The following is a 54,712-nucleotide window of genomic DNA, read 5'->3' as shown; positions in this document are numbered from 1 at the left end:
GGCGTTGCTGCACCCGTTCGACCTGCTGCCAGGCCCAGCGGTGCTGCTCGTCGGCCTGCATCCAGGCGTGCCAGGCGGCTTGCTCGGCATTGCCGGCGCTTTCGTCACCGAGGCGCGCACGCCAGGCGGCGGCCTGCTCGAGGGCGGCGAGTTGGCGCGAGTCCAGGGCGGCCATCAGTCGGCCTCGTGCTGCAGGCTGTACAGCGTGCAATGGTGCAGGGCCTTGGCGATGTCGCGGTTGACCGTGACCACCGAGATGCCGAGGGTTTGGGCGATGGCCTTGTAGGTCATGCCATCGAGTTGCGACAGCAGAAAGGCCTTGCGCACCCGGGCGCCGAGGCCTGCGAGCATGGCGTCCAGTTCGCAGAGGGTTTCCAGCAAGATGGCCCGGCCTTCGGCAGAGATATCCAGGGCTTCGGGCTGCTCGGCCAGCGCTTGCAGCCAGGCGCGTTCCAGCCGCGCGCGGCGAAAGTGGTCGATCATCAGCCGCCGGGCGATGGTCGCCAAGTAGCCACGAGGTTCACGCACGGCGCGCAGGCGGTCACTGGCATCGTCGGCGCTGAGCACGCGGACGAACACGTCCTGCATAAGGTCGGCGGCCAGGTCCTGGCATTCCACCCGCGGCCGCAGCCAGCCGGTCAGCCAGCGGTGATGAGCCTGGTAGAGGTGGCTGACCTGCTGGCGCAGGGCGGGGTTGGAATCGGTCATGGCGACTCGAAGAGCAAATGAGAATTTCTATCATTCTATGCGAATAATAGAAGGCGTTGGAAGAGCGCCGCACTCAAGCTGGCCCACCGGCCTCATCGCTGGCAAGCCAGCTCCCACAGGTTTTTCACAAACCCTGAGAGCGGCGCCGACCCTGTGGGAGCGGGCCTTGCCCGCGATCGAGCGCGCAGCGCTCGCAATCCCGGTGAATTTACGTCAGCCTGGCTATCATCTGTGCTCTTTCAGGAAGGAACCGCCCCTCATGTCCCTCGTCACCACCTACCTCACCGGCCTGCGTCAGGCGCTGCCAAGCGAGTCACTTGAGCAGTTGAACCTTGCCCACGGCGCTTCGGCCGAAGGCCTGCAGACGCTCACTGAGCGTTACCCGCTGTGCCCCGCCAGCCTGCTGGAACTGCTCGGCCATATCGACGGGACCCATTTCCGAGACTACCCAGGCGGCACGGTCATCGTCCTGATCCTCGGCTCGGACGTATTAGAGTACCCCTACTTCCTCAGCGCCGCCGCACAGATCCTCGAAGACGCCAGGGGTTACACCGACAGCATTCGCGGCATCTACGGCGATTACCTGGACGAATACCCGGAAACCGTCGGCCCGGGCATCGACATCGACCTGGGCATGAACCAGCGCCTGTGCTTCTCCCACTGCATGAACAATGGCGGTACTTCCAAGCTGTACATCGACTTCAACCCCGCCGCCGGCGGCACCGTCGGCCAGGTGCTGCGCTACCTGCACGACCCTGACAGCTATGAAGTGATTGCCGACAGCTTCGATCAGTACCTGCAGCAGTTGATCGACGACGACTTCGCCTTTGTTGAACGGGAGATCTGAGCGCCATTACCCATTCAGGGTTACTCCATCAACGTGATTACCGCCCACGCCGTCGCGCCGCATACTCGGTTCCAGCCCTACGCAAGGAACCACGATGAAGATCGAACTGATACAACTCGCCGGCCGCGACGGCGATACCGCCTACAACCTGCAACGTACCCTTGAGGCCATCGCCGGTTGCGCGGCCGACAGCGACTTGCTGGTGTTCCCGGAAACCCAGCTGATGGGCTTTGCCAGCGCCGCGCAATTGCCCGAGGTCGCTGAAGCCGTGGATGGCCCCAGCGTCCGGGCCGTGCTGCAGGCAGTGCGTGAACGCGATGTCGCGGTGGTGATCGGTCTGGCCGAAAAGGCCGACGGCCGCTACTACAACACCTCGCTGCTGCTGACCCCCGAGGGCATCGCCCTGCGCTACCGCAAGACCCACCTGTGGCCCTCGGAGCGCGGCCTGTTCGAGCCTGGCGATCGCTACACCACGGTGAGCTGGAAAGGCCTGCGCATCGGCCTGCTGATCTGCTACGACATCGAGCTGCCGGAAAGCAGCCGCGCCCTGGCGCAACTGGGCGTCGACCTGATCGTGGTCAGCAACGGCAACATGGACCCCTACGGCCCGGTGCACCGTACCGCGATCATGGCCCGCGCCCAGGAAAACCAGGCCTTTGCGCTGATGGTCAACCGCGTCGGCGCAGGCGATGACGGCCTGGTGTTCGCCGGCGCCAGCGCGGTGGTCGACCCGCACGGACGCCTGCTGTTCGAAGCCGGGCGCGAGGCCTGCCGGCAGGTCATCGAGCTGGACCTGCAACAACTCGAACACGCCCGCCGCGCCTACGACTACCTGGCCGACCGGCGCCTGCAACTGCCCGGCCAACGCATCGAACACCCTGACGGGCGCCGCGAACTGCTGATCCCCTGAGCGCTATCCCTTACAACAAGAGCCCGGAGAGCCCCATGAAGTCGACCCGCCCTATCCCCCTGGTACTCGCCGCGCTGCTCAACGTCGCCGTCGCCCAGGCCGCCGAAAGCAGCGCACCCAGCGTGCACATCTACAACTGGTACGACTACATCGCCCCCAACACCACCAAGGAATTTCAGCAGGCCTCGGGCATAGCCCCGGTGTATGACGTGTTCGACAACAGCGATGTGATGCAGAGCAAGCTGATGGCCGGGCGCAGTGGCTATGACGTGGTATTTGCCAGCGGCGACCTGCTGCCCAACCTGATCAAGGCCGGGGTGCTGGCCGAGCTCGACCGCAGCCAGTTGCCCAACTTGCCGCACCTGGACCCACAGATCCTCGCCAAACTGCAGAACAACGACCCCGGCAACCGCTTCGCTGCTCCGTATTTATGGGGCACCACGGGCCTGGGGTATGACGTCGACAAGGTCAAGGCGCGCCTGGGCGATGCCGCACCGCTCAACTCCTGGGACCTGATCTTCAAGGAAGAAAACATCGCCAAGCTGGCCGACTGCGGCGTGGCCATGCTCGATGCGCCCAACGAGATCATCCCCATCGCCCTGCATTACCTGGGCTTGCCCTACAACAGCAAGAACCCCGAGGACTACCGCAAGGCCGAAGCGCTGCTGCTCAAGGTGCGCCCGCATATCGCCTACTTCGACTCCTCGCGCTTTATCTCGGACTTGGCCAACGGCAATGTCTGCGTGGTGCTGGGCTGGTCCGGCGGGGTGTTTGACGCAAGACTTGCCGCCGACAACGCCAAGAATGGCCGCGACATCCGCTACAGCATTCCCCGCGAAGGTGCGCCGTTCTGGCTCGAAAGCATGGTGCTGCTCAAAGACGCGCCCAACCCGCAGCAAGGCCTGGCCTTTATCAACTACATGTTGCGCCCCGAGGTGATCGCCGCCTCGACCAACTACCTCGGCTACCCCAACGCCAACAAGGACGCCGCACCACTGGTAGAAGCGAAGATCCGCGACAACCCGTCGGTGTACCCGCCCCAGGCGGTGCTCGATACCCTGTTCGCCCTGGAGCCGCTGCCACTCAAATACGAGCGCATCCGCACCCGGGTGTGGAGCAAGGTCAAGACCGGGAGTTAGTGTGGCGAAGGGTCCCGGCGGCCGCTAAGCCTCAATCCTCCAGCGGTTTGGGCGGTGGCAAGGGCTTGGCGGGTTTGGCCGGCTTGGCCGTTTTGCCATCCTTGCCCGGCTTGGCCTCTTTAGCCTTTGTGGCGTCAGTCTTAAGATCGGCAACGGTCGGCGGCACGATGGCTTTCTCTGCCGCCGGCAACTGGTCAACCGCGTCGAAAATCGCCTTGGGTTCAAGGGTGCCGGGGTGTTCTATCCGGTGCTGCTCACCATCCTTGCCCACCAGTACCACCTGGGTGACCACCGTATCCCGGGCACTGAACTTGAACTGGCGGATCAAAGCCATGGTGGCCTGCTGATCGAGGTCTTTGCCATCGCGCTTGCCCATCATGCCGGCGACGCTGTACAGCACCAGCTTGCGCTCCTGGAAGGCAGCCTTGGTGGCCGGGTCTTCCAGCGCTGCGTTCAACGCGCGAAGGGTCGGGTCGGCGGTACTGGGGGCAAGCACAACCAAGGCGCGGGCCTTGTACAGATCCTGGCCCAAGGGGTCATCGCTATCGGCAGCGAGGGCGGGACCGGCAACGATAGCCAGCAAGGTGGCGAAGGTCAGTGACCGGACAAGCATGCGCATCTCCTTTCAAATTCCATGCATCAAAGACTACAAATCGCGACGAAAGATCCGGGTTGCGAGCCTAAACTACAGGGCCAGATGAGTGGGCAAGGCAAAGGTAACTTCCGATTACCAAGTGCGACCTTGGATGCACACCGAAAGGTCTGTCATCCGATTCTGAGGATAGCTGAAGGCCGCCTGCCATGCCCGACGACCACCCTGGAAAAAGGCCTGAACCATGAGTATTACCGACACCCTGCTGTTGTTGCTGATCCTTGTTACCGCCCTGGGTTGCGGGTTGATGGGCGGGTTGTTCTTCGCCTTCTCCAACTTCGTCATGCAGGCCCTGGAGCGCATTCCGGCACAGAGTGCGGTGACGGCCATGCAATCGATCAACCAGGTGGTGCTCAACCGCCTGTTCCTCTCGCTGTTTCTCGGTACCGCCGTGACCTGCGCGATTCTGCTGACCTGGGCCTGGCTGCGCTGGCCATTGCCGGGCAGCCTGTGCATCGGCATTGGCAGCGGCCTGTATCTGCTCGGTAACGTGCTGGTGACCATGCTCTTCAACGTGCCGCGAAACCAGAGCCTGGCGCGCCTGGACCCGGCCAGTAGCGAGGCGGCCAGTGCCTGGCCGACCTATGCGCGGATATGGAACCGCTGGAACCATGTGCGCACCATTACCGCCCTGGCGGCCACGGCCTGGTTGATGGTGGCGTTGCTGCGGGTGGTGTGGACTCAATAGCGGCTGCTCAGCTCCCACAGTAGATCTGTGCACGCCGGACCTGTGGGAGCTGGCTTTGCCTGCGATCGAGCGCGCAGCGGTCGCAATCCAGCCAACCCCTGATGTGCTGGCTGCACCGGCCTCATCGCCGGCAAGGCCGGCTCCCACAATAGACCTGCATGTACCGGACCCGTGGGAGCTGACTTTGCCTGCGATCGAGCGCGCAGCGGTCGCAACCCAGTCAACCCCTGATGTGCTGGCTGCACCGGCCTCATCGCCGGCAAGCCAGCTCCCACAGTAGATCTGTGCACGCCGGACCTGTGTGGCTTTGCCTGCGATCGAGCGCGCAGCGGTCGCAACCCAGTCAACCCCTGATGTGCTGGCTGCACCGGCCTCATCACCGGCAAGCGCCGGACCTGTGGGAGCAGGCCTTGCCGGCGATCGAGCGCGCAGCGGTCGCAATCCAGTCAACCCCTGATGTGCTGCCTGCACCGGCCTCATCGCCGGCAAGCCACACAGGGTCAGTGCATGCAGGTCCGGCTAGAACAAGCCCATCTGCCGATCGATCAACGCCGTGAAGTCGTCCTCCACGAACGGCAGGATCGCATCCGCCACCGGCTGCAACTGACGGGTCAGGTAGTGGTCGTAATCGATCGCCGAATGCCGCGTCTCCAAAGGTTCCGGCCCCGCCACGGTAATCACGTAGCTGATCCAGCCGCCATTCTGATACTGCCGCGGCCTGCCCTGACGGTCATTGAAGTCATCAGCCATGCGCGCTGCGCGCACATGCGGCGGCACATTGCGCTGGTAGTCGGCCAGCGGCCGGCGCAGGCGCTTGCGGTAGATCAACAGCTCATCCTGCTCACCCGCCAAGGTCTTGCGCACGTATTCACGCAAATACTGTTGATACGGCTGACGCTTGAAGATCCGCTCGTACAGTTCCTGCTGAAACTGCCGGGCCAGCGGCGACCAGTCGGTGCGCACGCTTTCCAGGCCCTTGAAAATCATCTCCTCGACGCCCTCGCCACGTTGCACCAAGCCGGCATAACGCTTCTTGCTGCCCTCCTCGGCGCCGCGAATGGTCGGCATCAGAAAGCGCTTGTAGTGGGTCTCGTACTGCAGCTCCAGGGCGCTGTCCAGGCCATAACTGTCGCGCAGGTGCTCGCGCCACCACTGGTTGACCTGCTGCACCAGCTCGCGGCCGATGCGCGCCGCATCCGCCTCGTCATGGGCACGCTTGAGCCAGACGAACGTGGAGTCCGTGTCGCCATAGATCACCGCATACCCCTGGGCCTCGATCAGCTCACGGGTACGGCGCATGATCTCGTGGCCGCGCATTGTGATCGATGAGGCCAGGCGCGGGTCGAAGAAGCGGCAGCCACTGGAACCGAGCACACCGTAAAAGGCGTTCATGATGATCTTCAGCGCCTGGGAAAGCGGCGCATTGTGCTCGCGCTTGGCCACCTCGCGGCCCTGCCAGACCCGCTCGACAATCGCCGGCAGGCAATGCCGGGTACGGGAAAAGCGCGCACCGCGAAAGCCCGGCACCGAGGTCGCGTCGCCCGGCTCGCGCAGGCCTTCGATCAGCCCTAGCGGGTCGATCAGGAAGGTGCGGATGATCGACGGATACAGGCTCTTGTAGTCGAGCACCAGCACCGACTCGTACAGCCCCGGCCGCGAGTCCATGACGAAGCCGCCGGGGCTGGCCTCCTCCGGGCGCTCGCCCTGGTTGGGCGCGACGAAGCCCTGGCGGTGCATCAGGGGCATGTACAAATGACAGAACGCCGCCACCGAGCCGCCGCTGCGGTCAGCCGGCAAGCCGGTAACCGTGGCCCGTTCGAGCAGGAAGGTCAGCAGTTCGGTCTTGGCGAAAATCCGTGTGACCAGTTCGCAGTCCTTGAGGTTGTAACGGGCCAGGGCCGGCTTGTCCTCGGCGAACATGCGGTTGATTTCGTCCATGCGCTGGTACGGGGTGTCGATGGCCTTGCCTTCGCCGAGCAGGGTCTGGGCGACGTTCTCCAGGCTGAACGAAGGGAAGCTCCAGGTCGCCGAACGCAGCCCTTCGATACCGTCGATGATCAGGCGCCCGGCGGCCCCGGTAAAAAAATGCGCGCGGCTGCCGTGCGCGCGCCAGTCCATTGCTTCACCGCCACGGCCCAGGCGCAACGGCACCTTGAGCTCGGTGGCGTGGTGTTGCAGCACGCGCAGGTCGAACTGCACCAGGTTCCAGCCGATGATCGCGTCGGGGTCGTGCACAGCCAGCCAGTCGTTCAGGCGTTCGAGCAAGCAGGCGCGGCTGTCGCAGTATTCGAGGTCGAAATCCACGCCTTCGGCGTTGCCGTTGGCCGGGCCGAGCATGTACACCTGGCGCTGGCCGCAACCTTCCAGGGCGATGGAGTACAGCTCGCCGCGCTCGGTGGTCTCGATGTCCAGCGACACCAGCTTGAGCGTCGGCCGGTAGTCGGGGGCGGGTTTGAGCTGGGCGTCGAGCAGCACACCGCTGGCATCCGGCGTGCCGCTGAAACTGACCGGCGCGGTGATGAAGCGCTCCATCAGGTAACGCTCCGGCGGGCGCACATCGGCCTCGTAGATTTGCACGCCGGCGGTGCGCAGGCGTTTTTCCAGCTGGATCAACTGGCGGTGCTGGCGGCAGTACAAGCCCAGCACCGGCCGTTGTTCGAAATCGCGCAGGGCCAGCGCGCGCAACTCGACGTCGCGCTCGCCGCGCAGCAGCGCTTGGGCTTGCCCACGCTGCTCGGCGGGGACGAACGCCACCGAGGTCTGCACCGGCAGACGCAAGCGCCGGGGGCCCTGATCGGTGGCCAGCCAGAACTCGACAAGCGTACCCGCCGGGGTATCGCGCCAATGCCGGGTCAGGACAAAGCCCTGCTGTAACTCCACCGCTGCAACCTCGAAAACACCTGTGTATGCAGCGATTCTACCCGTCTGGGCCGGCGCCTGCCGAACTTAGCTCGGCACCCGTGCGCCCGGTGCGAAACCATGACCATGGGCGCGACCGGCAATCAGCAAGGCCACGGCGATCAGTGCCAGCAACACCCAGGGGAAACTGCCCACGCCCCACTGGCTGAGCAGCACGCCGCCGAGCAGGCCGCCTGCGGCAATCGCCGAGTTCCACACCGTGACTATCATCGACTGGGCGACATCGGCGCCCTCCCCGGCAGCGTCGGCGCTGGCGGTTTGCAGCAGGGTCGGCGCGCCGCCGTAGGTCAGGCCCCAGAGCGCAACACTGAGATACACCAGCGGCGCCGACTGGCTGACAAAACCGAGTACCAGGGCCACCATGGCAAAGCCGAACAAACTCAGCAGGACCATGTTGCGCAGGTGCTTGTCGATCAACGCACCCACCACGCCGATACCGGCCAATGCGGCAATACCGAAGGTCAGCAGGACCATGCCGGTACTCGCCGCCAACCCCACCGACGCCAGGTACGGCACGATATAGGTGTACAGCACGTTGTGCGCCAGCACCCACGTGAGGATCACCAGCAACACCGCCAGAACGCCGGGTGTGCGCAGTACCTGAGCGATGCCCGGGCGTTGGCCGGGGGCGTGGCCGTCAAAGTCCGGCACCTTGCACAGCACCCAGGCCACCAGCACCAGGGTCGCAGCCGAGACCAGGGCAAAGGTCATGCGCCAGCCCAGCAGCTCGCCCAGCCAGGTACCGGCCGGCACGCCCAGCGACAAGGCCACCGGCGCGCCGATCATCGCCACCGCCATCGCCCGGCCCTGTTGCTCGGGGCTGACCATGCGCCGCGCATGCCCGGCGATCACGCCCCAGGCCAGGCCAGCGGCGACGCCGGTCATGAAGCGGGCGACCAGCGTCAGCCAGTAGGAACCGGACAAGGCCGTCACCGTGTTGAACAACAGGAAGCCGATAATCGCCAGCAGCAACACCGGCCGCCGGCGCCAGCCCTGGGTCAGGGTCACCAGCGGGATGGCGGTCAGCAGCGAGCCCAGGGCATAGACGCTGACCATCTGCCCGGCCATGGCCTCGCTGATGTGCATACCGCTGGAGATCTGCCCGAGCAGGCCAGCCGGCAGGGTTTCGCTGAGGATGGCGATAAAACCGGTCATTGCCAATGCCAGCAGGCCGCTGACCGGCAAGGGCTGCTCCAGTGCGGCGGGCCCATCCGCCGTGCAACTCATCTGAGTCATGGTGACACTCCTGTAGGAAAGATGGGCGAACCTTAAGCCTGCGGTAACTGCGGAAAAAGACGGGTACAATTCCGCTCATAACGGACACTGATGTCCGCAATCAGGAAATGCAGATGGATAGCCTCAGCGGTTTCGTGGTGTTCGTGCGGGTGGCAGAAACCGGCAGCTTCGTCGGCGCCGCGCAGTCGTTGGGCGTCAGCGCTTCGGCCATTGGCAAGCGCGTGGCGCGCCTGGAGAGCCGCCTGGGGGTGCGCCTGTTTCACCGCAGCACGCGCAGCATCACCCTGACCGCCGAGGGCAGCCTGTTCCTGGAGCGCAGCCGGCGCATCCTCGCCGAGATCGAAGCCACCGAACTTGAACTGTCCCAGGCCAGCGAGGTGCCACGCGGACGCCTGCGTATCAGCCTGCCGCAGGTGACCGCGCTGGTGATGCCGGCCTTGAGCGAGTTCATGGCGCAGTACCCGGCCATCGAACTGGACCTGGATTTCGACGACCGCCTGGTGGATATCATCGGCGAAGGTTTCGATGTGGTCATGCGTGGCGGCACACCCAGCGACTCGCGTTTGAGCGCGCGCTTTCTTGGCCACTTTCATCACGTGCTGGTGGCCTCGCCGGCGTACCTGGCGCGCAATGGCACGCCCGTGCACCCCGATGAACTGGCCCGGCATACCTGCCTGCACTACCGCTTTCCCAGCACTGGCAAGCTCGAGCAATGGCCGTTGCGCCAGGAGCCCGCCGGGCACGAATACGACATCCCGGTGTCGATGGTGTGCAACCACGTCGACACGCGCATCTGCTTTGCCATCCGCGATCGCGGCATCACCTGCATTCCGGATTTCACCGTACGCCAGCAGCTGCAACGCGGTGACCTGGTGACCGTGCTGGATGACTACATGGAGCGGCGCGGCAGCTTCTACCTGCTGTGGCCCTCGGGGCGGCAAGTACCGCCACGGCTGCGGGTGTTCATCGACTTCATGAGCACGCGGCTGCTGCCGGGTGCTGGCGCGCCGCAGTATTAGTCATACAAATAGTCCAGCCCCTGGCCAGGCAGTTGCGGTGCCTGCTGCCGCAGGAATTGGCCGAGTTTCTGCACCTGGTACGCCTTGGGGCTGGCCTGCAGCCAGGTCAGGTAATAGCCCTCGCCGGTGGCCACCGCCTGGGGAAATGGCGTGACCAGGCGGCCGGCGTCAAGCTCGCCACTGGCCAGCAGCAGGTCGACCACGGCCACACCCAGGCCTTGCTGGGCAGCAGAGATGCCCTGATCCAGGGTGTCGAATACCTGGCCACGTTCCAGGCTGAGCGCGCTGCCCCCTGTCCGATTCAACCAGCGCCGCCAGTCACGCCGGTCCGGCGACGGGTGCAGCAGTTCGCAGCGGGCCAGGTCTGCCGGGTATCCGGGCTGGCACACCGGCACCAGCCACTCGTCAAACAACTTGAGGCTGGCGATGTCAGCGGCGAAGTGACCGTCGCCGAGCAGGATCGCGCAGTCGTAGGGCTCGCTGTAAAAGTCCACCGTGTCGATGTCCATCCAGACGCTGCTCAGTTGCACATTACTGTGCTCATCGCGTTGCTTGAACGCTGCCAGGTGCCTGAGCAACCAGCGCACGGTCAGGGTCGAGGGCGCCTTCAGGCGCAGATGCTGGCGGCCCTGCCTGAGCAGCCCGCAGGCGTTCTCGATGATTTTGAAACCGACCTTGAGCTCCTGGGCCAGCAACCGGCCCGGCTCGGTCAGTGCCACTTTCGGCCCGCGGCGCTCGAACAGCGCGCAGTCGAACAGGCCTTCGAGAGTCTTGATGTGATGGCTGATGGCGCCCTGGGTCAGGGCCAGTTCTTCAGCGGCGCGGGTGAACGAGCCGTAGCGTGCGGCCACCTCGAATGCCCTGAGCGCCTGCAATGCGGGAATACGTTCGGTCATGTCCAGCCAAAGCATGAATAAAACTAATAGAAAGCCACAGTAACAGGCGTTTTACAACCTTCCCTGGCCTGCCGAGAATTCTGCTCCCCCTGACCGAGAGATCCGCCTGTGAACAGTGCCCTGCTTGCCACCTACGTTCTGACCGTCTTGCTGCTGATCGCCAGCCCCGGCCCGGTGGTGGCGCTGGTGGTCAACACCACCGCCCGCGCCGGGCGCAAGCAGGCGCTGCTGACCGCCCTGGGCACCAACGGCGCTTCGTTGGTGCTGATTGCCCTGGCGGCAGCCCTGATCTTCAGCAGCGCCGCACTCAACCCACTGGTGTTGAGCGCCCTGAGCCTGTTCGGCTGCCTGTTCATCGGTTATCTGGGCCTGAGCGCCCTGGCCGAACTGCGCCAGCCCGCCCTCGCCACGGAGCAGGCCCCGCCCCACCAGGGCGGGCTGTGGCAAGGCTTTGCCATTGGCCTGGCGAACCCCAAGGACATCCTGTTCTTTGTTGCCTTCTTCCCGCAGTTCATCCAGGTCACCGAGCGCTTCAGCCACAGCCTGATGCTGCTGGGGCTGGTCTGGCTGGTGCTCGACCTGGGTATTCTGGGCCTGTACATCCTGGCCATCGGCCGCCTGGCCGAGCGCCTCGACCGGCGCCTGATCAGCGCCATCAGCGCCGTGGTACTGCTGGTCATCGCCGTTGCCGGGCTGGCCTACAACATCCGGCAACTGTTGCCCTGACGGGCTACGCTTTCGGCTGTGGGCCCAGAGCGGTTAGAATGGCGCGCTATAACCCAGGCCAGCCTCAAGCCACACTATGGACAGTCGGATTGAACCCTGAACAGCGCAGTTGTCTCCAAGCCCACATGCATGCCCGTCCGACCCCGAACCTCAGAGGCTCTTCCTTGATCCGCTCGCCCCTTTTGCACGGCCTGCTCGCCGTCGTGCTGCCGACTTCGGCACTGGCCGCCGGCGTTCAGATCGACCCACATGCCGACCTGCTGTACCGCCAGGCCCTGACCTTCCTGGAACAGGCCGAGTCCCAGACCAGCAGCTACACCCTCAAGACCAGCACCACCGACCAGGACCTCGCCCAGCAAGGCCAGGCCCTGGGCCGCACCCTGGCACCGGCGGTGACCCTGCTGAAGAAGGCCGTGGCACTTAACCACCCGGCAGCACAATACCGCCTGGCGCTCTACTACATCACCTATTTGCCGGCAGCCCAGATCCCTGACGCCGCCTGCCCGCTGCTCGAAGGTAGCATGACCCAGGGGTTTGCCCCGGCAGCGCTGGGCATCGAGAACTGGTGCCCGACCTTCAGCCGCAGTGAATACCGCACGGCGCTGGAAAGCGTGCAGAGCACCGCGACCCTCTACGCACCTTACTACCCGCAACCGGCCGTACGCCTGCCGTGCCATCGCGAGCAACCGCAAGGCCTGGCCATGCAGTGGGGCCGTCAGCGCGATTACCAGGCCGAGGTCTACCGCCTGCTGGCCAGCACCGACCCGGCGCAAAGCAGGAGCTACTGGCAAAAAGCGGTGGACATCAACGGCTGCATCCCGGCGCAGCGCCGGCTGGCCAGCAACCTCTACTGAGGGCACTGGCGTCGCCGCCGACAGCAAGATCGTTCAAGTCAGCGGCGCATCGCTCTGGCATGCTGTGCAACCGTGTTCATTGGTTGTTGCTGCCGTCCATGTCCAGTCCGCCGTTCGCCCGCCAGGCCTTTATTCGAGGCGCCATCGCCATCCTGCCGTTGTCCCTTGCCGTGGCCCCCTGGGGGCTGCTGGCAGGCTCCATGGCCATCGAAGCCAACCTCAGCCCCTGGGAAGGCCAGGGCCTGTCGGCCATTGTCTTTGCCGGCGCGGCGCAACTGGTGGCGATCGGCATGCTCAAGGGCGGTGCCAACCTGTTCTCGATCCTGCTCACCACCCTGTTGCTGACCTCCCAGCACTTGCTCTACGGGCTGTCGATGCGCCCGGTGCTGTCGGGCCTGCCGACCCGCTGGCGGCTGGGCCTGGGCTTTCTGCTCACTGACGAGTTTTTCGCCCTCACCAGCCAGTACGACAAACAACAGTTCAACCGCTGGTACGCCCTGGGGGTGGGCCTGACCTTCTACATCGCCTGGAACCTGTTCACCCTGGCCGGGATCATCCTCGGCCAGAACATCCCGCACCTGGACCAACTGGGCCTGGACTTCTCCATCGTCGCCACCTTCGTCGCCCTGATCGCGCCGCTGGTGCGCAACCTGCCCATCGTGGTGTGCGTGGCAGTGTCGTTGTTCTGCTCGGTGTTGTTCAGCTTCTGGCACTGGGACATCGGCCTGGTGGCCGCCGGCCTGCTGGGCATGAGCGCAGGTTTTGTCTGCCAGAAATTCAGTGGAGCACGCGCATGATCTTCGCCCTGATTATCGGCATGGGCCTGTTGGTGTTTCTCAACCGCTATGCCTTTCTGGAACCGCGCCTGCCGTTGCGCCTGAGCTCCAACGCCCGGCAATTTCTCGGCTTTGCCGTGCCGGGCATGCTCACCGCGATCTGCGGGCCGATCGTCTTTCTGCCCGGGCACCAGCTTGACCTGAGCCTGAGCAACCCTTACCTGATCGGTTCGCTGGTGGCGATAGTGCTGGTGCTGTTGACCCGCAGCACCTTGATCAGCATGCTGCTGAGCATGGCCTTCTTTTTTGTCTTTCGCTGGTGGTTGAACGGCAGCCCATGAACCCTGCACCCAAGGAACAGACCCGCTTCTGGCAAGCCTCGGCGCTCGGTGACACCGAGATGCTGCATGCGCGTTATTTTCAGCAGCGCTTCGCCCCCCATGTGCATGAAGGCTACGTGATCACCATCATCGAGTCCGGCGCCCAGCGCTTCTGGCACCGCGGCAGCGAACACCTGGCGCCAGTGGGCAGCATGGTGCTGATCAACCCCGACGAGCTGCACACCGGCGCCAAGGCCAGCGAAGAGGGCTGGCGCTATCGCGGTTTTTACCCCGACAGCGAACGCATCACCGGCGTGCTCGACGAGCTGGAACTCAAGCACGACGGCCTGCCGCGCTTTGACGCCAGCGTGCTGCATGACCCGCAACTGGCCAAAGCCTTCAGCTGGCTGCACTGCTCGGCCGAACGGGGCGCCAGCGCCCTGGAACAACAAACCGCCTGGCGCGAAGCCGTGCTGTTGCTGGTGCAGCGTCATGCCCGCGCCGGTGCGGCGCGCACGCCCGGCAACGAGCCCTGCGCCGTGGCCCGGGCCAAGGAGTTGATGGACAGCCGCCTGGCCTACCCGCCCTCGCTGGAAGAGCTGGCCACGGCGGTGAATCTCTCGCCCTTTCACTTCGCCCGGGTGTTTCGCCAAGCCACGGGCCTGCCGCCCCATGCCTGGCTCAAGCAACGGCGCCTGAGCCGCGCCCGTGAACTGCTGAAAAGCGATTGCCTGCCGTTCAACGTCGCCTTTGCCCTGGGGTTTTCGGACCAGAGCCATCTGAACCGGCAGTTCAAGCAAGCCTATGGCGTAACCCCGGGCGAGTACCGGCGCGCCTGCACTCATTAACGGACTAAGCCAATGCCCTACCCGCTTGCCTACCGCTGGTTCATTCACAAAGGCCTGACCGACTGGGAACCGTGGTATTTCTGTGATACCCAGGCGTCGCTGCAACAAGCACCTGACCTGACCAGGAACGCCTTCGCCGCCAGAGCCTTTGCCAAGGAAACCGGGGCGGACTTCGAGGTTTACCTGTTCGCCCGCCGCCAGGATCGGGAAGACTTTGCCTTCTTCGTGGTGCGCGACGGGGTGATTGAAGACAAGGTCATCACCGTGCATTTGTCGTTTGCCGACACACTCGAGCTACGCTCGCGGTTGAGCTATGAACACGTGACCCGCAGCTTCAGTGAATGGGTCGCCGAGGTGGCGCTGGCGGATGCGCTTGAGTGGATGAGCGAGGACGACCTGCAGGATTGAATCTGGGGTTGCTCTGCAGCCCATCGCTGGCAAGGCACTCACGCCGGGCGCTGCATCAACACCAAACGCAGCGCCAGCAGTGCCAACACACTGGCCAACAACCGTGGCTGCAATTTGGCCAGGCGCCCCTTGCCACTGAACCAACGGCTTATCACCCCGCCACACGCCCCCAACAGCACATGAAAGACCAGGGCAATCACGCTCAGCACCAGCCCCAGCAGCAGCAACTGCTGGGCCACCGCGCCTTTGGCCGGCACCACGAACTGCGGCAAGAACACGATAAAAAACAGCAGTGCCTTGGGGTTGAGCAGGCTGTTCAACGTGGCCGCAACCAACACCGCCGCCAGGGATGTCTCGCGCGGCCTATCGGCGTTGCCCGCCTTGCGCGGCTGCAACAGTTTGAAGGCCATCCACAACAGATAGACCGCGCCGCTGAAGCGGATGATGTCGAAGGACGGCGGCCAGGCGGCGACCAGCGCGGTAACACCGGTGGCGGTCAGTACGGTGAGCACCAGGTCCGCCAGGCTGATGCCCAGCGCCGCCGCCAGCCCGCCGCGCCAGCCCATGGACAGCCCATGGCTGATGACAAAGGCCATGTTCGGCCCCGGCGACAGCAGCAACAGGGTCACCGCCCCGGAAAAAATCACCAGCGTTTGCATATCGAGCATCGCACACCCTCCTGGCTGAGCTACTGGAATTGACAGTAACGGATCTCGAGCCCGGGAAAGCGCTACAGCGTCGCGAATTTATTGCGTAACAGTTGCCTCAGCAGCAATACGCCCGCGGCGTGCTGCCGGTCATGCTTTTAAAGAAGGCAATGAACGCACTGTCGCTGGCAAAGCCCAGTTCCAGCGCCACCTGGCTCAGCGGCTGATGGATCGCCAACTGCTCCACCGCGCGCACCAGCCGCCACTGCTGGCGCCATTGCTGATAGGACATGCCGGTGTCACGGCGGATCAGGCGGCCGATGGTTTTCTCGCTGGCGCCCACCGTGCGGGCCAGTTCCTGCAGCAGCGGTGGCAACTGCTCAAGGTTCTCGACCAGGCTGGCCAGGCGTCGATCCCTGGGCAGCGGCAAGCGCATCGGCTGCTGATCGGCGGCCTGCAGTTCGGCGATGCACAGGCCGGCCAGGTGCGCGGCGGCGCCTTGGCTCCAGTCGGTCTCGAACGGCGCCTGGGCAATGCGTTCGAGCAATTCGCGCAGCAGCGGATTGACGTCGAGGATCACCACTTCAGCGGGCAAATGCGGCCAGTGCCGGGGGTCCAGGTACACCGAGCGATAATCGACGGTCGCCCGCATCCGCGCCCGATGGGCTATGCCGGCGGGAATCCATGCCGCGCGGGTCGGTGGCAGCAGACAGAGCAGATCCGGCGCCAGGGCGTCGATGCGCACGCAGCCCTGGCGGGTGAACAGCACCTGCCCCATGCGATGCTGATGGATGCCGGAGTCGTGATCGCCCAAGGCTGAGCAAATGCCGACGATGGGCGTGCCAAAGCTCTGCGGGTCGAATGTGGCGGTGGGTTCTAGCCAGGCCATGCAGGTTGTCCGATTTTCACTATTTTTAGACCAGACCGCGACAATACACCCCTCGCCCGCCACCTACCATGAGCGCCCTCTTACCGACGGGGCGCTGCTGATGACCCAACCTACCTGGCTGACCCTGGCCACGGCCCTGCTGATGTTCCCGCAGATCGCCGAAACCCTTTACAGCCCCGCCCTGGTGGATATCGGCCAGGGCTTTGGGGTGACGCCTGCGCAGGCGGGGCAAACCCTGTCGCTGTATTTCGCCGCCTTTGCCGTCGGCGTGTTGGTGTGGGGCCGCCTATGCGACCTCTGGGGCCGGCGCCCGGCATTGCTCGCCGGCTTGCTGCTGTACAGCCTGGCGTCGCTGGCGGCCTTGCTGGTCACAAACTTCACCGGCCTGCTTGGCGCGCGCGTCGTCGCCGCCTTCGCCGCAGCGGTCGGTTCGGTGGTGACGCAAACCGCGCTGCGGGACGTGCATGGCGGTGCGCAACTGGCCCGGGTGTTTTCCCTGATCGGCATCTTCCTGGCCATCAGCCCGGCGATTGGTGTGCTCAGTGGATCGCTGCTGACCGAGGCCTTTGGCTACCGTGGCGTGCTGACCGCGCAGTTGCTGATGGCCCTGGCGTTATTGCTGTGGAGTTGGCAACTGATGCCGGAAACCCGCCCGCAATCGCCCAACCACGCCAGCCTGATCAGCACCTTGCGGCGCATGCTCGGTGATCGGCGGGTGCTACTGGCGACGCTGTTGGTGGCATTGTTCAATATCGGTGTGTTCAGTTGGTACAGCCTGGCGCCGTTCATTTTCCAGCGTTTGCAGTTGCAAAGCCTGTTTGGCTACAGCGGCGTGTTGCTGGCGCTGGGCTCGCTGCTCGGCGCGCGCCTCAATGCACGACTGCTGGCGCGGGGTGTCAGCCAGGCAACCCTGCTCAACCTGGCCTGCGCGGTGAACCTGCTGGCGGCTCTGGCGATACTGTTGCTCGGCGAGCACTGGCTGATCGCTGTGGCCATGGCCTTCATGCTCGGCGCCTTTGCCATGGCGATCCCATTGCTGCTGGGCTCGGCACTGGTCGAGTATGGCGATTGCCGGGGGACGGCGGGGGCGTTGTTCGGGTTGATGTATTACGGGTTGATTGGCGCGGGCTTGAATCTGGCGGGTGAGTGGCAGGCGTTGGGGGTTACCCTGGTGTGGTGTGCAGCGCTTATCAGTATTACGGCATGGGGTTATGGGCGGCGGAGTCTATGAGAGCAGCGCGGGGCAAGCCCGCTCCTACAGGGTGGGAGCGAGCTTGCCCCGCGATCAGGCATGTACCCAGCGCCGATGCAGCCCGCGGGCCAGGGCATCGAGCATAAAGCCCAGCACGCCGATCAGCAGCACCATCGCCATCAGCTCCGAATAGGCCAGCCGATCGCGGGTATCGAGGATGAAGTAGCCAAGCCCGGCACTCACCCCAAGCATCTCGCACGGCACCAGCACGATCCACAAGATACCAATGGCCAGGCGCACGCCGGTGAGCACATGGCCAAGCACGCCGGGGATGATCACCTTGCACAGGGTCTCCCAGCGCGTCGCGCTCAGGCTGCGGCTCAACTGCAGCCAGCGCGGATCGAGTTGACGCACACCCGCAGCGGTGTTGAGCAGAATCGGCCACAGAGCGGCGAAGGCCAGCAGGAAGTAGATCGGCTGATCGCCCACCCCCATCAGCATCACCACCACCGGCATCCACGACAGCGGCGAGATCATCCGCAAGAACTGAAACGCCGGGGTGGTCGCCGCCTCCAGGTGACGATAGCTACCCACCAGCAAGCCCAGCGGCACGCCGATCAGCAAGGCCAGCAGCAAGCCGATAAGGATGCGCTTGAGGCTGACCCAGATATGCTCGTACACCTCGCCCTGGCCCAGCAGCTCGATCAGGCTGCCGAGGGTGGCCTGGGGCGAAAAACGCGCCGACAGGCCATCGGCCTCGCCAAACGCATGCACGCCCAGCCACCACAGCAACAACAAGCCGAGCAGGCCGGCAACGCCCAGGGCGCCATGGATTGCATGCCTGCCCATCAGATCGAAAACTCCTCGCTACGCTCGAAGCTCTCCGGCAAGCCGAAAGCCTTGAGCCCGCCGACCGCAGCGATGCTGTTGCGCACGAAGCGGTCGTCGACCAGGTCACGGGCGGTCTGTTGCGGGTCGAGGCCGGCAAGAAAACCCTTGTCGCCTTCGATCAAAGTGTTCTGCAGGCGGCGCACCAGTTCTTCGGTGTAGCTGGGGAACGGATAGGGCTGAAAATCGATGCGCTTCTCGTCCCACTGCGCATGCTGGATCGCACCGCTGGCGATGTAGGCGTCGCGGGCCGCGGCCGCCGGCGCCAGCACCTGGCTGAGCACCTGCGGGGTGTGCGGGGTGTATTTGTTCGGCCCGCTCTTGGACAGCAGCGCGGCGGCTTCGGCGCGGTGGTCGCGGGTCCACAGCTGGGCCTTGACGATGGCATTGACCACCTTCTGCGACCACTCTGGGCGGTTGTTCAGGTCATGCTCGTGCATGAACACCACGCAGCAGGCATGGTTGCGCCAGATGTCGCCGGTAAAGCGCTGCACGCGGCCAACCTTGAGGTCTTCGGCCAGGGCGTTGAACGGCTCGGCGACGATGTAGCCGGCAATGCGCTTGCTGGCCAGGGCCGGCGGCATGTCCGACGGTGGCAGCACCACCAGGTTGACCTCATTGGCCGCCAACTGGGCAGTCGCGGCCTTGGACACCGGGGTCAGGCCATGGTCGCGGAACAACTGCTGCACCACCACGTTGTGGATCGAGTACCAGAACGGAATCGCCACGGTTTGCCCGCCCAGTTGCTTGACCTCGGTAATCCCCGGGGCCACGGTCAGGCCCGAGCCGCCAACGTGGTTCCAGGCCACCACCTTGGCCGGCACCTTGCTGCCGTAGCGCGCCCATACCGTCATCGGCGAGAGCAGGTGAATGACGTTGACCTGCCCGGAAATGAACGCCTCGATCACCTGCGCCCAACTGCGCAGCAGCACCGGCCGCTCGGCCTTGATGCCCTCGGCTTCGAACAGGCCATTGTTGTGCGCCACCAGCAACGGCGTGGCGTCGGTGATCGGCAGGTAGCCGATGCGCACCGGTGCATCCGGGTCGCTGGCCGCACGCGCCTGCAGGCTATTGAGCAGTGGCATGGCGCCACCGGCGGTCAGTAGGGCGCTGAGTTTGATGAAGTCACGACGAGTGTGGGTGAAGTCGTCCAGGCACATGGGCAGTCTCCGACGGCAGCGGCATAGGTTGAGAATCAGGTTCGGGTGTGCGGCTGGCCCGCCGAAGGGTTTTGAGTATGTCGATGCGCAGCGCGCCCAGTTCCTCGACCCGCTGCTCGCGGGGCTGCGGCAGGTCGATGAGCCATTGGCCGAGGGTGCGCGCCGGGTGGTTGCCCAGTAGCAGCACGCGATCGGACAACAGCAGGGCTTCGTCGATATCGTGGGTAATGAGGATGGCCGCAGTGTTGTGCCGGGCAATCAGTTGCAGCAGCAGTTGCTGCATGTCGGCGCGGGTCACTTCATCCAGCGCGCCGAAGGGTTCGTCGAGCAACAGCACTTGCGGCTGGCGTGCCAGGCAGCGGGCCAGCGCGGTACGCTGGGCCATGCCGCCGGAGAGCTGCGCCGGGTACTGCTCGCGAGCGTGCTGCAGGCCGACCGCCTCGATGGCATGGTCGATACGCGCACGCCGTTCGCTGGCGGCAAGCTTGGGCTGGCGGGCGAAATCCAGGCCGAAGGCGACGTTGCTTTCCAGGCTCAGCCAGGGCAGCAGGCTGGGGTCCTGGAAGGCCACCGCCAGGCGCGGGTGCGGGCCCTGCAACGGCTCGCCGAGCAGGCTGACGCTGCCGGCGCGGGCCTGCTGCAAACCGGCCAGCACCCGCAACAGGCTGGATTTTCCGACACCACTGGGGCCGAGGATGGTGATCACCTCGCCCGGCGCCAGTTGCAGGTCGAAATTTTCCAGCACGCTTTGCCAGCCGTGCTCACGCGGGTAGCCAAGGCTGATACCGCGGGCTTCGAGCAACACCTCGGTCATGCTGCCGACGCCTGGCGTTGCAGCTCGGCGCGCAGTTGCACCAGGCTTGGAGTAACGATTGGCACGAACGCCGACTCGCGCCAGCGGCGGGCGAACCCAGCGCCGTAAGCGGTGAGATAAGCCTTGCCGCCGCTGGCCTGCAACTCAAGCTGCACGGCATCGGCTGCGGTTTCGGCGAGGCTGATGCGCAGCTTGAACAAGGCCGCCGGCTGGGTCAGAAAATGCCCGTCGAGCAGGCCCTTTTTCAGTTCGGTCACGGTGTTTTCCAGACGCTCGCGCAGTACCTGCAGCGCCTCGCCAAGGAACGAGCGCATGCCTTGCAGATGCGCCTCCACCTCACTCAATGAACGGCGCGCCAGGCCGATGGCCATGCCGCATTGCAGGCCCAGGAACGACGGACGCACCGCAGGCAGAAACTGCTTGGCGTTTTCGTGCAGCAGCCAGTCGCGGCTGACCGGCACCTGCTCGAAACTCAAGGCGGCGGTGTTGCTCGACTGCAGGCCCAGCAGTTGCAGGTCGTCGGAGCGGGTCAGCCCGACAGCAGTGTCGGGAATGGCCAGGACGAATGGCGAGGCGCCCTCCTCTTCAATGGCCGCCGCCACCACGAAGCCCCCCTTGCGCAGGTTGGTCACCCAATGCAGGCGCCCGGCCAGGGTCCAGCCCTGGTCGTCACGCAGGCCCTTGACCTGCAGCGCTTCGATACCCGAGAGGTACTTCATGGCGTTGGAGAGCCCGGTGGCGCCGGCCAGTTTGCCACTGAGCAGGTCGGCCAACAGGCGCTCGCGCAGCCCGGCGTTGGGGCTGTGCAGCAGGTATTCGACAAAGGCGCGCTGGCCCCAGAAGACGAAGGCCGCCGCCAGGGAATGGCTGGCGACATTGGCAAGCGTCTCTACCGCGTCGGCGACCGTGCCGCCGCTACCGCCCAGAGCCTGGTCAATGCCGACGCGCAGCACCTGCGCCGCCGCCAGTTGCCCCAGTACCGCCTGCGGGTCGCCATGGCCCTGGTCGAGGGCTTCGGCCTGGGCATCCAGCCACGTGACCAATGCGGGATCGAGCATAGCGTTTACTCCTTTAAAAATGCGCCAGCCTGCGCCGGCGCCGAGGGTTCGTTATGCCGAAGGCTGCCAGCGGTACTTGCTCAGCTCGTCATTGAGCGGGGTTTGGGCGAACACATTAGCAAAGTTGCACAGGGTTGCCAGGCTTACACCGAGGATCACCTCCAGGGCATTGCCTTCGCTATAACCCGCTTCGCGCAACGCTCCGTAGCCGGCCTCGCTGACATTGCCGCGGGTGGCGATGACTTCGCGGGTGAACGCCGCCAGGGCTTCGAGCTTCTCTTGCGGCAGCTCGCTCTTGGCGCGCAGGGCATTGACCACCTCTTGAGGCAGCTTGGCCTTGTTCAGCGCCACGGCGGTGTGGCCGGCCACGCAGAAATCGCAGCCGTGGTGGGTGGCGGCCACCAGTTGCACCACTTCACGCTCGGCCAGGCTCAGCTCGGCCTTGCCGTTAAGTGCAGACACAGTGACGTAGGTTTCCAGCGCCGCCGGGGCATTGGCCAGCACGCCGAGCAGGTTGGGGATGAAGCCCGAGGCCTTCTGGGCGTTCTCCAGGTAAGGACGGGCAGCCTCTGGGGCGCTTTGCAGTGTATGGACAGTGACGCGCGACATGGAGTGGACTCCTGCATACTAGGGGTGTGCCACAAGTCTGTTGGTTATAAGAATTACCTGCCATATTCTGCAGTCGCTATTACTTGCTCCTGAGTCTTTTCATTAGATGATTTCGTCCAGCCCGGTAGTCGATTGGTTATTAGAAAGCCTTGAGCTAGACGCCAGCCTGTTCCATGTCGGGCGTTATTGCGGCGCTTGGCACGCCAGCACCCACGGCCTGGCGCGGGCCAGTTTCCACCTGATCGTCCAGGGCCATTGCTGGCTGCATATCGACGGCCAGGCCGAGGCCATGCGCCTGCAAGCTGGCGATGCAGTGTTCCTGCTGCGCGACTTCAACTATCGGCTGTCCAATGCCCAGGACTGCGAGCTGGCCCAGCAGCAACCGCGCCAGGTCATGCAAGCGCTGGACAGCACAGCCACTGACGGCGTGGGCCTGGTGTGCGGGTTCTTTCATTTTCAGCCGGGCCTGTCGTCGCTGGTCATCGACAGCCTGGACGACTGGATCATCCTGCGTGCCGGCGACCCGGCATCCACGGCCGCACGTGCACTGTTCGAACTGATCCTGGCCGAGTGCCAACGGCTGCCCGCGCCCTCCTCGGCGCTGCTCGAACGCCTGAGCCATCTGCTGTTTTTGTATGTGCTGCGCCAACGCGTCAGCGACGACCAGGGCATCAGCGGCCTGGTGGCCCTGGCACGTCACGCCAACTTTGCCAGCCTGCTCGAGCAACTGATCGAACACCCCGACCAGCCCTGGTCGCTGGAAAGCATGGCAGCCTGCACGGGGCTGTCGCGCTCGGCGTTCTTCAAGCGCTTCAGCGAACTGGCCGGGCAATCGCCGGGGCAAGTGTTGCTGGCCCTGCGCATGCGCCATGCCTGCCAGTTGCTCAAGGCCAGCAACACCGTCGAGCAGGTGTGCGCGGCGGTGGGGTATCAGTCGATTGCCGCCTTTACCCGTGCCTTCAGCAAGGCCGTCGGCTTGCAGCCGGGGGCGTATCGGCGCCAGCATGAAGGCCGCTGAGGCAAACAGCGTGCGGTAATCGAACACAAGCAGGCCTTACCCCCTCAAGTCCACCAGCAACCACTCCGATAGCAGACCCACCCACCGCCGTTACAGCGGCAACGCGTGGGGCTGATAACAACTAAAGGAGTACTGCCCGCATGTTCGCCGACCTGAAAATCCGCACCGGTATGTTCTGGGTGCTGTCGCTGTTCAGCCTGACCTTGCTGTTTTCCACCGTCAGCGCCTGGCGCGCGGCGGTGGGTAGCGACCAGCAGATCAGCGAACTGGACCAGACCGCGCACCAGTCGGACCGCCTGAACAACGCCCTGCTGATGGCGATCCGCGCCAGCGCCAACGTGTCCTCGGGCTTTATCGAACAGACCGGCGGCCACAGCGAGAGTGCCAACAAACGCCTGAAGCTCTCGGAAGAACTGCTGGGCAACAGCGCGCAGTTGATCAATGAGTTGGTCAGCAACGCCCAAGAACCGACGCTCAAATCCCTGACCGTGGCGCTGCAAAGCACCTTTGGCGAATACGCCAAGGCGGTGGCCGGGCAGCGTGAAGCCACCCGCCAGAACGACCTGCAGCAGTACTTCAACGTCAACACCGACGCTGGCAACGCCATGGGCCGCTTGCAGGCGCTGCGCCAACAACTGGTGGCGGCGCTGAACGAGCGCAGCCAGCAGATCATGCTCGAATCCGACCGGCGCCTGAGCAGCGCCCAGGTGCTGAGCGTGGCGCTGGGGCTGCTGACCTTGCTGCTCGCCGCCCTGTGCTGGAGCTTTATCGCCCAGCGTGTACTGCGTCCGCTACGCGAGGCCGGCCAGCACTTCCAGCGTATTGCCAATGGCGATTTGAGCGTGCCGGTGACGGTGCACAGCAGCAACGAGATCGGCCAGCTGTTCAGCGAACTGCAGCGTATGCAGCACAGCCAGCGCGACACCCTGGGGCAGATCACCGGCTGTGCCAGGCAACTGGCCGAGGCTGCCGGTGCACTCAATGGCATTACCGAACAGAGCTCGCACAGCCTGCGCCAGCAAGACCAGGAGCTGGAACAGGCCGCCACCGCCGTCACCGAAATGACCACGGCCGTGGAGGAAGTCGCGCGCAACGCCGTGTCCACCTCGCAAGCGGCCAGCGCCTCCAACGAACTGGCCGAACAAAGCCGCCGCCAGGTCAGCGACAACCTCGACGGCACTCAGGCCATGGCCCGAGAGGTGCAGACCAGCAGCGCGCACCTGGAGCAACTGGCCGGGCAGATTCGCGACATCGGCCAGGTGCTGGAAGTGATTCGCTCGGTGTCCGAACAAACCAACCTGCTGGCGCTCAATGCCGCCATCGAAGCGGCCCGTGCCGGGGAAGCCGGGCGCGGCTTTGCCGTGGTCGCCGACGAAGTGCGCACCCTCGCCTACCGCACGCAGCAATCGACCCAGGAAATCGAGCAGATGATTGGCCGCGTGCAGCACGGTACCGAAGCGGCAGTGACGTCGATGCAGGCCAGCACCCAGCGGGCGCAGTCGACCTTGGGTATTACCCAGGCCTCAGGGCAGGTACTGGAAGGGATCTACAGCGCCATTGGCGAGATCAACGAGCGCAACCTGGTGATTGCCAGCGCCGCCGAGGAACAGGCGCAAGTGGCGCGCGAGGTGGATCGCAATTTGCTGAACATCCGCGAACTGTCGACCCGCTCGGCGACCGGGGCGCAACAGACCAGCGAAGCCAGCCAGGCGTTGGCGGGGCTGGCCGGGCAACTGACGGCACTGGTGGCACGCTTCAAGGTTTAAGCAATAAGCGCCCACAGGGTCGGCATACACAGATCCCTGTGGGAGCCGGCCTTACCGGCGATGGGCTGCAACGCAGCCCCAACGCTCTCAGACATCCACAAGAATCCTGAATCCACCAAAAATCACCCGCTTACCATCAAACGGCATCGGGTTCTGCTCAGGCTGCAAGCGCGGGTCCTGCATCATCTTCTGCATCCCCGCATCGCGCACTTCGCGTGACGGCCAGAGGACCCAGGAAAACACCACCGTCTCGTCGTCCTTGAGTTTCACGGCCATGGGGAACGAGGTGAGCTTGCCCTCGGGAACATCATCGCCCCAGCACTCGATCACCTTCAGCGCACCGCATTCCTTGAACACCACGGCGGCCTCTTCGGCGTGTTTTTTGAAGGCTTCGCGGTTGGCGGTGGGCACTGCGAGGACAAAACCGTCGACATAGGACATGGGCTGAACTCCTGCATGAGTGGGGTACAGGGTGGTCGATCAGGCAGGCGCGCAATCGACAGGCCTATCGCCTGAGGCGACCAAAGGTCATCGATCTGCACCACCTCTTCCCCTGCCCCATTGCGGTGCAAAGCCACTACAATAGCCCACCGCAAAAACAGGCTGCCCCCCAATGGATATCGAGCTGGCCCGCACCTTCCTTGAAATCGTTCGCAGCGGCAGCCTGGTGTCCGCCGCCGAACGCCTGCACGTCACCCAGACGGCTATCACCGCCCGGGTACAAAAGCTCGAACAGCAACTGGCCTGCCAGCTGTTCATCCGCAGCCGCAGCGGCGCCAGCCTCACCGCCGACGGCGAAGCCTTCGTGGTTTACGCCAATCAGCTGGTGCAAACCTGGGAGGCCGCACGCCGCGACCTGCCCTTGCCCGAGGGCTGCCACCAGGTGCTGCACATCGGCGGCGAAGTCAGCCTGGGCAACCCGCTGGTGCTCGGCTGGGTCAGCGCCCTGCACCGGGAAATGCCCGGCCATGCCATTCGCAGCGAAGTCAGCGACGGCGAGTCCTTGCTGCACAAAGTGGAAATGGGCGTGCTCGACGCCGTGCTGGTCTACCAGCCCACCTACGGTCCGGGCCTGCAGGTGGAACAACTGATGGAAGAAAAACTGATCCGCATCCGCCGCAAAGACCAGCCCGAACCTTACGTATACATCGACTGGGGCCAGGCCTTCCGCCGCCGCCACGACGCCGCCCTGCCCGAATGCGCGCGCCCGGCGCTGAGCTTCAACCTCGGGCCGCTGGCGCTGCAGTACATCCTCGAACACGGTGGCAGCGGCTACTTCCGTACCCGCGTGGTGCAGGCGTACCTGGACAGCGGCGTATTCGAACGTGTGCCGCAAGCGCCGGAGTTCACCTACCCCACCTACCTGGTGTATGCCCGCGAGCGCGACAGCGAGGCGTTGCAGCAGGCGTTCAGGGTGCTGCGCGAAGTGGTGGCCGGTGAGAGTGACTGGTCACAGCGCTGGGATCCTGTGATCTGAGCGCGTCGCTTCACTGAGCAACTGGCGCTTGAGCCCGGCAATCAAATCGGTCTGGGTGATCACCCCCACCAGCGCCTCCCCTTGCATCACCGGCAAGCAATGCAGCCCCTGCTCACTGAGCAACGGAATCAGCGCCACCGCGGGCTCGTCACTGCGCACGGTAATCACCGGCCGGCTCATGATCTGCTCCAGCAGCACCTGAGGCCTGTGCCCAAACAACCCGCGCCAGCTGAAACGCCCCTCGGCCATGGCCGGCCCGACCAGGTCGCTCAAGCTGACAATCCCCACCAAACGCCGCGCCTCATCCAGTACCGGCAAGGTGTGCAAGTGGTGGCTCGACAACAACTGCCAGGCCTGCTGCAGGGTGGTCTGCGGGGTCGCCAACTGCACATCCCGCGACATCACCGAGGCGGCGGTAATGCCACCGAGGCTGCGCTTGAGCGCGTGTTGCTCGGTGGCCATGATGATGCGTTCGAGCTCATCGCGGGTGACGTCGACAAACTCGCCGAGCTCTTCCAGCGCCTGGTCGAGGTCCTCGCCACTGACCCCGACCCGCTCACCCGGCAACACATCGGCGGTGTGGTGCAGGTCTTTGCGCGGCGTGGCGGTTTTCGGGTAGCGCACGCCGGTCAGGCGGTTGTAGATCACCGCCACGGCCACCAGTACCAGGGCATTGAGCATGATCGGCTCGAACACCTGGTCGCCCATTGCCGCCAGTGATGAGTCCGCCAGCACCACGCTCACCGCCACCCCGCCCCCCGGCGGGTGCAGGCAGCGCAGCAGGCACATCAGCAAAATCGCCACGCCAAGGGCCAGTGCCGCGACCCACAAGGCCGAGCCAAAACAGTGATGCAACACCAGCCCCACCGCCGTCGCGCTGGCATAACTGCCAACAAAGGGCCAGGGCTGCGCCAGCGCGCCGGAGTGCACAGCAAACAGCAGCACCGCCGAGGCCGCCAACGGCCCGAGCAAGTGCAGCGCCACCGTCGGGCCAAAGGCCAGGCTACAGACGAAACCAGCAAGAAACAGACCGAGCAGCGCGCCGACGCCTGCGCGTAGCCATTCTTTCGGGGGGATGTTCAGAGGGGCCGGCAGCAGCCGGCTGAACCAGTTGTTCAGACCGCGGGTAGACATGGGTAAATCGGGCACCTGGGCAGTAAAAAAAGCCCGGCCAACGTGGCTGGGCTGAGTATTGCGAGGGGCAATACCAATGGGCTCCGTCCGTGGAGATGGAATTTTTTGAGTGTTGCGTCGGGGGGATTTTGCCGGGGTTGCGGTGAGGGGTGGTAATTCAAAAAAGTGAGGGGTGGGTGCAGTTTTTTTGAGGGATGGGCAGCGACAGGCCGGTGTCTACCGATCCGCGCCGGTACCTTGGCCAAGTCGGCGAGCAGGTTGGGTGACGATGCCAACGTGATAGGTGAGTAGTCCGCTTGCGGCCACAATGCCCAGCGCGACGAAGGCTGCGCTATAGCCGAAACCATGCGCGATCCAACCGGCGAGTGCGTGACTCATGGCCGCGCCTACCCCTTGGATTGCCATCACGGCACCAAGCCCTGCATTGACGTGTCCAGTGCCGCGCAGGATGCAAGCGACAAGCCCGGGCAAGGCGACACCCAGCAGGCCCGCCCCGATTCCGTCAAGGGCCTGTACCGGAAGCAGCGCCCATGGGGACGCCCAGAAACCGGCGATCAGCCCTCGCAAGGGTAAAGCCAACAGGGCGGTAATGATCAGTAGCCGATACCCGTGCCGAGAGGCATACCATCCAGCCCAAAGCGCCACAGGAACCATCACCAGCTGCGCGACGATGACGGTCGATGCCGTGAACACGCTGGGGTCCGCCAGCCCGCGCGTGACGTTCGACTGCGCAAACAAGGGCAGCATCGCGGCATTGCCCAGGTGGAACAGCAGCATCGTGATCGCAAGCAGGCCCAGCTCGCGCGAGTCCGTCAAAATCCGCAGCATGGAAGGCGCAGGACCGCCACCTTGCGCAGGCTGGTTGCAAGTGAGGTCTGCGCCACGGGCCCGCTCATGATTGATGTCCTGCGGATGGATCTTGCACAAGCAAGCAAGCGCCGCGCACGCCATCAGGGCCATCAACACGAATACGGCTGACAGCCCCCAGCGGTAGCCTGCCAGCCCGGCCAATGCAGCCGCGACCACGTTGCCGGCATGGTTCCAGGCCTCGTTGATGCCAAGCTGCCGAGACAGGTCCCTCTGATCCACGATGCCCAAGGTAATACCCATGATGCCGGCGCCCATCAACGCCCCCACGGCACCGGTCACCAGCTGAGAGGCGACCACGACGCCGAACGACGCTGCCGTCCATAGCGCCGCCGTGGCGAGCATGAGCATGACGGTGGCACTTGCCAGTAGAAGTCGCTTGTAGCGCGAAGCGTCGATCCAGGCTCCCATCGGCGTGGTCGCCAGCATGCCTGCGACGCCGCCGATGGCCATCACGTAGCCGATATCATCGGCTCGCCAGCCTTGACTGGCCAGAAGCACACCGAGGAAGGGCCCCAGGCCGTCACGGACGTCGGCCAGGAAGAAGTTCAGGCCGGACAGCCAGCTCCGCGAGCCGGCGTGCGTCGGGGTTATGGAAGGCGTTGCCATCGTCACATCCTTACTGCGCACGGTCGTAGAGCGGCTCCAGGGTGGACAGCGAGGTGCCCATGCTGACGGCTTCCAACGCGGTGCCAAACACATTGCGCGTGCCCAGCCCGGATGCCGCGAACGGCGCCCCCGTCTGCACCGACAGGCGCAGGCTTTCTGGCGGGAAACGAACGATGCTGCCATCGCTGAGGATGACGCCGTTGGCCTCGCCCCGCGGACCGGTGAGCACGGCCTCCACCTGGCCTTCCACCTGCTGGGGCTGCAGGCGCTGGGCGCGCAGGTGGGGTGGCAGGACTCGGCCTTCGCCGACCGGCGGCGGCTGGTCGTACACGGTGCGCCCGCTGGCGGTGTGGACGATGGCGTCGGCCTTGACCGTGCCCCGCGCTTGCGCCCGTCCGATGATGCGCACGGCGTCCCCCACCTGGACCGCCGCAGTGAGCGCATCGGCCATGTGCGGCGCGAACTTGACAATGGTTCCGTCGCTCAGGCGCAGGCCGTCGACCTCACCGTAGGGATTGATGAGCATCCGCTGGACCTGGCCTTCCACCACGTACTGGCCCATCAGGCCAGGGGCGGCCATGCCTTGATGCGATGTCGCAGGCAGATGAGCGGCTGGGTCGGGCGCCATGGCCTGTGCGCTGAGGCTGCACAGGCCGAATACCAGCGCAGCAGACGTGGCGATGAAATACGTAGACATTGGAGAAGCTCCTTGGCTTGGGAAACAACACCCAACCTGTAGTGCAAGCACCATGCCTAACAATATTTACAACAAATTCAACTGCTTACATAAATAACGAGCCATGCGCCGTCCGATCCCGTGACGCCCGAGTGTCACAGAATCGGACACCGGCTGGCCTGCGCTGGGGTCAGTCCAGCCCAAACTCGGCCAGCTTGCGGTAGAGCTGTTGGCGAGACAGACCGAGACGCCGCGCCGCCTCCGCGCGGTTACCGGCCGTCGCAGCCAGGGCTCGCACAGTCATCTCGCGCTCCAGGTGGGCAACGGCTTGTGCCATAGGTCCCTCCCAGTCGATGTCCAGGCCCGGGGTGGGCGCCGCCACTGCCTGCAAGCCGATGTGTTCGACATCGATGACCGCGCCGTGGCTGAGGATGGCCGCGCGTTCCATGGCGTTGCGCAGTTCGCGCACGTTGCCGGGCCAGGGGTGGGCCAGCAGCAGCCGGGCGGCCGCTGCACTCAAGCGCTTGGGCGAGTCGCCGCCCAACAGGCGTAGAAAGTGCTCGGCCAGCAGCAGCACGTCGCCCAGCCGCTCACGCAGCGGCGGCAGCCACAGCGGCACCACCTGCAGGCGGTACCACAGGTCTTCCCGGAAGCGCCCCTCCTTGACCGCGGCGGGCAGGTCCCGGTGCGTGGCCACGACGATGCGCACGTCCACCGGCTGGACGCGGTTGGCGCCCACGGGGGTGATCTCGCGCTCCTGCAGCACCCGCAGAATCTTCGCCTGTGTGGGCAGCGGCATGTCGCCGATCTCGTCAAGGAACAGGGTGCCGCCATCGGCCTCGCGAAAGCGTCCGGTGCGTTCGTGGACGGCACCGGTGAACGCGCCTTTGACATGACCGAACAGCTCGCTTTCCATCAGTTCAGCCGGGATCGCAGCGCAGTTCACTGCGACGAAGGGGCCGCTGGCTCTAGCGCTGTTGCGATGCAAAGCGCGCGCCACCAGTTCCTTGCCCGTGCCCGTCTCGCCGAGGATCAAGGCGGTGGCATCGGAGTTCGCAGCCAGCCCGATGTGCTTGAAGACCTGGCGCATGGCCTCGCTGGCGCTGACCAGTTCACGGCCATCCACAGGTTCTCTTGCGCCGGGCGATGCCCCGGCCGCCTGAGGCCGGTCTGGGCTGGGGGCTGCTTGACGCAAGGCCCGCTCGAGCGTTTCGACCAGGGCGACCCTGGTCACGGGCTTGGTCAGATGGTCGAACGCGCCCAGGCTCATCGCCTCGATGGTGTTGCCACCGCTCGCATAGGCGGTGAGCATGATGCAAGGGACCTGCGAGAGGCGCGCCGCACGGCGCAGGAACACCAGGCCATCCTCTCCCGGCAGCCGCAGGTCGACGATGGCCGCATCCACGGCCTCGGTGCGCAGCCTGTGCAGGCCCGCATCGGTGCTTTGGGCCTGCAGCACCGTATGGCCCAGGTCCTGCAGCACTTCTGCAAGGCTGTCACGGAACGCGGCGTCATCGTCGACAATCAGGATTCGGGCCACGGTAGCTCCATCTCTATGCGCGTGCCCTTGGCCGACTCGGCGAGACCGACCCGCCCGCCGTGTCCCTGCACGATCTCGCGCACCAGCGCCAGCCCCAGGCCGGTACCGCCTGCGCGGGTAGTGGCGAAAGGCTCGAACAACGTATCGCGCATGTCGGCCGGAATACCGCAACCATCGTCCGCCACCCACAACAGCAATGCGCCACGGCGCGTGCGCTGCGCACCGAGTTCGATCTCACCGCATTCTCCCGTGTGCGCCATCGCGTTGAGCAGCAGGTTGTCAAAGACCCGTGCCATTTGTGTCGGGTCGAACAGCGCCAGCCCCTTCGCGCTTTCGGACAGCTGCGGTTCAACCGCCAGTGTGATTCGTACGCCATGCTTTTGCGCCGCCTCGGCATGGGCATTGCGCTGCGCCTCCAGCCATCCCCGCAGGTCAACCGCCTGGCGCTCGGCGCGCAACGGTTGCGTCAATGCCAGCAGGCTCGACACCAGTGCCTCCAGGCGTGCCGTTTGCGACAGCACCGCCTCCAGGGCACCAACCACACGGGCTTCGCGCCGGTCGGCCGGCGCAGCCATCGCGTTTTCCGCCTTCATGCGCATCGTGCCCAATGGGTTGCGAATCTCATGCGCGAGCCCGGCGCAAACGCGCCCCAAGGTCGCCAGACGTTCGGACTGGGCCAGTTGCTCTCGCAGGTGGGCCGACTGGCGCTGCCAACGCGCAAGCATCCAGCCCAGCCATGCGCCGGAGACCACCACCAGCGCCAGCAGCAGGCTCACCGCGAGGATCAGGGTGTTGACCGTGCCTGCGGCCAACAGCGGCACGCGCAGCAAGGTCCAGGCGATCAGGCGGCGGTCATCGGTGGGCACAGGGCAGGCAGCGAACGCCACGGCTTCGCGTAAACCCGGTCGCACGTCCGCCACAAGGCCTGCGCAATCCTGCGCACGCTGGGCCGTGGAGGCAATGCGCTCCAGCTCGGCACTTGGCGGATCACGCTTGATTCCCGTGCCATCGTAGGTCGGGAAAGCGTAGGCCACCACGCCCGCATCCGCTCGCCAGAAGCCGCCCTCCATGCCCGGCTGATCGCGCAGTGCCAAATCAAGCACCGCCTGTGCCGCAGCCGGGGTCATGGGATAGGGCTGATCGTCTGCAGGCGGGAGCTGCTGGCGAACGCGTGCCGCCCCCGCTTGCAGCGCCTGGCAACTGGTCGCGGTGAGTTGGCGCGCATGCGCAATCTGGGGACCGGCGCCTTGGCGGCTGAGTATCAACAGTAACCACCCCAGCACAAGCGCAACGGCGGCAATGGATAGCCACAGGATCAACAGATCACGTCGAACGGATGATTGCAGCGACAGGTCAAATTCCCTTTGATGTGAGGCACCGCGGGTCAATCGGTGGGCGTTTTGCCGGCAACCTTGCCAGATGGGCCATTGCCGCGCAAGAAAACGCTCGGTTGGCCGGCCGTTTCATAACCAGGCGTGACGTGGTTGAGCAAGGTTACGAGGTTGCAAGGGTGTGTGCAGGGGCAAGTTGTTTTCGAGCAAACGTGCCCCGCTGCCGGGGAAGATCGTCTGTCATAACTTCCCCAAATATGGCATTCAGCCTGATGGGCAGTGACACCTCTCTGGCCAGGGGGGATCCGACACCAACGCACCATAGGCAACACCTGATGCAAGCATTACTGCTAGAGATCCTCGACCAAGTTCGTCCCCTGCTCAGCCAGGGCCAGGTGGCGCAATACATCCCCGCCCTGGCCCAGGTAGAGCCCAACCAACTGGGCATTGCCGTGCATGGTTTGGACGGTCAATTGCACTGCGCGGGGGATGCGCACACGCCATTCTCGATCCAGAGCATTTCCAAGGTGTTCAGCCTGGTGCAGGCGATCAACCACAGCGGCGAAGATATCTGGTCGCGGTTGGGTTACGAGCCTTCCGGGCAGGCGTTCAATTCGCTGGTGCAGCTTGAGGTGGAAAAAGGCAAGCCGCGTAACCCGTTTATCAATGCCGGCGCACTGGTGATCTGCGATATCAACCAGTCCCGTTACGCCACCCCAGCGCTCTCGATGCGTGATTTTGTCCGCCGCCTGGCAGGCAACCCGCGCGTTACCAGCGACCTTGTGGTCGCGGACTCCGAATACCAGCACCGCGCACGCAATGCCGCCATGGCCTACCTGATGCAGGCGTTCGGTAACTTCCACAACGATGTTGATGCGGTGCTACGCAGCTACTTCCACCATTGCGCCTTGTCCATGAACTGCATAGACGTTGCCCGGGGCTTCGCGTTCCTGGCCAACAGCGGTTACTGCCCACATAGCGGCGAACAAGTGCTCAACCCACGCCAAGCACAACAAGTGAATGCGATCATGGCCACCAGCGGGCTGTATGACGAGGCAGGCAACTTTGCCTACCGTGTGGGCCTGCCAGGCAAGAGCGGTGTCGGTGGCGGTATTGTCGCGATTGTGCCGGGACGCTACAGCATCTGTGTGTGGTCACCAGCACTGAACGCTTCGGGTAACTCACTGGCGGGGCTGCGCGCGCTGGAGCTGTTGAGCGAACGCATCACGGGTTCGGTGTTTTCGGCGGTACCTTGAACTGGCCGGGCCTCGACCGTTGTCCCGATTCCCCGCCAGTCCTTCTTTAACGGCCCCGGCAAAACCCGCACAATCGCCGGCTTTTTTCGACAAGGTAGTCCCTCATGCAACGGATCGTCATTTTGGGCAACGCCGGTAGCGGTAAGTCCACCCTCGCCCGCGTTCTCGGTAAACGCCTGGGCTTGCCGGTGGTGCACCTGGACAGGCTGTTCTGGGAGCCTGGCTGGGTCGAGCCCGACGCCGAGCAGTACCGCGCGCGGGTGCGCGAGGCGGTGGCACAGGACACCTGGGTGTGTGAAGGCAACTATGCACGGCGTACCTTTGACCTGCGCCTGCCGCGCGCTGACCTGGTCATCTGGCTGGATACACCGCGCTTGACCTGCTTTTGGCGGGTGATCAAGCGCAGCGTGTTGAACCGCCCTCGCCCCGACCTGCCCGAAGGTTGTAGCGAAAAGCTCGATCGGGCGTTTCTGACTTTTTTGAAATTCGTCTGGACCTTTGATCGCGGTTATCGCCCGGGGATCGAGGCAGTGCGCGAGGCCATCGGGCCGCAGGTACCGGTGGTGCATTTGCGCGGCAGTCGGCAGATTGCGGCGTTTGTCGAAGGCTTGCCCGGCAATGCAGGCTTCAGCCCAAAGGCACAGCAATCAGTGCAATGATGCTGCCGTGTATGGACCGGAGACATTGCTGACGAGCCAGCGCCCTTGAGAACGGCGCAAGTCCTGTGGGAGCGGGCCTTGCCCGCGATCGAGCGCGCAGCGGTCGCAATCCAGGCAACACCTGATGTGCTGGCTGTACCGGCCTCATCGCTGGCAAGCCAGCTCCCACAGGGAATGCATCAACCCTGAGAACGCGAAGCGGTCGTCGGCCTAGCTCCTGCGTCAACGGCACCGGCAGTTGGTTGAGCGGGCCGCTGTGGCGGGTCCAAGGTTAACGTCAACGTTAAGATCAAGCCTGCTCCGCTCACCCCTGTTCCAACAGCCGCTCCATCAGCATCCGCGCGTTTTCGGTGCAGGTGCGGTCTTCGGGGCGGTTTTCGATGCTGTCGATGGCCACCAGCAATTGCGCGCGATTCTGCGCCAGTTGCTGCTGCAGCACTTCGATCTCGGCGACCTTGCGCTTGAGCCCGGCCAGCAGCGCATCATGCTGCCAGCCGTCGGCGTTGGCCGGCAGCAGTTGGCGGATCTCCTCGAGGCTGAACCCGGCACCCTGGGCGCTGGTGATGATTTGCAGCGTCCACAGCGCTTGCGGGGCGTAGTCGCGGTAGCCGTTGGCCTTGCGCGCCACCGATCTGATCAGGCCGCTGGCCTCGTAAAAGCGAATACGCGAGGCATTCAGGCCGCTGCGTTTCGCCAGTTCTCCTATTCTCATAGCTCGCCTTCAACAGGGCATTAACCTTAAACCTCACTTTAACCCTAGGACGCAGCAAACACATCACAGAGGAGCAACGAACATGGCATTCGTCACAACCAAAGACGGCGTTGAAATCTTCTACAAGGACTGGGGCCCGCGCGATGCCCAGGTGATTTTCTTCCACCACGGCTGGCCCCTCAGCGGCGACGACTGGGATGCGCAGATGCTGTTCTTCCTGGCCCAGGGTTATCGGGTGATCGCCCACGACCGCCGCGGCCATGGGCGCTCCAGCCAGGTCTGGGATGGCCACGACATGGACCACTACGCCGATGACGTGGCGGCAGTGGTCGACCACCTGGGCGTACGCAGCGCGGTGCATGTCGGGCACTCCACCGGTGGCGGCGAGGTGGTCCATTACCTGGCCCGCCACGGCCAGGACCGCGCCAGCAAGGCGGCGATCCTCGCGGCGGTGCCGCCGCTGATGGTGCAAACCGCCAGTAACCCCGGCGGCCTGCCCAAGTCGGTGTTCGACGACCTGCAGGCGCAGCTGGCGGCCAACCGCGCGCAGTTCTACCACGACATTCCCGCCGGGCCGTTCTACGGCTACAACCGCCCCGGTGCGACACCGTCGCAAGGGGTGATCCTCAACTGGTGGCGCCAGGGCATGATGGGCAGCGCCAAGGCCCACTACGATGGCATCGTCGCCTTCTCGCAGACCGACTTCACCGAGGACTTGAAGCGCCTCACCCTGCCGGTGCTGGTAATGCACGGTGACGACGACCAGATCGTGCCCTACGAAAACTCAGGCCTGCTGTCGGCCAGGCTGCTGAGCAACAGCACCCTGAAAACCTACAAAGGCTACCCCCACGGCATGCCCACCACCCATGCCGACATCATCAACGCCGACCTGCTGGCCTTCATACGCAGCTGATGCGATGGTGCCAGGGCCCTCCCCTGGCACCTCGCCCGCCCCGCTGAAAACGCCTGTTGACATTAAAGTTAACTTTAAAGTTATGGTTTGAGCACGATCAACCGAGGTGCTGCCATGAACGTGTTCGACAAGCTGACATTGCCCAACGCAAGCGAAATCCCCAACCGCCTGGCCAAGGCCGCGATGGAAGAGAACATGGCCGACGCCGACCAGGCGCCGTCCGTAGAATTGCTGCGCTTGTACCAGGCCTGGGCCGAAGGTGGCGCCGGCCTGTTGATCAGCGGCAACGTGATGGTCGACAGCCGCGCCATGACCGGCCCGGGCGGCGTGGTGCTGGAGGATGACCGGCAACTGGCCAAGTTCAAGCGCTGGGCCAGTGTCGGCCGTGCCCAGGGTGCGCAGTTCTGGCTGCAGATCAACCACCCCGGGCGGCAAATGCCGGCCAACCTCGGCCAGCCCACCTGGGCGCCGTCGGCGGTGGCGCTGGAGATGGGCAAACTGTCGAAGCACTTCAACCCACCCCAGGCGATGACCGAGGCGGTGATCGACGATGTCATCCAACGCTTTGCCCGTACCGCGCAACTGGCCGAACAGGCCGGTTTCACCGGGGTGGAGATTCATGCCGCGCATGGCTACCTGCTGAGCCAGTTCCTCTCGCCGCTGAGCAACAAGCGCAACGACGCCTGGGGCGGCTCGCTTGAGAACCGTGCGCGGCTGTTGCTGGAAATCGTCAAGGCAGTGCGCGCGGTGGTGGCGCCGCAGTTTGCCGTGGCAGTCAAGCTCAACTCCGCCGACTTTCAGCGCGGCGGCTTCAGTGCCGATGATGCCCGTCAGGTGGTGCAACTGCTCAACGGCCTGGGCGTCGACCTGGTGGAGTTGTCCGGTGGCAGCTACGAAGCCCCGGCCATGCAGGGTGAAGCCCGTGACGGGCGGACCCTGGCCCGGGAAGCCTACTTCCTGGAGTTCGCCCGCGACGTGCAGAAGGTGGCGAGCATGCCGCTGATGGTCACTGGCGGCATCCGCCGCCTGCCGGTGGCCCAGCAGGTGGTCGACAGTGGCGTGGCCATGGTCGGCATCGGCACGGCGCTAGCCATCGACCCCAACCTGCCCCGCGCCTGGCAGCAAGGCAAAGGCACGGCGCCGGCGCTGGCGCCGATCACCTGGAAGAACAAGCCGCTGGCATCGCTGGCCAACATGGCCCTGGTCAAGTTCCAGCTGCGCAAGCTCAGCCAGGGCAAGGCGCCCCGCCCGCAGGTGTCGCCGCTGTGGGCGCTGATCGGCCAGCAACTGGGCAATGCGCTGCGCGCCCGCCAGTACCGGCAGTGGGTCGCCCAGCGCGTGCGTTGAGCCACATCACGCTAGACCCGCGATGAGGCCAGCACAGCTCTATCAGGGCTCATCAGCTCTGGCAGAAGCGGATCCGGTTGCCAAACGGGTCATAGACTTCCAGCACCTTGCCCCAGCCCTGCTCGACAATATCCGGCCGGCCATAGCCGTAGCGCTTGGCCTGCAGCTCGTCGCGCAGTGGCTCGATATTGTGCATGGGCACGAAGATCGTTGCGCCTGGGCTGGCATCACCGTGATGCTCGGACAGGTGCAACTGCAGGCCATCGCGGCTGATGCCCAGGTACAGCGGCAGGTCAGCCTCGAAACGGTGCTCGAACTCGACGCTGAAACCCAGGAAACCCAAATAGAATTCGCGGGCCTTGGTTTCATCGAAACTGCGCAAAATGGGGATGGGCTTGTCGAAGCGGATCGCCGCTGCCGGGCTGTCCGGGGGCAACAACGCAGCGGCGGTGTTCCAGTCTTTATAACCCAGCTGCTGCGCCACCAGCTCCAGCGCGCCTGAATGTGAAAGCTGCGGGCTCTGCGCTTGCAGCGACACGCGCAGACGCTTGGCCATCTGTTTGGCCTGTTCGAGTGAAATCATCGTTCCTCCTGGAGTCGAGGCCACAAGGTGCTCGCGTTGCCAAACCTCGACTGCAAGAAAAGCGACAGGGTTCGGGAGTTGTTCACATGCTTTCACCATGCCCTGAGGGCGCGAGCGGCAGGCAGCATTGGCCTGGCGGCGATAGTACACAGATGATCAGCGCACTGTCGATTTCGCCGCGCCTGGTTCGACTATGGTCAGGCATGCCCTCAACCCACCCCATCAGGAGCAGACTATGCGCAAACTCGTTGATCCACCCGATCATCCTCGGGCGTGGCAAGCGCTGGTTCGATGACCAGGCACACGCGTCGGCATTTACCCTGGCGCAATCGAGCAGCACGCCAAGCGGAGTGCTGGTTGCACGTTATGTGCTTAACGGGGAGGTGCGCACCGGGTCGTTTGCCTAGACTGGGCAGGTACCGCCGCACTGGAGAGCGCAATGCCCGCCCCTGAAACCGAACTTTTGCAAAGCTGGCAACACAACGCCCGAGCCTGGATCAAAGCCATCCGCAGCGGCGCCATCGAAAGCCGCCTGAAGGTTACCGATCAGGCCATTCTGCTGGCCGTGCTCGGCCGCCAGCCCGAACGCGTGCTGGACCTCGGCTGTGGTGAAGGCTGGTTGTTGCGGGCGCTGGCCAAGCGTGGCATCGATGCCGTGGGCGTCGATGGCGACCCGACCCTGGTGGAAGCGGCGCGGGCGGCGGGCGCTGCCCAGGTACACCTGGCAAGCTACCAGGCACTGGCACAAGCGCAGGTAGATATTGGCCGCGACTACAACCTGATCTGCGCCAACTTCGCCCTGCTGCACCAGGACATCATCCCCCTGCTCGGCGCCATGAACGCCCTGCTCGCCCCCGGCGGCGCCCTGGTGATCCAGACCCTGCACCCGTGGACGGCCGCTGCAGGCGACTATCAGGACGGTTGGCGGCAAGAGACCTTTGCCGGTTTTCAGGGCCAATGGCACCCCATGCCCTGGTACTTGCGCACCTTGTCCAGCTGGATCAATGCCCTGGACATGGCGGGGTTCAGGCTGATCGCCCTGCAGGAGCCGCAGCATCCGCAAAACCCGCTGCCGCAATCCTTGTTGCTGGTGGCCGAGTCGAGAGGATGAGCTCGGTCACATCCCATTCCATCCACGTAAAAGGAAGCACGCGTCATGAGCGAAGAAACAAAAGTAAAAGGGCCAGCTTCGTACTTCCCCTCCATCGAGAAAAAGTACGGCCAGCCCATCAGCCACTGGCTGAACCAACTTGGCACGGTCAACGACAAGAAGCACATGGAAATGGTCAACTGGCTCAAAGCCGAACATGGTATGGGCCATGGCCATGCCAATGCGCTGGTGGCGTACTTTTTAGCGAGCGCTAAAAACACCTGACGATACAGGCCCGATACCACAAGGCACAGGCATCACCGCCGAGCGGGGCGTGCTGTCGGTGCCGCACTTCATGTTCCTCGCCTCGGTGCTGGCTGCGCGAGCTGATCAGCCGTTGCCTGGCAACGTCCTGACCGGCGAACCTGGCTCAGCGGTCTTTCGCCAGGTAAAACAGGATATAGCCCGAACTCACTAGGCTACCGGCCGCTATTTCGGCGTTGAAGCAGGCCTTGAGTGCATCCTCATCGGCAAAGCCGTACGAAGGCAGTCTGCCCTCAGCAAAGCCGGCGAGCCGCCACAGGTCGAAGCCATCGAGCTCACCCTGCTCGCCAAAGTCGAAATCGACGGGGCCGGTGGGCAAGTGAACCGCACAGCCGTAACCGTGCTTGAAGTAACCAACGCCGCCATCAAGCTCGCCGCGATGGGGGATATCCATCGTCACCCACGCCATAGCGCTCGAGGGTCTCGGGATGCCTGAGCGTTGCATGAGTTCGACAGCGGCGCTGACACTTGCCTGGTAATCGCGGATCAGTCTGGCGAGGAGATTGTTCATGCCGGCTCGCGTTGACAGGGCTGGTCCTGGTCACACCAGCCAAGCGCTTTGTAGGAGGTTTTATCCTGCTCGGGAAAGTCGCTTCGGTACTCTCCCCAGTCCATGTAGGCATAGTATTGGCTCATTGCGTCGAAATAACTGTCAGCTTCGACTTCCCACACAAGCCTTGAGCCGGCGCCCATCAGCGCCCGCGCGTTGTCACCGCGGGGCCCGGCCAGGCAGAAGGTTTGACAGTCATCCGGCTCCATCCAGAGTTCTTGCTTCATGTACAACGCTCGCGATTGAGTCCGCGCTATCGTGCCCGAAAACATCGGTGCATGACCACTCCAAATCCTGTGGGGGCTGCGGTGCGACGTCCCGACTTGCCCAGCAATCGAGCGCGAAGCGGTCGCAACCCAGCCGGTGCCTACCGTGATTCGTGCAAAGCCCGGCAACACTGCTATTCCTGTACCCAGGTCCGCGTTTGCAAGGAACAACCGTCCAATGCTGGTCATCGAACACCTGCACAAGTCCTTCAGCACCGCCCAAGGCCCGCTACCGGTGCTGCAAGGCGTCGACTTGCACCTGGCCCAAGGCAGCAGCCTGGCGTTGATGGGCGAGTCCGGCAGCGGCAAGAGCACCCTGCTGCACCTGGTCGCCGGCCTCGATCGTGCCGACAGCGGGCGCATCCTGATCGACGGCCAGCCCCTGGACGGACGTTCAGAAGCCGCCCTGGCACGCTGGCGGCGGGAAGGCATCGGCCTGGTGTTCCAACAGTACAACCTGATCAGCAGCCTCGATGTGGCGGCCAATCTTGCCTTTCAGGCCAGGCTGGCGGCGCGCTGTGAGCAGCACTGGCTGGACTACCTGACCACCCGCCTTGGCCTCGCCAGCCTGCTGCAGCGCTACCCGGAGCAACTCTCCGGCGGCCAGCAGCAGCGGGTTGCCATTGGCCGCGCACTGGCTGCCCGCCCGCCACTGGTGCTGGCTGATGAACCCACCGGCAGCCTCGACGAAGCCAGCAGCGATGAGGTACTGACGCTGATGCTGCAACTGGTCGGCGAGGCCGGCAGCAGCCTGCTGATGGTCACCCACAGCCCGCGCCAGGCTGCGCGCCTGGAGCAGCGCTGCGTCCTGCATGCCGGGCGTATACAGCGCGAGGCGCTGTGATGAGCCCGCTGCTGATTGCCCTGCAGGCACTGCTGAGCCATTGGCGGCGCCATCGCTTGCAGTTTTTCAGCATCTTTACCGGCCTGTGGCTGGCCACCGCCCTGTGGACCGGGGTGCAGGCACTCAACAGTCAGGCCCGGGCCGACTACGCCCGCGCCAGTGCGGTGCTGGCCGGCCCTGCGCAAGCGCAGCTGGTGGCCCGTAGCGGTGAGCGCTTCGATCAATCGCTGTATCTGCAACTGCGCAAGCTCGGCTGGCAGCTGTCGCCGGTGCTGGAGGGTCGCCTGCGCTTTGCCGGCGAGCAGCCGCTGACGGTGCGCCTGATCGGCATCGAGCCGCTGAGCCTGCCAGCGGCAATGACCGTTGCCGGCACCTCGCTGCAAGGGTTCGACCTGCAGGCATTCATTGGCATGCCGGGGCAAGCCTGGGTAGGCCCCGATACGTTGCGACAACTGGGTGTGGATGCCACCGGGCGAGCTACCAGCAGTGACGGTCAGGTGTTGCCGCCCCTGGTGGTGCAGCCGCAGTTGGCACCGGGCGTGATCGTGGTGGATATCGGCCATGCACAAGCGTTGTTGCACGCGCCAGGGCAATTGTCGCGATTGCTGGTGGGCGATGAGGCCAGGCCCTTGCCGGCAGCATTCGCCGAGCGCCTGACCCTGCACGCGCCCAGCGACGACGGCGACCTGCAGCGTCTGACCGACAGCTTTCACCTCAACCTCACCGCCCTCGGCCTGCTGGCTTTCGTCGTCGGGCTGTTCATCGCCCACGCCGCCATCGGCCTGGCCCTCGAACAGCGCCGCGGCCTGATTCGCAACCTGCGCGCCTGCGGCATCAGCTTGAACACCCTGTTGATCGCCCTGGTACTGGAGCTGGGTGTTTTCGCCGTACTCGGCGGCCTGGCCGGGGTCGCCAGCGGTTATGGCCTGGCCGCCCTGTTGCTACCTGATGTCGCCGCCAGCTTGCGCGGCCTGTACGGCGCCCAGGTGGCCGGGCAACTGAACCTGCCGGCCTGGTGGTGGCTGGCGGGGGTCGTGGTGAGTGTCTTCGGTGCCTTGCTCGCGGGTGTGAGCAGCGTGCTGCGCGCCGCCCGTTTGCCGTTGCTGGCCCTGGCGCAGCCGCAAGCCTGGCGCCTGGCCCAAGGGCCCTGGTTGCGCCGCCAGGCGCTGGCGGCCGGGCTGTTGCTGGCGGTTGCGCTGGGCTGCTGGCAATGGGGCAACAGCTTGGCCAGTGCCTTGCTCCTGCTCGCCACATTGCTTCTGGCGGCAGCGTTGCTGTTGCCCGCCCTGCTCGATAGCGCGCTGGCCTGGCTGGCACGCCTGTGTCGCGGGCCGTTGGCGCAGTGGTTTGTCGCCGACAGCCGCCAGCAGCTCCCTGCCCTGAGCCTGGCGCTGATGGCGCTACTGTTGGCATTGGCCGCCAGCGTCGGCGTGGGCAGCATGACCGAGGGCTTTCGCAAGACCTTCAGCGCTTGGCTCGACCAGCGCCTTTCAGCCGATCTTTACCTCACCCCGCAGGACACGACACAAGCCCTGCAAATCACTGACTGGCTCGCCCGGCAACCGGCCGTCACTACGCTGCTGCCCAGCTGGCGTGCAGAAATACGCTTGCAGCAGTGGCCGGTTCAAGTCCAGGGCATCATCGATCACCCCGCCTACCCTGCGCGTTGGCCATTGCTGGAACAACGCCCGCAGGCCTGGGCGCAATTGGCCAGAGGTCGGGCAGTGATGCTCAGTGAACAACTGGCCCGGCGCCTGGGCGTGCAGGTGGGCGCCCCCCTGCAGCTACCGAACCAGGCCATGACCGTGGTCGGCATCTATGCCGACTATGGCAACCCCAAGGGGCATCTGCTGGTCAATGCCGACTGGCTGCGCGGGCACCTGCCAGAGGCAAAGCTGAGCACTATCAGCCTGAACCTGGCGCCTGAAGGTATTGCGCCGCTCAAAGCCGACCTGCAACAACGCTTCGCCCTGGACGACAGCCGCGTGGTCGAGCAAGCCAGCTTGAAACGCTGGTCTACCGAGATCTTCAGCCGTACCTTCGCCGCCACCACGGCGCTCAACAGCCTGACCCTGGGGGTGGCGGGCGTCGCTCTGTTCATCAGCCTGCTGACCCTGAGCCAGAGCCGCCTGGGCCAGTTGGCACCCCTCTGGGCCCTGGGCGTGCGGCGCACCCAGCTGGTGTGGTTGTCACTGGGGCAAACCCTGATGCTGAGCAGCCTGACCGTGCTCCTGGCCATCCCCTTGGGGCTGTTGCTGGCCTGGTGCCTGGTGGCGGTGGTCAATGTCCAGGCCTTCGGCTGGCGCCTGCCCCTGCATGTATTTGCCGCGCAACTGCTGCAACTGGCGCTGCTCGGCCTGTTGACCAGCCTGCTGGCCAGCGCCTGGCCGTTGTGGCAACTGGCGCGGCGCCAGCCGAGCGCGCTGCTGAGGCAATTCGCCGATGAAGCGTAACCGCTGCCTGTTGATCGGCCTGTTGCTGCTGGCCGGTTGCGACCAGCCTGCGCCAACGCCCAAAAGCTTTGCCGGATTGGGCCAGGACGCCACTGCCTTCAGCCAGGTGACGCGCGCCCATTCGCTGGTGTTCCCCCTCGACCACGCGGCCCACAATGGCTTTCGCATCGAGTGGTGGTACGTCACCGCCAACCTCAAGGACAACCAGGGACGTGACTGGGGCGCACAGTGGACGTTGTTCCGCTCGGCCCTGCGCCCCGGCCCGGAAACAACCGGCTGGAACAGCCCCAACCTGTGGATGGGCCATGCCGCACTCACCGGCCCTGGCGGCCATCAGTCAAGCGAAACCCTGGCGCGCGGTGGCATTGGCCAGGCGGGCGTCGAAGCCACGCCGTTTCGGGCCTGGATCAACGATTGGTCATTGCAGGGCAGCAACGACCTCGCACGCCTGCAAATGACCGCCAACGGCAAGGGCTTCAACTACACCCTGAACCTGGTCAGCACCGGCCCGCTGGTGCTGCATGGCACCCAGGGCTACAGCGAAAAATCCGGCAAGGGCCAGGCGTCGTACTATTACAGCCAGCCGTTCTACCGGGTCAGCGGCGAGGTCGAACGCGACGGCCAACGCCTTGCGGTGACCGGCAGTGCCTGGCTCGACCGCGAATGGAGCAGCCAGCCCCTGGCGTCCGGGCAGTCGGGCTGGGACTGGTTTTCCCTGCACCTGGACAGCGGCGCCAAACTGATGCTGTTTCGCGTGCGCGAGACACAAGGCGCGCCCTACCGCGCAGGCACCTGGATCAGTGCCGAGGGTCGCGCCCAGGCACTGCAGGGTGAACAGATCCAGTTGCAGGAGCTGGCCTGGAGCAAGCAGGAAAACGGCCGCGAGGTGCCTACCCGCTGGCGCGTGCAGGTGCTGGCGCATGACGTGGATGTGCAGGTCGATGCGCTGGAGCCGAACGCTTGGATGTCTACGCGTTTTCCGTACTGGGAAGGGCCCGTGCACTTTAGTGGAAGTGTGAGCGGCAAGGGCTATCTGGAAATGACCGGGTACTGACTTTGCAGGAGCGGGCTTGCCCCGCGATAGCGTTCTGTCAGCTACATCGCATTGCGGGGCAAGGCCCGCTCCTGCAGGGTTATTGACTAGGCACTGTACTAAAAGTAATTTCGCAAACACCGCATAGCACAAACTAACGAGACCATCGCTCCGTAGTTTTTCGCGAGCTTGTCGAAGCGTGTCACAATGCGGCGGTTTTCTTTCATCCAGCCGAACATGCGTTCGATGATGTTGCGTTGCCGGGAAGTACGCTATTAGCGTCGCAAAGCATATGAATCTTGGTCGTCAGCTCTCCGAGACTGCGACCTAGTGCGTAACCCGAGCCTCATCAGGCCCCCTTTTTTCCCGGCGCCAGATGAGGCTCGGGTTACGCGTTCAGCAGTGGAGTCGATCATCCAGGTTTCCAGGTCGATCAATCTTTGCTCGTTCAGCTTGATGTGCCGCCGCTTGTGCATCAGGTTGAACGTTCCTTGGTTACGCCAATCCCGAAACCGTTGGTAGACCGTTGACCAAGGGCGGAAGCGATCGGATATTTCGCGCCACGCGGCGCCTGAGTAAAACACCCAGAAGCACTGAGCATCAAGCGGTCATCGGCTCTCGGCCGACCGTTGCGGCGGGGCTGTTCAAAGAGCTCAGCAACCAGCTCCCAGGCTGCATCAGGAATTTCGTACCACTTAACCATCCTGGCCTCCTGCCTTCAATGGGCCCGCACTCTTCCGAATCTCAGTGTTCAGGTGCGGCAACAGCGGTTTCAAAGAGTTTCGTACAGAACCTGACGTCCTCAGACCCCGTCACTCAAACCCGAAGCAAAATTCCAATTTTGCTCTATAGCAGGTTCAGAACGCTCTGTAGTCGAATGGCGAAGTCAGCATCTCCGCCTCCTCCAATGTAATAAATTTTTCGCCATATCATAGAATCCAGGATTACTCACCAAATGGAAATTTTCAAACTCACGCCTAACATCTTTCAATAACCTATCAGGCATTTTACTGACTCTCTGATGAGCTTTGAAGTACACACTCCTCGGGGAGGTTAACGGAGAATGAAGTGGTTTGACTCCTGTGACGGGAAAAATAAATTCAGCATAGAAATCCTCTGCAAATTTAACTGCCACACCCTCCTCAATCGCAGCTACTGGAACAACATTCGTGTCAGCCGGACCGAGAAGATGTACAGACTCATGAGCAAGCTCGTAAAAAAACTGCTCCCAAGTTTCCACCAAAGTCCCAATACAAGCGAGATTCACTACATCAGGATTATCTGTCGTAGACACAGTTACGCCCACACGTAATCTTGGAGAGTCCAGAAAAGCTGGCCTGGTACAAATTTCGTGATCTTCCAAGGTCAAGCGCCCATATTTTTGCTCGACGAGGTTAAGTAGCAACTCACCTGTACAATCAACGACACATCGATTGTCGGCGTGACGTAGATCTTTTGAGACCGGCGCCATTCTCTTGTTTATACGATCAAGAATTGCATTCAAGTCAGAGCAGTCGGACATCATCACTTCTGTCATTTTAATAATGACGCTTTTAACCCAATCCAAAGTACCTCCTCAGGCAAATTACTCAAACATCGACAAACAGTCACATCTTATTTACTAGGAAAACTGGACTGCCCCCGCCCCCATAGGCATTTTCGTACACTTGCTTAAACGAATCTGCTTTTACTGTGGGACATTTCCGATTCCGTCCACCGGTGCGTTATGCCGCTAGCGTTGGTGCTAGGTTCCGGGCCTCATTGCCCAAGGAACCTGCGCATGACAAGGATGCCGCCCTCAACTGCTTCTCCAGCCCCCTCGATAACCTCTACCTCCGAATCGCTGCAGCCCGGCTTCTACATCGTGCCGCGCAGCATGACTAGCGGTCAGGTAGTGGCATTGCTTACTACTGCACATGGACCGCAATTGATCGCCCGGCTGCAGCGGCTTAACCCGACCTTTGCCAGCGGCTTCAAGGCAGGCGAAATCTTCGTCATTGGCGACCCGGACATCGACAGTGCCTGCACGCGCGAAGAAGCCCAACTAATGAATTCAGCAGCCCAGGTACGCGAAAGCCTGGCCTTGCTCACTTCCCATGAAGCAGACTTCATGATGCGCAACCTGCCCGAAATCGCCGGCATGCTGGGCACCGCAAGTCTATCGATGGGTATTGGCAAAGATATGCTGGAGAAGGGCTTGAGACAGATAGAAGGTACATTGCGCAGTATCGAACAATTACACCAGCGTGAGTTCAATCGCCGTGGCAGGTTGAATAGTCCAGCGTTCTTCAATGCCCGGCGCGCGCTCTTCCAGCAGCTTGATGCACAGTTGAGGAGTATCTTTCTTAAGAAGCATCTCAGCCTTGGTAGCCACGAGAGCTTACGCAAGAACCTGGGGATTTCCACCCGCAGTCTGGTTCACCACTGGAGCCGCGCTGGTGGAGCTGGACAGATTCCTGGCTACGCTACGCATCTGGAACAGGTGGCAAAGACCGCCAAGTATCTCAAGTATGGTGGCTATGTTGGAGTTGGACTGGGTGGAACTGCATCCTGGTTGAAGGTGCAGAAAGCGTGTCAAGCTGGAGCGACTGAGGAATGCAGGAAAATCCGTTTTACCGAGACCGGCAGCTTCACGGGCGGACTTGGAGGCGGGTTGGCTGGCGCATACGCAGGTGGCAGAGCCGCCGCTTCGGTATGCGTAAGCTTCGGACCGCACGGCGGCGCCGTTTGCGGCATAGTTCTGGTAGGCATTGGCACTTATGTGGGAAGCGTGGTTGGCAACACCTCCGGTGATCTTGCGGGAGAGCTATTCTACAACTGGACAGGCCCATGACTATTGACCCTCGCTCATGGCCTCCGGAAGTACAAATAGTGCTAATCCTTGGCCCGTGGATCATCATGTTGACTGGGATCGTGATGAGCGCATGCATCGCAAATGGCCGAAATTTCGAGAGGTCACTTGCAGCGCTGCAAAACAGCACCTGGCTTGAGCAGCAAATTCGCGTTTGGGGGACGTCAAGCCTGATCTCCCGTTGGGTGCTTATCGGGATGATCAGTGGCTTGCTGGCCTATCCGCAAAAACATATACGCCAAGGCCAACTCGATGCAACGCAACTGCACAACTTCCCCAGGCAGCTCAGGCGCCGTTTGCTTGTTTCCGGCAGGCTGATCTTTATTGGGTTCATGCTGATGATCATGAGTGTCGGGTTGTACAAAATCTGCGAAGCCTAGCCCGCGAGGTGTCCAGTACAACCAGCGCCCACACCATGCCCTGAACACACAACAGGAGACGCACCATGGACCACTTCACCGGCGGTTGCCTGTGCGGCAACGTGCGCTTTGCAGCCTCGGGACGCCCCTACCGGGTCGGCCTTTGTCACTGCCTGGACTGCCGCAAGCACCATGGCGCGCTGTTTCACGCCTCGGCGATATTCCCCGAACACGCGGTCACCCTCGAGGGCGAAACCCGTGACTACGCCGGGCGCCATTTTTGCCCCCGTTGCGGCTCGTCGGTGTTCGCCCGCTCAGGCGATGAAGTCGAAGTGAACCTCGGCTCGCTGGATGCCCCGGACCTGCTCACGCCCACCTACGAAAGCTGGACCATCCGCCGCGAGTCCTGGCTGCCGCCCTTCCCGCTCAGCAGGCACTATGAACGGGATCGCGACCCTTCAGGGCGCTTCGAGGATTAAGCGCTCAGCTGTCGCTGCATCCCCTGCGACATCAGGCTGGAACCCTCGCGCAGTGGCTCCGGCGCGCCAATCGGCTGAAAGCCATGGGCCTGGTACAAACGCATCGCCGGGCTATCGGCGAGGGTCACGCCCAGGCCAACCCGGCGCACCGCAACGCTGGTAGCCCAGTCCAATGCCGCCTTGAGCAAGGCACCGCCGGCGCCCAGGCCGCGCGCCGCCGGGTCGACCCACATCTGATAGATGTCAGCCACACCCGGCTCGGCGGCGGACAATTTGCACCAGACCAGCCCGCATACCACGTCGCCATTAACCGCGAAAAACGCCCGGTCGTTGCCACTGGCATGGGCCGCCGCAATCCGCGCCGCCCAGTTTTCATCGGTTCGTTGCGACTCTGCTGCGAAGGTGCTGCCAAACGCATCCGGCGCATCCTGCAATGCCTGCAGGCGCAGGTCGCGGTAGGTTGGCCATTCATGGGGTAAAACGGGACGGATGGAGATCACAAGGCTTCCTGCACTGATTGTCCCTAAACAGCTGCCAGACTACCACCAAGGTGCGATCATGCCGACCTTCACCGACACCGCAGGATCAATGCACGATGCTTTCAGCAAGATGGACCTGGCTGGCCCTTACCCTGTTACCCGCCCTGACCCAAGCCGCAACACCGGAACCGGTGCCACTGACCCGGGTGTTCCAGGACTGGCGGGTGGCCTGCGACAACACCCGTCGCTGCACTGCGGTGTCGGGCAGCACCGACAACCCGGGGATGGGCCTGTACATCGTTCGCGAAGCCGGCGCCAAAGGCAGCACCCGGGTCAGTGCGATCAGCTACGACGACGTCGCCCTGCGTTACGAATTTCACCTCGATGGCCACCCCACCGAACCCTGGAAATACGGCTCGAAGGGCCGTGAGTACTATTATCTGGAAAACGACGCCGCCGTTGAGAAGCTGCGCGAGCTGCGCAACAGCGACACCCTGAGTTCCAACAGCAACTTTGGCGAACGCCGGGTATCGCTGCAGGGCTTGAGCGCCGCCCTATTGCTGATGGATTCGGTGCAAGGGCGCATCGGCCACCCCAGCGCATTCGTGCGCCCCGGCTACCAGCCGGACAGCCGCGTGCCGCCGGCCCCGGCCACTCCCAAACTGCCGCGTTTCACCCTGGCACCGGCCTTGAACGAGGCCGAGCAACAGGCCATCGGCGACTACATGATCGCCTTGAGCAAAGACGAACTGAGCGCTGCGCCCCATCAAAACTGGCAGGCCCAGGCCGAGGTCTACCCCCTGGACCCGGCTCACGCCCTGGTGCGCCTGCGCTATGGCTGTGCCGAGGACGGCTGCAACCACAGCCTCTACCGCGTCTCGCGCACGGCGCCTTACCAGGCGACGCCGCTTGAGCTCAAAGCGGCCCCCGAGGCTGATTTTGCCCCTGACCTGTACGGGTTGATCAGCTTCAACCCGGTCAGCGGCCAGTTGAAGATTTTCCGCGAGATGGGCAAGGACTGCGGCGATAGCTCGATCTGGCAATACGACGGTACGGCCATGCAGCTCAAGGACCGCCGGACCATGTGGCGCTGCGACAGCATCAACGAGGACTATTGGCCAGTGACCTGGCGCGCCAAGGGTTGACTCAAGCGCCCAGGTCATCCCAATACGGCGGCGTGCCGATGGCGTCGAGAAAGTAGTCCCACACCCGCCGCACCTTCTGCGAGCGCAGGCGGTTTTCCGGTGACAGCAGGTGGATCTGGCTCGGCGTCGCCTCCACGGCGCCTTCCCAGTCGGGCAGCAGTTGCACCAGAGCCTTGCTGGTAAAGCTGTGCTTGCTGAACAGCCAGGACGGAAAGAACACGATGCCCCGTCCGGCCAGGGCCGCCTCGACCAGCACCTGGGCATTGTTGCTGCGCAGCGGCCCGTGCACGTCGACCACTTCAACGGTATCGCTGCCCGGGCGGCGCAAGTGCCAGCGCTGCGCCCCGCCGGTGCCTTTGTAGACCAGGCAGCAATGCTGGCGAAGGTCCTGCGCGGACGTCGGCTGGCCATATCTGTGCAGGTAATCGGGGCTTGCGCACAGCACATACCGCTGGGTGCAGATCTGCCGCCCGATCAATCCAGAATCCTCCAGGTGGCCGACGCGGAAGGTGATGTCGGCGCCCTCCTGCACCGGGTCGATATAGGCATCGGTGGCCGTCAGTTCAACGGTCAGCTCCGGGTACTGCTCATGCAAGCCATTGAGCAGCCGGACGATGTGCAAATGGGCGAAGGCCACCGGCGCGTTGATCCGCACCAGGCCGCGAATGTCGCCGGCCTTGCCGCTGATCGATTCGTCGGCGGCATCCAGCAGCTCCAGCACTTCGCGAATCTGCAGGTAATAGCGCTCGCCGGCGTCAGTCAACTTGACCGCACGGGTGTTGCGGTACAGCAACTGCTGCCCGACCTCGCGCTCGAGCGCGGCGATGAAGCGTGACACCGATGAGGCCGGCACCTGAAAGTGCCGGGCGGTGGCGGAGAAGCTGCCGGTTACCGCCACCATGGCGAAAAAGCGGTGGGCCTTGAGGTGCATGGGCAGCTCCTGCAACGGGAAATCCGCCCAGTATAGGCGCACATATTGCTGTTACAGCAATAGTGTTTTGCCATTTGCCTCGATTGTAGCTGTTTTCGCAAGACCCTAGGATGGCGCCATTCCACCGAGAGGCCCCACTCATGAATGACCTGTTTGCCCCTTATGACCTCGGCTCGCTGCAACTGAGCAACCGTTTCGTCATGGCGCCCATGACTCGCTCACGCGCCCCCGAAGACATCGCCACCGAACAGATCGCCCTGCATTACACCCAACGCGGCACCGCCGGTTTGATCGTCTCCGAAGGCACGCCAATTTCCCGCGAAGGCCAGGGTTACCTGTTCAACCCGGGCATTTTCACCGAGCAGCAAGTCCAGGGCTGGAAGCTGGTGACCGACTCGGTGCACAGCGTCGGCGGCAAGATCTTTGCCCAGCTGTGGCATGTCGGCCGGGTATCGCACACCTCGATCCAGCGCGATGGCCAGGCCCCGGTCAGCGCCACCAGCAAGGTCGCCCAGGGCGCGATTGCCTTCGGCTATACCGACAGCGGCGAGCCCGGTTTTGTCCCGACCTCGACACCGCGCCCGCTGAACACTGAAGAAGTCGGCCGGGTAGTCGAAGACTTCGCCCAGGCCGCCGCCAACGCCGTTGCCGCAGGCTTTGACGGCGTGGAAATCCACGGCGCCAACGGTTACTTGATCGAGCAGTTCCTCAACCCGCTGGTCAACGATCGCAGCGACCGTTACGCCGCAGACACCCTGGAAAACCGCCTGCGCTTCGTTTTTGAGGTGGTCGATGCCGTCGTCAGGCGCATCGGCGCCGACAAGGTCGGCATCCGCATCTCGCCGTACGGCCAGCTGTTCGACATGCCAATCTACGCGCAAATCGACGAGACCTACTCGGCCCTCTGCGCCGGCATGGGTCAACGCGGCATCGCCTATGTGCATGTGATGGACCAGACCCACTTCTTCCTCGCCAGCGAAGGCGCGGTGGCCCAGGAGCAGGCACTGCGTGAGCTGCTGGCGCAGTGCAAGGCGCAACTGGGCCAGACCGCGCTGATCCTGGCCGGGGACATGACCTTGGAGCGTGCCCAGGACCTGGTGGACGCAGGCTTGATCGACCTGGCGGGCTTTGGCCAGCCGTTCATCGCCAACCCCGACCTGGTTGCCCGCCTGAAAAACGGCTGGCCGTTGACCGCGCCGGATCGCGACACCTACTACGGTGGCGGCGCCAAGGGTTACCTGGACTACGCCCCGTACGTCCCGGCCTGATCAGCGAGCAGACCCGCCGTCGTCATGCGTGGCATGATTTGCGAAAAGCCCTGTCCCCTTTTGTTCGCTCGCTTGTCATCAAGGGCATGTGAACCCAAAAGAGAGCGCAACAATGCCCGCACTGACACGCCACCGAACGCGCCTGGCGTCTTCGTTTTCGTCCCCGACCCTGTGCCTGATGCTGGGCCTGGCGTCGCTGGCCCCGCTGTGCGCGCTGGCCGACAGCGCCACCCGCAGCTACCAGGTGCCGGCTGGCGACCTGGGCGCGGCGCTGACCCGTTTTGCCGCCCAGGCCGGGGTCAGCCTGTCGGTGGACCCGGCCCTGGTCAATGGCCAGCGCAGTGCCGGCTTGAGCGGCAGTTTCAGCGTCGATGAAGGGTTTGCCCGGCTGCTGCAGGGCTCGGGCCTGCAATTGCAACCGGTGGCGGCAGGCGCCTATACCCTGGTGCCGGCACCGCAACGCGGCGACGCCGTGGAAATCGCCCCGACCAGCATCCTCGGTGCCCACAGCGGCGCTGACGACGATGGCCAACGCTATGCCGGTGGCCAGGTCGCCCGCCGTGGCTCGCAAGGCTTGCTCGGCTCGCGCGACTTCATGGAAGCCCCCTTCAGCATGACCACCTACACCCGCGAGGCGATCAAGGGCCAGCAGGCGCGGACCCTCGGCGACCTGATCGCCAGCGATCCGTCGGTGCGCGCCACCAACCCGGCTGGCGGGCGCTTCGAGCAGTTCACCATTCGCGGCTTCAGCCTGTTCAACAGCGATGTCGCCTACAACGGCCTGTATGGCATCCTGCCGACCTACTCCATCGACATGGAAATGGCCGACCGCGTCGACATCATCAAAGGCCCCAGCCAGCTGATCAACGGCATCTCGCCACGCGGCAGCGTCGGCGGCGGCATCAACGTGGTGCCCAAGCGCGCCAGCGACAAACCGATCACCGAGTTTACCGGCAGCTACGCCTCAGGCAGCCAGGTCGGCGGCGCCGTGGACATCGGCCGGCGTTTTGGTGAGGACGGCAAGTTCGGCCTGCGCTTCAACGGCGTCAAGCAATCGGGCGACACCGAATGGGACCAGCAGAGCGTCGACCGCGAGATGGCCGTGCTCGGCCTGGACTTTCGCGGCGAGCGGCTGCGCCTGTCCACCGATATCGGCCATACCGAACGCAACACCGATGCGCCCCAGGAGCGGGTGATCGTCGGCGCCAATGCCAAGGTTCCGGATGCCGAGGAGGTGCGACGCAACTACGCCCAGGCCTGGAGCAAGGCGCGCACCAACGATACCTTCGGCGCGGTGAACGCCGAATTCGATATCAACGACTCGCTGATGGCCTACGGCGCCGTCGGCGCGCGCAAGAGCAACCACGACTTCCTCCGCCACAACGTGCCGGTCTCCAACGATGCCGGTGACTTCAGCGTCCAGCCGCGCGACTTCACCCGCGACGAGAACGTGCGCACCGCCACCGCCGGCCTGCGCAACTGGTTCGAAACCGGCCCGGTGAGCCACGAGGTCAACCTCGCCGCCAACGACTTCTACATGGATTTCGAGAACGGCGGCGGGCGTTATGCGGCGCGCCCGAGCAACCTCTACAACCCGCGCCCTACCCCTACTCCCGGCCCCCTGCTGCGCTCGGACCCCAAGGTCTATACCGAGAACCGCTTCAGCGGCGTGGCGCTGTCCGACACCCTGGGCTTTTTCGACCAGCGCCTGCTGCTGACCCTCGGCGCGCGCTGGCAGCGGGTCCAGGTCGATGACTGGAGCGATGGCATCAAGGGCGACACCGCCTATGACGAAGAGAAGGTCTCGCCCTCGGGCGGCATCCTGTTCAAGCTCACCGACCAGCTCTCGCTGTATGCCAACTACATGGAAGGCCTGAGCCAGGGCAAGATCGCCCCGTCGACCTCGATCAACGAAGACCAGATCTTTGCACCGTTCATCAGCCGCCAGGTGGAGGTGGGTGCCAAGTATGACCTGGGCAGCTTCGCCCTGACCGCCAGCGCCTTTCGCATCAAGCAGCCGGCTTACGAGACCAATGCCAGCACCCGGGTGTTCGGGCCCAACGGCAAGCGCGAAAACAAAGGCGTCGAGCTCAATGTGTTTGGCGAACCGCTCAAGGGCTTTCGCCTGCTGGGTGGGGTGATGTACATCGACAGCGAACTGACCGACACCGTCGGCGGCAGCTTCGACGGCAACCGCGCCCCGGCAACGCCGGAGTACAACGTCAGCCTGGGCGCCGAGTATGACGTGCCTGCCCTCGCCGGCCTGACCCTGACGGCCCGCGGCCTGCATTCCAGCTCGCAATACCTGGACCAGGCCAACAGCAAGCAGATCGACGGCTGGGAGCGCTACGACCTCGGTGCACGCTATGCCTTCAAGGTCGATGACAAGGACATCACCCTGCGCGCCAGTGTCGAGAACGTGCTGGATGACCGCTACTGGGCCTCGGCGGGCGCCTCCGATGACAGCGAAGCGGGGTTGACCTTGTCGACGCCGCGCACCTACCTGGTGTCAGCGACCTTGGGTTTCTGAGGGCACAGCGGTTAGCTGC

General features: G+C 64.1%; 56 protein-coding genes and 2 pseudogenes (1 of these 58 running past the window's edge). 31 read left to right on the top strand and 27 right to left on the bottom strand.

All coding sequences use genetic code 11. From position 1 onward, the window contains the following. Together BV82_RS11590 and BV82_RS11585 are read right to left on the bottom strand one after the other, a co-directional pair. Positions 1-175: the start of a FecR domain-containing protein gene (locus tag BV82_RS11590; protein WP_036996036.1), read on the bottom strand. 788 nt of this gene lie to the left of the window's left edge; the window shows 175 of its 963 coding nt (coding positions 1-175); its start codon is at positions 173-175; its stop codon lies off the left edge, out of view. Beyond that, positions 175-708 (bottom strand): sigma-70 family RNA polymerase sigma factor, encoded by a 534-nt coding sequence (locus BV82_RS11585; protein WP_036996038.1) that lies wholly within the window; start codon positions 706-708, stop codon positions 175-177. Before BV82_RS11585 ends, BV82_RS11590 begins: the two co-directional genes overlap by 1 nt. 259 nt (positions 709-967) lie before the next feature. Here BV82_RS11585 and BV82_RS11580 point away from each other — a divergent pair, with 259 nt between their 5' ends. From BV82_RS11580 to BV82_RS11570, 3 genes are all read left to right on the top strand, one after another. After that, a complete protein-coding gene (locus BV82_RS11580; protein WP_036996039.1) occupies positions 968-1,555 on the top strand; it encodes an SMI1/KNR4 family protein in 588 nt (195 codons plus the stop codon). Positions 1,556-1,649: 94 nt separating this feature from the next. Further along, positions 1,650-2,465 carry a carbon-nitrogen hydrolase family protein gene (locus BV82_RS11575; RefSeq protein WP_036996040.1) on the top strand — a complete coding sequence of 272 codons (816 nt, stop codon included), beginning with the start codon at positions 1,650-1,652 and terminating at the stop codon, positions 2,463-2,465. 35 nt (positions 2,466-2,500) lie between these two features. After that, a complete protein-coding gene (locus BV82_RS11570) occupies positions 2,501-3,604 on the top strand; it encodes a polyamine ABC transporter substrate-binding protein (protein WP_036996041.1) in 1,104 nt (367 codons plus the stop codon). Between the two features lie 31 nt (positions 3,605-3,635). Here BV82_RS11570 and BV82_RS11565 read toward each other — a convergent pair whose 3' ends face one another. Then, a complete protein-coding gene (locus tag BV82_RS11565) occupies positions 3,636-4,217 on the bottom strand; it encodes a DUF4174 domain-containing protein (RefSeq protein WP_036996043.1) in 582 nt (193 codons plus the stop codon). Between the two features lie 223 nt (positions 4,218-4,440). On the opposite strand from BV82_RS11565, the gene BV82_RS11560 reads away from it, so the two are divergent. Next, entirely contained in the window at positions 4,441-4,944 is a 504-nt protein-coding gene (locus BV82_RS11560; RefSeq protein ID WP_036996044.1) for an anthrone oxygenase family protein, read from the top strand. A gap of 519 nt (positions 4,945-5,463) precedes the next feature. Here the strand turns inward: BV82_RS11560 and BV82_RS11555 are convergent. Further along, positions 5,464-7,824, bottom strand: a complete 2,361-nt coding sequence (locus tag BV82_RS11555) for a DNA polymerase II (protein WP_036996046.1) — start codon at positions 7,822-7,824, stop codon at positions 5,464-5,466. A 66-nt stretch (positions 7,825-7,890) separates the two neighbouring features. Continuing rightward, complete coding sequence (locus BV82_RS11550; protein ID WP_036996140.1) at positions 7,891-9,090, bottom strand: MFS transporter; 1,200 nt, start codon at positions 9,088-9,090, stop codon at positions 7,891-7,893. Positions 9,091-9,212: 122 nt separating this feature from the next. Between BV82_RS11550 and BV82_RS11545 the strand changes: the two genes are divergently transcribed. After that, positions 9,213-10,118, top strand: coding sequence for a LysR family transcriptional regulator (locus BV82_RS11545; protein WP_036996047.1), 906 nt, complete (start codon positions 9,213-9,215; stop codon positions 10,116-10,118). On the opposite strand, the gene BV82_RS11540 is transcribed toward BV82_RS11545, so the two are convergent. After that, the gene (locus tag BV82_RS11540) at positions 10,115-11,014 is read right to left on the bottom strand and encodes a LysR substrate-binding domain-containing protein (protein WP_036996049.1); all 900 of its coding nucleotides are present in this window, start codon (positions 11,012-11,014) and stop codon (positions 10,115-10,117) included. The genes BV82_RS11545 and BV82_RS11540 overlap by 4 nt on opposite strands. 108 nt (positions 11,015-11,122) lie before the next feature. Between BV82_RS11540 and BV82_RS11535 the strand changes: the two genes are divergently transcribed. The 6 genes from BV82_RS11535 to BV82_RS11510 all read left to right on the top strand — a co-directional run bounded on the left by BV82_RS11535 (position 11,123) and on the right by BV82_RS11510 (position 14,946). Next, entirely contained in the window at positions 11,123-11,740 is a 618-nt protein-coding gene (locus tag BV82_RS11535) for a LysE family translocator (protein WP_010225677.1), read from the top strand. Between the two features lie 125 nt (positions 11,741-11,865). Further along, entirely contained in the window at positions 11,866-12,594 is a 729-nt protein-coding gene (locus BV82_RS11530; RefSeq protein ID WP_050990032.1) for a hypothetical protein, read from the top strand. Between the two features lie 98 nt (positions 12,595-12,692). Then, a complete protein-coding gene (locus tag BV82_RS11525; RefSeq protein ID WP_036996141.1) occupies positions 12,693-13,391 on the top strand; it encodes an AzlC family ABC transporter permease in 699 nt (232 codons plus the stop codon). Beyond that, positions 13,388-13,711 carry an AzlD domain-containing protein gene (locus BV82_RS11520; RefSeq protein WP_010225671.1) on the top strand — a complete coding sequence of 108 codons (324 nt, stop codon included), beginning with the start codon at positions 13,388-13,390 and terminating at the stop codon, positions 13,709-13,711. The genes BV82_RS11525 and BV82_RS11520 overlap by 4 nt, the downstream gene beginning before the upstream one ends. Continuing rightward, the gene (locus BV82_RS11515; RefSeq protein WP_215444975.1) at positions 13,708-14,538 is read left to right on the top strand and encodes an AraC family transcriptional regulator; all 831 of its coding nucleotides are present in this window, start codon (positions 13,708-13,710) and stop codon (positions 14,536-14,538) included. Before BV82_RS11520 ends, BV82_RS11515 begins: the two co-directional genes overlap by 4 nt. A gap of 12 nt (positions 14,539-14,550) precedes the next feature. Continuing rightward, a complete protein-coding gene (locus BV82_RS11510; RefSeq protein WP_010225667.1) occupies positions 14,551-14,946 on the top strand; it encodes a hypothetical protein in 396 nt (131 codons plus the stop codon). A gap of 38 nt (positions 14,947-14,984) precedes the next feature. Here BV82_RS11510 and BV82_RS11505 read toward each other — a convergent pair whose 3' ends face one another. Both BV82_RS11505 and BV82_RS11500 read right to left on the bottom strand, forming a co-directional pair. Further along, positions 14,985-15,614, bottom strand: coding sequence for a LysE family translocator (locus BV82_RS11505; protein WP_010225665.1), 630 nt, complete (start codon positions 15,612-15,614; stop codon positions 14,985-14,987). 97 nt (positions 15,615-15,711) lie between these two features. Continuing rightward, positions 15,712-16,482 carry an AraC family transcriptional regulator gene (locus tag BV82_RS11500; protein WP_010225664.1) on the bottom strand — a complete coding sequence of 257 codons (771 nt, stop codon included), beginning with the start codon at positions 16,480-16,482 and terminating at the stop codon, positions 15,712-15,714. 100 nt (positions 16,483-16,582) lie between these two features. Here BV82_RS11500 and BV82_RS11495 point away from each other — a divergent pair, with 100 nt between their 5' ends. Beyond that, positions 16,583-17,713 (top strand): Bcr/CflA family efflux MFS transporter, encoded by a 1,131-nt coding sequence (locus BV82_RS11495; protein ID WP_010225663.1) that lies wholly within the window; start codon positions 16,583-16,585, stop codon positions 17,711-17,713. A gap of 54 nt (positions 17,714-17,767) precedes the next feature. On the opposite strand, the gene BV82_RS11490 is transcribed toward BV82_RS11495, so the two are convergent. From BV82_RS11490 to BV82_RS11470, 5 genes are read right to left on the bottom strand one after another with little or no spacing between them, the layout of a single operon-like run. Continuing rightward, positions 17,768-18,523 (bottom strand): ABC transporter permease, encoded by a 756-nt coding sequence (locus tag BV82_RS11490; protein ID WP_036996051.1) that lies wholly within the window; start codon positions 18,521-18,523, stop codon positions 17,768-17,770. Further along, a complete protein-coding gene (locus BV82_RS11485) occupies positions 18,523-19,722 on the bottom strand; it encodes an ABC transporter substrate-binding protein (protein ID WP_010225661.1) in 1,200 nt (399 codons plus the stop codon). Before BV82_RS11485 ends, BV82_RS11490 begins: the two co-directional genes overlap by 1 nt. Continuing rightward, entirely contained in the window at positions 19,688-20,536 is an 849-nt protein-coding gene (locus BV82_RS11480; RefSeq protein ID WP_036996053.1) for an ABC transporter ATP-binding protein, read from the bottom strand. Before BV82_RS11480 ends, BV82_RS11485 begins: the two co-directional genes overlap by 35 nt. Further along, complete coding sequence (locus BV82_RS11475) at positions 20,533-21,594, bottom strand: acyl-CoA dehydrogenase family protein (protein ID WP_036996054.1); 1,062 nt, start codon at positions 21,592-21,594, stop codon at positions 20,533-20,535. Before BV82_RS11475 ends, BV82_RS11480 begins: the two co-directional genes overlap by 4 nt. A gap of 51 nt (positions 21,595-21,645) precedes the next feature. Continuing rightward, a complete protein-coding gene (locus tag BV82_RS11470) occupies positions 21,646-22,203 on the bottom strand; it encodes a carboxymuconolactone decarboxylase family protein (RefSeq protein ID WP_036996055.1) in 558 nt (185 codons plus the stop codon). 106 nt (positions 22,204-22,309) lie between these two features. Here BV82_RS11470 and BV82_RS11465 point away from each other — a divergent pair, with 106 nt between their 5' ends. Further along, positions 22,310-23,221 carry an AraC family transcriptional regulator gene (locus tag BV82_RS11465; RefSeq protein WP_036996056.1) on the top strand — a complete coding sequence of 304 codons (912 nt, stop codon included), beginning with the start codon at positions 22,310-22,312 and terminating at the stop codon, positions 23,219-23,221. A gap of 140 nt (positions 23,222-23,361) precedes the next feature. Beyond that, positions 23,362-24,987 carry a methyl-accepting chemotaxis protein gene (locus BV82_RS11460; RefSeq protein ID WP_036996057.1) on the top strand — a complete coding sequence of 542 codons (1,626 nt, stop codon included), beginning with the start codon at positions 23,362-23,364 and terminating at the stop codon, positions 24,985-24,987. A gap of 87 nt (positions 24,988-25,074) precedes the next feature. Here the strand turns inward: BV82_RS11460 and BV82_RS11455 are convergent, their stop codons facing one another. Beyond that, positions 25,075-25,428 carry a DUF1428 domain-containing protein gene (locus BV82_RS11455; RefSeq protein ID WP_010225651.1) on the bottom strand — a complete coding sequence of 118 codons (354 nt, stop codon included), beginning with the start codon at positions 25,426-25,428 and terminating at the stop codon, positions 25,075-25,077. Between the two features lie 172 nt (positions 25,429-25,600). Here BV82_RS11455 and BV82_RS11450 point away from each other — a divergent pair, with 172 nt between their 5' ends. Next, a complete protein-coding gene (locus tag BV82_RS11450) occupies positions 25,601-26,464 on the top strand; it encodes a LysR family transcriptional regulator (protein ID WP_010225649.1) in 864 nt (287 codons plus the stop codon). Here the strand turns inward: BV82_RS11450 and BV82_RS11445 are convergent. The 5 genes from BV82_RS11445 to BV82_RS11425 all read right to left on the bottom strand — a co-directional run bounded on the left by BV82_RS11445 (position 26,438) and on the right by BV82_RS11425 (position 32,678). Continuing rightward, a complete protein-coding gene (locus BV82_RS11445; protein ID WP_036996058.1) occupies positions 26,438-27,598 on the bottom strand; it encodes an HPP family protein in 1,161 nt (386 codons plus the stop codon). The genes BV82_RS11450 and BV82_RS11445 overlap by 27 nt on opposite strands. Before the next feature lie 216 nt (positions 27,599-27,814). Further along, positions 27,815-29,074, bottom strand: coding sequence for an MFS transporter (locus BV82_RS11440; protein WP_036996059.1), 1,260 nt, complete (start codon positions 29,072-29,074; stop codon positions 27,815-27,817). A 10-nt stretch (positions 29,075-29,084) separates the two neighbouring features. Next, a complete protein-coding gene (locus BV82_RS11435; protein ID WP_036996060.1) occupies positions 29,085-29,771 on the bottom strand; it encodes a hypothetical protein in 687 nt (228 codons plus the stop codon). 169 nt (positions 29,772-29,940) lie between these two features. After that, positions 29,941-31,290, bottom strand: coding sequence for a sigma-54-dependent transcriptional regulator (locus tag BV82_RS11430; protein ID WP_036996062.1), 1,350 nt, complete (start codon positions 31,288-31,290; stop codon positions 29,941-29,943). After that, a complete protein-coding gene (locus tag BV82_RS11425) occupies positions 31,275-32,678 on the bottom strand; it encodes an ATP-binding protein (RefSeq protein WP_244993539.1) in 1,404 nt (467 codons plus the stop codon). Before BV82_RS11425 ends, BV82_RS11430 begins: the two co-directional genes overlap by 16 nt. Before the next feature lie 278 nt (positions 32,679-32,956). On the opposite strand from BV82_RS11425, the gene glsB reads away from it, so the two are divergent. Together glsB and BV82_RS11415 are read left to right on the top strand one after the other, a co-directional pair. After that, a complete protein-coding gene (glsB, locus tag BV82_RS11420) occupies positions 32,957-33,877 on the top strand; it encodes a glutaminase B (RefSeq protein WP_010225642.1) in 921 nt (306 codons plus the stop codon). Positions 33,878-33,981: 104 nt separating this feature from the next. After that, a complete protein-coding gene (locus BV82_RS11415) occupies positions 33,982-34,536 on the top strand; it encodes an AAA family ATPase (RefSeq protein ID WP_010225640.1) in 555 nt (184 codons plus the stop codon). Between the two features lie 304 nt (positions 34,537-34,840). Here the strand turns inward: BV82_RS11415 and BV82_RS11410 are convergent, their stop codons facing one another. Beyond that, a complete protein-coding gene (locus tag BV82_RS11410; protein ID WP_036996067.1) occupies positions 34,841-35,248 on the bottom strand; it encodes a MerR family transcriptional regulator in 408 nt (135 codons plus the stop codon). An 82-nt stretch (positions 35,249-35,330) separates the two neighbouring features. On the opposite strand from BV82_RS11410, the gene BV82_RS11405 reads away from it, so the two are divergent. Both BV82_RS11405 and BV82_RS11400 read left to right on the top strand, forming a co-directional pair. After that, positions 35,331-36,161 (top strand): alpha/beta fold hydrolase, encoded by an 831-nt coding sequence (locus BV82_RS11405; RefSeq protein WP_036996069.1) that lies wholly within the window; start codon positions 35,331-35,333, stop codon positions 36,159-36,161. A 114-nt stretch (positions 36,162-36,275) separates the two neighbouring features. Then, positions 36,276-37,508, top strand: coding sequence for an NADH:flavin oxidoreductase/NADH oxidase family protein (locus BV82_RS11400; protein ID WP_036996070.1), 1,233 nt, complete (start codon positions 36,276-36,278; stop codon positions 37,506-37,508). Positions 37,509-37,560: 52 nt separating this feature from the next. Here BV82_RS11400 and BV82_RS11395 read toward each other — a convergent pair whose 3' ends face one another. Further along, positions 37,561-38,091, bottom strand: a complete 531-nt coding sequence (locus BV82_RS11395; RefSeq protein WP_036996071.1) for a glyoxalase superfamily protein — start codon at positions 38,089-38,091, stop codon at positions 37,561-37,563. Between the two features lie 248 nt (positions 38,092-38,339). Between BV82_RS11395 and BV82_RS26365 the strand changes: the two are divergent. The 3 genes and pseudogenes from BV82_RS26365 to BV82_RS11385 form a co-directional block, all read left to right on the top strand. After that, positions 38,340-38,498 (top strand): annotated as a pseudogene (locus tag BV82_RS26365) (dihydrofolate reductase family protein); the annotation flags it as partial. Between the two features lie 32 nt (positions 38,499-38,530). Continuing rightward, positions 38,531-39,202 (top strand): class I SAM-dependent methyltransferase, encoded by a 672-nt coding sequence (locus BV82_RS11390; protein ID WP_010225631.1) that lies wholly within the window; start codon positions 38,531-38,533, stop codon positions 39,200-39,202. 45 nt (positions 39,203-39,247) lie between these two features. Then, a complete protein-coding gene (locus BV82_RS11385) occupies positions 39,248-39,466 on the top strand; it encodes a DUF4287 domain-containing protein (protein WP_010225630.1) in 219 nt (72 codons plus the stop codon). Positions 39,467-39,611: 145 nt separating this feature from the next. On the opposite strand, the gene BV82_RS11380 is transcribed toward BV82_RS11385, so the two are convergent. Together BV82_RS11380 and BV82_RS11375 are read right to left on the bottom strand one after the other, a co-directional pair. After that, positions 39,612-40,016, bottom strand: coding sequence for a DUF6896 domain-containing protein (locus BV82_RS11380; RefSeq protein ID WP_036996072.1), 405 nt, complete (start codon positions 40,014-40,016; stop codon positions 39,612-39,614). Continuing rightward, positions 40,013-40,282: a hypothetical protein gene (locus BV82_RS11375; RefSeq protein ID WP_036996142.1), complete on the bottom strand. Its 270-nt coding sequence runs from the start codon at positions 40,280-40,282 to the stop codon at positions 40,013-40,015. The genes BV82_RS11380 and BV82_RS11375 overlap by 4 nt, the downstream gene beginning before the upstream one ends. A gap of 217 nt (positions 40,283-40,499) precedes the next feature. Here BV82_RS11375 and BV82_RS11370 point away from each other — a divergent pair, with 217 nt between their 5' ends. The 3 genes from BV82_RS11370 to BV82_RS11360 are packed head-to-tail and all read left to right on the top strand — an operon-like array spanning position 40,500 to position 44,672. Then, positions 40,500-41,165, top strand: coding sequence for an ABC transporter ATP-binding protein (locus BV82_RS11370; protein WP_036996073.1), 666 nt, complete (start codon positions 40,500-40,502; stop codon positions 41,163-41,165). Continuing rightward, positions 41,165-43,618: an ABC transporter permease gene (locus tag BV82_RS11365; RefSeq protein ID WP_036996074.1), complete on the top strand. Its 2,454-nt coding sequence runs from the start codon at positions 41,165-41,167 to the stop codon at positions 43,616-43,618. Before BV82_RS11370 ends, BV82_RS11365 begins: the two co-directional genes overlap by 1 nt. Then, positions 43,608-44,672, top strand: coding sequence for a lipocalin-like domain-containing protein (locus BV82_RS11360; protein ID WP_036996075.1), 1,065 nt, complete (start codon positions 43,608-43,610; stop codon positions 44,670-44,672). Before BV82_RS11365 ends, BV82_RS11360 begins: the two co-directional genes overlap by 11 nt. 98 nt (positions 44,673-44,770) lie before the next feature. On the opposite strand, the pseudogene BV82_RS11355 reads toward BV82_RS11360, so the two are convergent. After that, positions 44,771-45,354: pseudogene (locus BV82_RS11355) on the bottom strand (transposase). Between the two features lie 183 nt (positions 45,355-45,537). After that, positions 45,538-46,218 carry a hypothetical protein gene (locus BV82_RS11350; protein WP_145997608.1) on the bottom strand — a complete coding sequence of 227 codons (681 nt, stop codon included), beginning with the start codon at positions 46,216-46,218 and terminating at the stop codon, positions 45,538-45,540. 213 nt (positions 46,219-46,431) lie between these two features. On the opposite strand from BV82_RS11350, the gene BV82_RS11345 reads away from it, so the two are divergent. From BV82_RS11345 to BV82_RS11335, 3 genes are all read left to right on the top strand, one after another. Continuing rightward, a complete protein-coding gene (locus BV82_RS11345) occupies positions 46,432-47,484 on the top strand; it encodes a hypothetical protein (protein WP_036996077.1) in 1,053 nt (350 codons plus the stop codon). Continuing rightward, complete coding sequence (locus BV82_RS11340; RefSeq protein ID WP_036996078.1) at positions 47,481-47,882, top strand: hypothetical protein; 402 nt, start codon at positions 47,481-47,483, stop codon at positions 47,880-47,882. The genes BV82_RS11345 and BV82_RS11340 overlap by 4 nt, the downstream gene beginning before the upstream one ends. A 65-nt stretch (positions 47,883-47,947) precedes the next feature. Then, positions 47,948-48,340, top strand: a complete 393-nt coding sequence (locus BV82_RS11335) for a GFA family protein (protein WP_036996079.1) — start codon at positions 47,948-47,950, stop codon at positions 48,338-48,340. On the opposite strand, the gene BV82_RS11330 is transcribed toward BV82_RS11335, so the two are convergent. Next, positions 48,337-48,840 (bottom strand): GNAT family N-acetyltransferase, encoded by a 504-nt coding sequence (locus BV82_RS11330; protein ID WP_036996080.1) that lies wholly within the window; start codon positions 48,838-48,840, stop codon positions 48,337-48,339. The genes BV82_RS11335 and BV82_RS11330 overlap by 4 nt on opposite strands. Positions 48,841-48,935: 95 nt before the next feature. Between BV82_RS11330 and BV82_RS11325 the strand changes: the two genes are divergently transcribed. After that, entirely contained in the window at positions 48,936-49,964 is a 1,029-nt protein-coding gene (locus BV82_RS11325) for a DUF1176 domain-containing protein (protein ID WP_036996081.1), read from the top strand. A 1-nt stretch (position 49,965) separates the two neighbouring features. On the opposite strand, the gene BV82_RS11320 is transcribed toward BV82_RS11325, so the two are convergent. Next, a complete protein-coding gene (locus tag BV82_RS11320) occupies positions 49,966-50,895 on the bottom strand; it encodes a LysR family transcriptional regulator (protein ID WP_036996082.1) in 930 nt (309 codons plus the stop codon). Between the two features lie 140 nt (positions 50,896-51,035). Here BV82_RS11320 and BV82_RS11315 point away from each other — a divergent pair, with 140 nt between their 5' ends. Then, positions 51,036-52,163: an alkene reductase gene (locus BV82_RS11315; RefSeq protein WP_010225614.1), complete on the top strand. Its 1,128-nt coding sequence runs from the start codon at positions 51,036-51,038 to the stop codon at positions 52,161-52,163. A gap of 112 nt (positions 52,164-52,275) precedes the next feature. Then, positions 52,276-54,693, top strand: a complete 2,418-nt coding sequence (locus BV82_RS11310; RefSeq protein ID WP_036996084.1) for a TonB-dependent receptor — start codon at positions 52,276-52,278, stop codon at positions 54,691-54,693. The last annotated feature ends 19 nt before the right edge of the window (positions 54,694-54,712 follow it).

Origin of the sequence: Pseudomonas donghuensis, from assembly GCF_000696345.2 — a bacterium.
Classification (GTDB): Bacteria; Pseudomonadota; Gammaproteobacteria; order Pseudomonadales; family Pseudomonadaceae; genus Aquipseudomonas; species Aquipseudomonas donghuensis.
The sequence above is the reverse complement of the archived record's forward strand: the minus strand, read 5'-3'. Positions and strand labels throughout refer to the sequence as shown.

What these genes read in the sequence shown, in the direction of transcription:
- BV82_RS11585 (WP_036996038.1), bottom strand. Translation starts at nt 708, where the DNA reads ATGACCGATTCCAACCCCGCCCTGCGCCAGCAGGTCAGCCACCTCTAC.
- BV82_RS11580 (WP_036996039.1), top strand. Translation starts at nt 968, where the DNA reads ATGTCCCTCGTCACCACCTACCTCACCGGCCTGCGTCAGGCGCTGCCA.
- BV82_RS11575 (WP_036996040.1), top strand. Translation starts at nt 1,650, where the DNA reads ATGAAGATCGAACTGATACAACTCGCCGGCCGCGACGGCGATACCGCC.
- BV82_RS11570 (WP_036996041.1), top strand. Translation starts at nt 2,501, where the DNA reads ATGAAGTCGACCCGCCCTATCCCCCTGGTACTCGCCGCGCTGCTCAAC.
- BV82_RS11565 (WP_036996043.1), bottom strand. Translation starts at nt 4,217, where the DNA reads ATGCTTGTCCGGTCACTGACCTTCGCCACCTTGCTGGCTATCGTTGCC.
- BV82_RS11560 (WP_036996044.1), top strand. Translation starts at nt 4,441, where the DNA reads ATGAGTATTACCGACACCCTGCTGTTGTTGCTGATCCTTGTTACCGCC.
- BV82_RS11550 (WP_036996140.1), bottom strand. Translation starts at nt 9,090, where the DNA reads ATGAGTTGCACGGCGGATGGGCCCGCCGCACTGGAGCAGCCCTTGCCG.
- BV82_RS11545 (WP_036996047.1), top strand. Translation starts at nt 9,213, where the DNA reads ATGGATAGCCTCAGCGGTTTCGTGGTGTTCGTGCGGGTGGCAGAAACC.
- BV82_RS11540 (WP_036996049.1), bottom strand. Translation starts at nt 11,014, where the DNA reads ATGACCGAACGTATTCCCGCATTGCAGGCGCTCAGGGCATTCGAGGTG.
- BV82_RS11530 (WP_050990032.1), top strand. Translation starts at nt 11,866, where the DNA reads ATGCATGCCCGTCCGACCCCGAACCTCAGAGGCTCTTCCTTGATCCGC.
- BV82_RS11525 (WP_036996141.1), top strand. Translation starts at nt 12,693, where the DNA reads ATGTCCAGTCCGCCGTTCGCCCGCCAGGCCTTTATTCGAGGCGCCATC.
- BV82_RS11520 (WP_010225671.1), top strand. Translation starts at nt 13,388, where the DNA reads ATGATCTTCGCCCTGATTATCGGCATGGGCCTGTTGGTGTTTCTCAAC.
- BV82_RS11515 (WP_215444975.1), top strand. Translation starts at nt 13,708, where the DNA reads ATGAACCCTGCACCCAAGGAACAGACCCGCTTCTGGCAAGCCTCGGCG.
- BV82_RS11510 (WP_010225667.1), top strand. Translation starts at nt 14,551, where the DNA reads ATGCCCTACCCGCTTGCCTACCGCTGGTTCATTCACAAAGGCCTGACC.
- BV82_RS11505 (WP_010225665.1), bottom strand. Translation starts at nt 15,614, where the DNA reads ATGCTCGATATGCAAACGCTGGTGATTTTTTCCGGGGCGGTGACCCTG.
- BV82_RS11500 (WP_010225664.1), bottom strand. Translation starts at nt 16,482, where the DNA reads ATGGCCTGGCTAGAACCCACCGCCACATTCGACCCGCAGAGCTTTGGC.
- BV82_RS11495 (WP_010225663.1), top strand. Translation starts at nt 16,583, where the DNA reads ATGACCCAACCTACCTGGCTGACCCTGGCCACGGCCCTGCTGATGTTC.
- BV82_RS11490 (WP_036996051.1), bottom strand. Translation starts at nt 18,523, where the DNA reads ATGGGCAGGCATGCAATCCATGGCGCCCTGGGCGTTGCCGGCCTGCTC.
- BV82_RS11485 (WP_010225661.1), bottom strand. Translation starts at nt 19,722, where the DNA reads ATGTGCCTGGACGACTTCACCCACACTCGTCGTGACTTCATCAAACTC.
- BV82_RS11480 (WP_036996053.1), bottom strand. Translation starts at nt 20,536, where the DNA reads ATGACCGAGGTGTTGCTCGAAGCCCGCGGTATCAGCCTTGGCTACCCG.
- BV82_RS11475 (WP_036996054.1), bottom strand. Translation starts at nt 21,594, where the DNA reads ATGCTCGATCCCGCATTGGTCACGTGGCTGGATGCCCAGGCCGAAGCC.
- BV82_RS11470 (WP_036996055.1), bottom strand. Translation starts at nt 22,203, where the DNA reads ATGTCGCGCGTCACTGTCCATACACTGCAAAGCGCCCCAGAGGCTGCC.
- BV82_RS11465 (WP_036996056.1), top strand. Translation starts at nt 22,310, where the DNA reads ATGATTTCGTCCAGCCCGGTAGTCGATTGGTTATTAGAAAGCCTTGAG.
- BV82_RS11460 (WP_036996057.1), top strand. Translation starts at nt 23,362, where the DNA reads ATGTTCGCCGACCTGAAAATCCGCACCGGTATGTTCTGGGTGCTGTCG.
- BV82_RS11455 (WP_010225651.1), bottom strand. Translation starts at nt 25,428, where the DNA reads ATGTCCTATGTCGACGGTTTTGTCCTCGCAGTGCCCACCGCCAACCGC.
- BV82_RS11450 (WP_010225649.1), top strand. Translation starts at nt 25,601, where the DNA reads ATGGATATCGAGCTGGCCCGCACCTTCCTTGAAATCGTTCGCAGCGGC.
- BV82_RS11445 (WP_036996058.1), bottom strand. Translation starts at nt 27,598, where the DNA reads ATGTCTACCCGCGGTCTGAACAACTGGTTCAGCCGGCTGCTGCCGGCC.
- BV82_RS11440 (WP_036996059.1), bottom strand. Translation starts at nt 29,074, where the DNA reads ATGGCAACGCCTTCCATAACCCCGACGCACGCCGGCTCGCGGAGCTGG.
- BV82_RS11435 (WP_036996060.1), bottom strand. Translation starts at nt 29,771, where the DNA reads ATGTCTACGTATTTCATCGCCACGTCTGCTGCGCTGGTATTCGGCCTG.
- glsB (WP_010225642.1), top strand. Translation starts at nt 32,957, where the DNA reads ATGCAAGCATTACTGCTAGAGATCCTCGACCAAGTTCGTCCCCTGCTC.
- BV82_RS11415 (WP_010225640.1), top strand. Translation starts at nt 33,982, where the DNA reads ATGCAACGGATCGTCATTTTGGGCAACGCCGGTAGCGGTAAGTCCACC.
- BV82_RS11410 (WP_036996067.1), bottom strand. Translation starts at nt 35,248, where the DNA reads ATGAGAATAGGAGAACTGGCGAAACGCAGCGGCCTGAATGCCTCGCGT.
- BV82_RS11405 (WP_036996069.1), top strand. Translation starts at nt 35,331, where the DNA reads ATGGCATTCGTCACAACCAAAGACGGCGTTGAAATCTTCTACAAGGAC.
- BV82_RS11400 (WP_036996070.1), top strand. Translation starts at nt 36,276, where the DNA reads ATGAACGTGTTCGACAAGCTGACATTGCCCAACGCAAGCGAAATCCCC.
- BV82_RS11395 (WP_036996071.1), bottom strand. Translation starts at nt 38,091, where the DNA reads ATGATTTCACTCGAACAGGCCAAACAGATGGCCAAGCGTCTGCGCGTG.
- BV82_RS11390 (WP_010225631.1), top strand. Translation starts at nt 38,531, where the DNA reads ATGCCCGCCCCTGAAACCGAACTTTTGCAAAGCTGGCAACACAACGCC.
- BV82_RS11385 (WP_010225630.1), top strand. Translation starts at nt 39,248, where the DNA reads ATGAGCGAAGAAACAAAAGTAAAAGGGCCAGCTTCGTACTTCCCCTCC.
- BV82_RS11380 (WP_036996072.1), bottom strand. Translation starts at nt 40,016, where the DNA reads ATGAACAATCTCCTCGCCAGACTGATCCGCGATTACCAGGCAAGTGTC.
- BV82_RS11375 (WP_036996142.1), bottom strand. Translation starts at nt 40,282, where the DNA reads ATGAAGCAAGAACTCTGGATGGAGCCGGATGACTGTCAAACCTTCTGC.
- BV82_RS11370 (WP_036996073.1), top strand. Translation starts at nt 40,500, where the DNA reads ATGCTGGTCATCGAACACCTGCACAAGTCCTTCAGCACCGCCCAAGGC.
- BV82_RS11365 (WP_036996074.1), top strand. Translation starts at nt 41,165, where the DNA reads ATGAGCCCGCTGCTGATTGCCCTGCAGGCACTGCTGAGCCATTGGCGG.
- BV82_RS11360 (WP_036996075.1), top strand. Translation starts at nt 43,608, where the DNA reads ATGAAGCGTAACCGCTGCCTGTTGATCGGCCTGTTGCTGCTGGCCGGT.
- BV82_RS11345 (WP_036996077.1), top strand. Translation starts at nt 46,432, where the DNA reads ATGACAAGGATGCCGCCCTCAACTGCTTCTCCAGCCCCCTCGATAACC.
- BV82_RS11340 (WP_036996078.1), top strand. Translation starts at nt 47,481, where the DNA reads ATGACTATTGACCCTCGCTCATGGCCTCCGGAAGTACAAATAGTGCTA.
- BV82_RS11335 (WP_036996079.1), top strand. Translation starts at nt 47,948, where the DNA reads ATGGACCACTTCACCGGCGGTTGCCTGTGCGGCAACGTGCGCTTTGCA.
- BV82_RS11325 (WP_036996081.1), top strand. Translation starts at nt 48,936, where the DNA reads ATGCTTTCAGCAAGATGGACCTGGCTGGCCCTTACCCTGTTACCCGCC.
- BV82_RS11320 (WP_036996082.1), bottom strand. Translation starts at nt 50,895, where the DNA reads ATGCACCTCAAGGCCCACCGCTTTTTCGCCATGGTGGCGGTAACCGGC.
- BV82_RS11315 (WP_010225614.1), top strand. Translation starts at nt 51,036, where the DNA reads ATGAATGACCTGTTTGCCCCTTATGACCTCGGCTCGCTGCAACTGAGC.
- BV82_RS11310 (WP_036996084.1), top strand. Translation starts at nt 52,276, where the DNA reads ATGCCCGCACTGACACGCCACCGAACGCGCCTGGCGTCTTCGTTTTCG.